At 65.1% G+C, this 57,297-nt stretch carries 51 protein-coding genes and 1 tRNA gene (2 of these 52 cut by a window edge); 28 read left to right on the top strand and 24 right to left on the bottom strand.

Annotated elements, in window-relative coordinates; all coding sequences use genetic code 11:
* Positions 1-1,343, top strand: partial view of a polyribonucleotide nucleotidyltransferase gene (gene pnp, locus ABID58_RS01895; protein ID WP_354031315.1) — the 3' portion only. It extends 814 nt beyond the left edge of the window; 1,343 of the gene's 2,157 nt are visible here — the last part of the coding sequence; its start codon lies off the left edge, out of view; its stop codon occupies positions 1,341-1,343.
* Between the two features lie 113 nt (positions 1,344-1,456).
* On the opposite strand, the gene katG is transcribed toward pnp, so the two are convergent.
* Complete coding sequence (gene katG / locus ABID58_RS01890; protein WP_354031314.1) at positions 1,457-3,622, bottom strand: catalase/peroxidase HPI; 2,166 nt, start codon at positions 3,620-3,622, stop codon at positions 1,457-1,459.
* Between the two features lie 113 nt (positions 3,623-3,735).
* On the opposite strand from katG, the gene ABID58_RS01885 reads away from it, so the two are divergent.
* From ABID58_RS01885 to ABID58_RS01875, 3 genes are read left to right on the top strand one after another with little or no spacing between them, the layout of a single operon-like run.
* On the top strand, positions 3,736-4,662 hold the full coding sequence (locus ABID58_RS01885) for a hydrogen peroxide-inducible genes activator (protein ID WP_354031313.1): 927 nt from the start codon (positions 3,736-3,738) through the stop codon (positions 4,660-4,662).
* A gap of 1 nt (position 4,663) precedes the next feature.
* Positions 4,664-5,128 carry a GNAT family N-acetyltransferase gene (locus ABID58_RS01880; RefSeq protein ID WP_354031312.1) on the top strand — a complete coding sequence of 155 codons (465 nt, stop codon included), beginning with the start codon at positions 4,664-4,666 and terminating at the stop codon, positions 5,126-5,128.
* Positions 5,125-5,721: a glutathione S-transferase family protein gene (locus ABID58_RS01875; RefSeq protein ID WP_148750939.1), complete on the top strand. Its 597-nt coding sequence runs from the start codon at positions 5,125-5,127 to the stop codon at positions 5,719-5,721. The genes ABID58_RS01880 and ABID58_RS01875 overlap by 4 nt, the downstream gene beginning before the upstream one ends.
* Here ABID58_RS01875 and fabI read toward each other — a convergent pair.
* The 3 genes from fabI to fabA form a co-directional block, all read right to left on the bottom strand.
* Entirely contained in the window at positions 5,718-6,518 is an 801-nt protein-coding gene (fabI, locus tag ABID58_RS01870; RefSeq protein WP_148750940.1) for an enoyl-ACP reductase FabI, read from the bottom strand. The genes ABID58_RS01875 and fabI overlap by 4 nt on opposite strands.
* 138 nt (positions 6,519-6,656) lie before the next feature.
* Complete coding sequence (gene fabB / locus ABID58_RS01865) at positions 6,657-7,880, bottom strand: beta-ketoacyl-ACP synthase I (protein WP_148750941.1); 1,224 nt, start codon at positions 7,878-7,880, stop codon at positions 6,657-6,659.
* A 40-nt stretch (positions 7,881-7,920) separates the two neighbouring features.
* Positions 7,921-8,442, bottom strand: coding sequence for a bifunctional 3-hydroxydecanoyl-ACP dehydratase/trans-2-decenoyl-ACP isomerase (fabA, locus tag ABID58_RS01860; RefSeq protein WP_148750964.1), 522 nt, complete (start codon positions 8,440-8,442; stop codon positions 7,921-7,923).
* 352 nt (positions 8,443-8,794) lie between these two features.
* Between fabA and irrA the strand changes: the two genes are divergently transcribed.
* Positions 8,795-9,286, top strand: a complete 492-nt coding sequence (irrA, locus tag ABID58_RS01855; RefSeq protein ID WP_045004900.1) for an iron response transcriptional regulator IrrA — start codon at positions 8,795-8,797, stop codon at positions 9,284-9,286.
* 82 nt (positions 9,287-9,368) lie between these two features.
* Here the strand turns inward: irrA and ABID58_RS01850 are convergent, their stop codons facing one another.
* Positions 9,369-9,899 (bottom strand): SH3 domain-containing protein, encoded by a 531-nt coding sequence (locus ABID58_RS01850; protein WP_148750942.1) that lies wholly within the window; start codon positions 9,897-9,899, stop codon positions 9,369-9,371.
* A gap of 324 nt (positions 9,900-10,223) precedes the next feature.
* Between ABID58_RS01850 and ABID58_RS01845 the strand changes: the two genes are divergently transcribed.
* Complete coding sequence (locus tag ABID58_RS01845) at positions 10,224-11,225, top strand: 2-hydroxyacid dehydrogenase (RefSeq protein ID WP_148750943.1); 1,002 nt, start codon at positions 10,224-10,226, stop codon at positions 11,223-11,225.
* Between the two features lie 3 nt (positions 11,226-11,228).
* Here the strand turns inward: ABID58_RS01845 and ABID58_RS01840 are convergent, their stop codons facing one another.
* Positions 11,229-12,140, bottom strand: a complete 912-nt coding sequence (locus ABID58_RS01840) for a LysR family transcriptional regulator (RefSeq protein WP_148750944.1) — start codon at positions 12,138-12,140, stop codon at positions 11,229-11,231.
* Positions 12,141-12,261: 121 nt separating this feature from the next.
* Between ABID58_RS01840 and ABID58_RS01835 the strand changes: the two genes are divergently transcribed.
* Positions 12,262-13,269, top strand: a complete 1,008-nt coding sequence (locus ABID58_RS01835) for an aldo/keto reductase (RefSeq protein WP_354031311.1) — start codon at positions 12,262-12,264, stop codon at positions 13,267-13,269.
* Positions 13,270-13,277: 8 nt separating this feature from the next.
* Here ABID58_RS01835 and ABID58_RS01830 read toward each other — a convergent pair whose 3' ends face one another.
* Complete coding sequence (locus ABID58_RS01830; RefSeq protein WP_148750946.1) at positions 13,278-14,081, bottom strand: HesA/MoeB/ThiF family protein; 804 nt, start codon at positions 14,079-14,081, stop codon at positions 13,278-13,280.
* A 91-nt stretch (positions 14,082-14,172) separates the two neighbouring features.
* Here ABID58_RS01830 and ABID58_RS01825 point away from each other — a divergent pair, with 91 nt between their 5' ends.
* A complete protein-coding gene (locus tag ABID58_RS01825) occupies positions 14,173-15,534 on the top strand; it encodes a peptidoglycan-binding protein (RefSeq protein ID WP_354031310.1) in 1,362 nt (453 codons plus the stop codon).
* A gap of 145 nt (positions 15,535-15,679) precedes the next feature.
* On the opposite strand, the gene ggt is transcribed toward ABID58_RS01825, so the two are convergent.
* Positions 15,680-17,359, bottom strand: a complete 1,680-nt coding sequence (gene ggt, locus ABID58_RS01820; RefSeq protein WP_354031309.1) for a gamma-glutamyltransferase — start codon at positions 17,357-17,359, stop codon at positions 15,680-15,682.
* Positions 17,360-17,601: 242 nt separating this feature from the next.
* On the opposite strand from ggt, the gene ABID58_RS01815 reads away from it, so the two are divergent.
* Positions 17,602-18,342 (top strand): nucleotide-binding protein, encoded by a 741-nt coding sequence (locus ABID58_RS01815; RefSeq protein WP_354031308.1) that lies wholly within the window; start codon positions 17,602-17,604, stop codon positions 18,340-18,342.
* A 270-nt stretch (positions 18,343-18,612) separates the two neighbouring features.
* On the opposite strand, the gene ABID58_RS01810 is transcribed toward ABID58_RS01815, so the two are convergent.
* Positions 18,613-19,182 (bottom strand): GNAT family N-acetyltransferase, encoded by a 570-nt coding sequence (locus tag ABID58_RS01810; RefSeq protein ID WP_354031307.1) that lies wholly within the window; start codon positions 19,180-19,182, stop codon positions 18,613-18,615.
* A 6-nt stretch (positions 19,183-19,188) separates the two neighbouring features.
* On the bottom strand, positions 19,189-20,094 hold the full coding sequence (gene mutM / locus ABID58_RS01805; protein WP_354031306.1) for a bifunctional DNA-formamidopyrimidine glycosylase/DNA-(apurinic or apyrimidinic site) lyase: 906 nt from the start codon (positions 20,092-20,094) through the stop codon (positions 19,189-19,191).
* Positions 20,095-20,175: 81 nt separating this feature from the next.
* Between mutM and ubiE the strand changes: the two genes are divergently transcribed.
* The 11 genes from ubiE to trxA all read left to right on the top strand — a co-directional run bounded on the left by ubiE (position 20,176) and on the right by trxA (position 37,198).
* Positions 20,176-20,937 (top strand): bifunctional demethylmenaquinone methyltransferase/2-methoxy-6-polyprenyl-1,4-benzoquinol methylase UbiE, encoded by a 762-nt coding sequence (gene ubiE / locus ABID58_RS01800; protein ID WP_354031305.1) that lies wholly within the window; start codon positions 20,176-20,178, stop codon positions 20,935-20,937.
* Positions 20,934-22,508, top strand: coding sequence for a 2-polyprenylphenol 6-hydroxylase (ubiB, locus tag ABID58_RS01795; RefSeq protein ID WP_148750951.1), 1,575 nt, complete (start codon positions 20,934-20,936; stop codon positions 22,506-22,508). Before ubiE ends, ubiB begins: the two co-directional genes overlap by 4 nt.
* A gap of 57 nt (positions 22,509-22,565) precedes the next feature.
* Positions 22,566-24,014 carry a bifunctional phosphopantothenoylcysteine decarboxylase/phosphopantothenate--cysteine ligase CoaBC gene (gene coaBC, locus ABID58_RS01790; protein WP_354031304.1) on the top strand — a complete coding sequence of 483 codons (1,449 nt, stop codon included), beginning with the start codon at positions 22,566-22,568 and terminating at the stop codon, positions 24,012-24,014.
* Entirely contained in the window at positions 24,011-24,469 is a 459-nt protein-coding gene (dut, locus tag ABID58_RS01785; RefSeq protein WP_354031303.1) for a dUTP diphosphatase, read from the top strand. Before coaBC ends, dut begins: the two co-directional genes overlap by 4 nt.
* 191 nt (positions 24,470-24,660) lie before the next feature.
* Positions 24,661-27,165 carry a sensor histidine kinase gene (locus tag ABID58_RS01780; protein ID WP_354031302.1) on the top strand — a complete coding sequence of 835 codons (2,505 nt, stop codon included), beginning with the start codon at positions 24,661-24,663 and terminating at the stop codon, positions 27,163-27,165.
* A complete protein-coding gene (tsaE, locus tag ABID58_RS01775) occupies positions 27,162-28,682 on the top strand; it encodes a tRNA (adenosine(37)-N6)-threonylcarbamoyltransferase complex ATPase subunit type 1 TsaE (RefSeq protein ID WP_354031301.1) in 1,521 nt (506 codons plus the stop codon). The genes ABID58_RS01780 and tsaE overlap by 4 nt, the downstream gene beginning before the upstream one ends.
* Positions 28,683-28,769: 87 nt before the next feature.
* Entirely contained in the window at positions 28,770-29,087 is a 318-nt protein-coding gene (locus tag ABID58_RS01770) for a PilZ domain-containing protein (protein ID WP_148750956.1), read from the top strand.
* A gap of 124 nt (positions 29,088-29,211) precedes the next feature.
* Entirely contained in the window at positions 29,212-29,934 is a 723-nt protein-coding gene (locus ABID58_RS01765) for a nucleotidyltransferase family protein (RefSeq protein WP_148750957.1), read from the top strand.
* Positions 29,935-30,158: 224 nt separating this feature from the next.
* Complete coding sequence (gene addB / locus ABID58_RS01760) at positions 30,159-33,305, top strand: double-strand break repair protein AddB (RefSeq protein WP_354031300.1); 3,147 nt, start codon at positions 30,159-30,161, stop codon at positions 33,303-33,305.
* Complete coding sequence (gene addA, locus ABID58_RS01755) at positions 33,299-36,808, top strand: double-strand break repair helicase AddA (RefSeq protein ID WP_354031299.1); 3,510 nt, start codon at positions 33,299-33,301, stop codon at positions 36,806-36,808. The genes addB and addA overlap by 7 nt, the downstream gene beginning before the upstream one ends.
* Positions 36,809-36,877: 69 nt before the next feature.
* Positions 36,878-37,198 carry a thioredoxin gene (gene trxA / locus ABID58_RS01750; RefSeq protein ID WP_148749083.1) on the top strand — a complete coding sequence of 107 codons (321 nt, stop codon included), beginning with the start codon at positions 36,878-36,880 and terminating at the stop codon, positions 37,196-37,198.
* A gap of 69 nt (positions 37,199-37,267) precedes the next feature.
* On the opposite strand, the gene ABID58_RS01745 is transcribed toward trxA, so the two are convergent.
* The gene (locus ABID58_RS01745) at positions 37,268-37,696 is read right to left on the bottom strand and encodes an SRPBCC family protein (RefSeq protein WP_354031298.1); all 429 of its coding nucleotides are present in this window, start codon (positions 37,694-37,696) and stop codon (positions 37,268-37,270) included.
* Between the two features lie 177 nt (positions 37,697-37,873).
* On the opposite strand from ABID58_RS01745, the gene ABID58_RS01740 reads away from it, so the two are divergent.
* The gene (locus ABID58_RS01740; protein ID WP_354031663.1) at positions 37,874-38,887 is read left to right on the top strand and encodes an ATP-dependent DNA ligase; all 1,014 of its coding nucleotides are present in this window, start codon (positions 37,874-37,876) and stop codon (positions 38,885-38,887) included.
* Positions 38,888-38,910: 23 nt separating this feature from the next.
* Here ABID58_RS01740 and ABID58_RS01735 read toward each other — a convergent pair whose 3' ends face one another.
* The 12 genes from ABID58_RS01735 to aroA all read right to left on the bottom strand — a co-directional run bounded on the left by ABID58_RS01735 (position 38,911) and on the right by aroA (position 51,058).
* On the bottom strand, positions 38,911-39,651 hold the full coding sequence (locus ABID58_RS01735; protein ID WP_354031297.1) for a metallophosphoesterase family protein: 741 nt from the start codon (positions 39,649-39,651) through the stop codon (positions 38,911-38,913).
* Between the two features lie 134 nt (positions 39,652-39,785).
* Entirely contained in the window at positions 39,786-41,129 is a 1,344-nt protein-coding gene (locus ABID58_RS01730) for a bifunctional folylpolyglutamate synthase/dihydrofolate synthase (RefSeq protein ID WP_354031296.1), read from the bottom strand.
* On the bottom strand, positions 41,126-42,067 hold the full coding sequence (gene accD / locus ABID58_RS01725) for an acetyl-CoA carboxylase, carboxyltransferase subunit beta (RefSeq protein WP_354031295.1): 942 nt from the start codon (positions 42,065-42,067) through the stop codon (positions 41,126-41,128). The genes ABID58_RS01730 and accD overlap by 4 nt, the downstream gene beginning before the upstream one ends.
* A 110-nt stretch (positions 42,068-42,177) precedes the next feature.
* Positions 42,178-43,014: a tryptophan synthase subunit alpha gene (gene trpA / locus ABID58_RS01720; RefSeq protein ID WP_354031294.1), complete on the bottom strand. Its 837-nt coding sequence runs from the start codon at positions 43,012-43,014 to the stop codon at positions 42,178-42,180.
* A complete protein-coding gene (gene trpB, locus ABID58_RS01715) occupies positions 43,011-44,228 on the bottom strand; it encodes a tryptophan synthase subunit beta (protein ID WP_354031293.1) in 1,218 nt (405 codons plus the stop codon). The genes trpA and trpB overlap by 4 nt, the downstream gene beginning before the upstream one ends.
* Positions 44,225-44,884: a phosphoribosylanthranilate isomerase gene (locus tag ABID58_RS01710; RefSeq protein WP_354031292.1), complete on the bottom strand. Its 660-nt coding sequence runs from the start codon at positions 44,882-44,884 to the stop codon at positions 44,225-44,227. Before ABID58_RS01710 ends, trpB begins: the two co-directional genes overlap by 4 nt.
* A gap of 65 nt (positions 44,885-44,949) precedes the next feature.
* Complete coding sequence (locus tag ABID58_RS01705; protein WP_148749075.1) at positions 44,950-45,342, bottom strand: lipopolysaccharide assembly protein LapA domain-containing protein; 393 nt, start codon at positions 45,340-45,342, stop codon at positions 44,950-44,952.
* Between the two features lie 71 nt (positions 45,343-45,413).
* A complete protein-coding gene (locus tag ABID58_RS01700; RefSeq protein WP_007598410.1) occupies positions 45,414-45,719 on the bottom strand; it encodes an integration host factor subunit beta in 306 nt (101 codons plus the stop codon).
* A 181-nt stretch (positions 45,720-45,900) separates the two neighbouring features.
* Complete coding sequence (sppA, locus tag ABID58_RS01695; protein WP_354031291.1) at positions 45,901-46,881, bottom strand: signal peptide peptidase SppA; 981 nt, start codon at positions 46,879-46,881, stop codon at positions 45,901-45,903.
* Positions 46,882-47,066: 185 nt separating this feature from the next.
* Positions 47,067-48,773, bottom strand: a complete 1,707-nt coding sequence (gene rpsA, locus ABID58_RS01690) for a 30S ribosomal protein S1 (RefSeq protein WP_148749073.1) — start codon at positions 48,771-48,773, stop codon at positions 47,067-47,069.
* Between the two features lie 264 nt (positions 48,774-49,037).
* Positions 49,038-49,676, bottom strand: coding sequence for a (d)CMP kinase (gene cmk, locus ABID58_RS01685; RefSeq protein ID WP_148749072.1), 639 nt, complete (start codon positions 49,674-49,676; stop codon positions 49,038-49,040).
* Entirely contained in the window at positions 49,673-51,058 is a 1,386-nt protein-coding gene (gene aroA / locus ABID58_RS01680; RefSeq protein ID WP_502916370.1) for a 3-phosphoshikimate 1-carboxyvinyltransferase, read from the bottom strand. The genes cmk and aroA overlap by 4 nt, the downstream gene beginning before the upstream one ends.
* Positions 51,059-51,169: 111 nt before the next feature.
* Here aroA and ABID58_RS01675 point away from each other — a divergent pair, with 111 nt between their 5' ends.
* On the top strand, positions 51,170-51,580 hold the full coding sequence (locus tag ABID58_RS01675) for a TIGR02300 family protein (protein ID WP_148749070.1): 411 nt from the start codon (positions 51,170-51,172) through the stop codon (positions 51,578-51,580).
* 91 nt (positions 51,581-51,671) lie between these two features.
* Positions 51,672-51,747 (top strand) — tRNA-Ala (locus ABID58_RS01670).
* Between the two features lie 74 nt (positions 51,748-51,821).
* Here the strand turns inward: ABID58_RS01670 and ABID58_RS01665 are convergent.
* Entirely contained in the window at positions 51,822-52,280 is a 459-nt protein-coding gene (locus tag ABID58_RS01665; RefSeq protein ID WP_187434605.1) for a MarR family winged helix-turn-helix transcriptional regulator, read from the bottom strand.
* Between the two features lie 157 nt (positions 52,281-52,437).
* Between ABID58_RS01665 and ABID58_RS01660 the strand changes: the two genes are divergently transcribed.
* From ABID58_RS01660 to ugpE, 5 genes are all read left to right on the top strand, one after another.
* Entirely contained in the window at positions 52,438-52,863 is a 426-nt protein-coding gene (locus tag ABID58_RS01660; protein ID WP_148749068.1) for an organic hydroperoxide resistance protein, read from the top strand.
* Between the two features lie 174 nt (positions 52,864-53,037).
* Positions 53,038-54,240, top strand: a complete 1,203-nt coding sequence (locus ABID58_RS01655) for a CaiB/BaiF CoA transferase family protein (protein WP_354031289.1) — start codon at positions 53,038-53,040, stop codon at positions 54,238-54,240.
* A gap of 220 nt (positions 54,241-54,460) precedes the next feature.
* Complete coding sequence (gene ugpB, locus ABID58_RS01650; RefSeq protein WP_148749066.1) at positions 54,461-55,777, top strand: sn-glycerol-3-phosphate ABC transporter substrate-binding protein UgpB; 1,317 nt, start codon at positions 54,461-54,463, stop codon at positions 55,775-55,777.
* 54 nt (positions 55,778-55,831) lie between these two features.
* Positions 55,832-56,713: a sn-glycerol-3-phosphate ABC transporter permease UgpA gene (gene ugpA, locus ABID58_RS01645; RefSeq protein ID WP_148749065.1), complete on the top strand. Its 882-nt coding sequence runs from the start codon at positions 55,832-55,834 to the stop codon at positions 56,711-56,713.
* Positions 56,713-57,297, top strand: partial view of a sn-glycerol-3-phosphate ABC transporter permease UgpE gene (gene ugpE, locus ABID58_RS01640; protein ID WP_148749064.1) — the 5' portion only. Its footprint extends 264 nt past the window's final position; the window shows 585 of its 849 coding nt (coding positions 1-585); its start codon is at positions 56,713-56,715; the stop codon falls past the right edge of the window. Before ugpA ends, ugpE begins: the two co-directional genes overlap by 1 nt.

Genomic DNA, 57,297 nt, shown 5'->3' with positions numbered 1-57,297 from the left:
TCAAGGAAAAGGTGATCGCCCACTACTTCCCCGAAGGGCAGGAGCCGAAATACGACAAGCTGCGCATCGGCGCCGTGTTCAAGGAGCTCGAGGCGAAGATCGTTCGCTGGAACATCCTCGACACCGGCAAGCGCATCGACGGCCGTGACTCAAAGACCGTTCGCAACATCATTGCCGAGGTCGGCGTGCTGCCCCGCGCCCATGGCTCGGCGCTGTTCACCCGCGGCGAGACCCAGGGCCTGGTCGTGACCACGCTCGGCACCGGCGAGGACGAGCAGTATATCGACGCGCTGGCGGGAACGTACAAGGAGACGTTCCTGCTGCACTACAACTTCCCTCCCTACTCGGTGGGTGAGACCGGCCGCCTCGGCGGCACCAAGCGCCGCGAGATCGGCCACGGCAAGCTCGCCTGGCGCGCCATCCACCCGGTGCTGCCGCCGCATCACGAGTTCCCGTACACGATCCGCGTGGTCTCCGAGATCACCGAGTCCAACGGCTCCTCGTCGATGGCTTCGGTGTGCGGCGCCTCGCTCGCGCTGATGGACGCTGGCGTGCCGTTGAAGCGGCCGACCGCGGGCATCGCGATGGGCCTGATCCTCGAAGACAAGCGCTTCGCCGTTCTCTCGGACATTCTCGGTGACGAGGACCATCTCGGCGACATGGACTTCAAGGTCGCCGGCACGGAAGTGGGCATCACCTCGCTCCAGATGGACATCAAGATCGAGGGCATCACCGAGGAGATCATGAAGGTCGCGCTCGGCCAGGCCAAGGATGGGCGTATCCACATCCTCGGCGAGATGGCCAAGGCGCTCACCAACGCCCGCGCAGAGCTCGGCGAATACGCGCCGCGCATCGAGACCTTCAAGATCGCCACCGACAAGATCCGCGAAGTGATCGGCACCGGCGGCAAGGTGATCCGCGAGATCGTCGAGAAGACCGGCGCCAAGGTCAACATCGAGGACGACGGCACCGTGAAGGTCGCCTCCTCCGATGGCGAGGCGATGAAGGCCGCGATCAAGTGGATCAAGTCGATCGCATCCGATCCGGAAGTCGGCCAGATCTATGACGGCACTGTCGTCAAGGTGATGGAGTTCGGCGCCTTCGTGAACTTCTTCGGCTCCAAGGACGGCCTCGTCCACATCAGCCAGCTCGCCTCGGCGCGCGTGCAGAAGACCTCCGACGTCGTCAAGGAAGGCGACAAGGTCAAGGTCAAGCTGCTCGGCTTCGACGATCGCGGCAAGACCCGCCTCTCGATGAAGGTCGTCGACCAGACCACCGGCGAAGACCTCGAAGGCAAGGGCGGCGACGGCGAGAAGGCCCCGCGCGAAGCGGCCGGCGAGTAAGTCTCGCTCCACCATCGGAAACACGAAGGGCGGCCGAGAGGCCGCCCTTTTTGTTTGTGTTCGCTCCGGGAGAGCTGCGCTCCCTCTCCCGCTTGCGAGAGAGGTGCAGCAACTCAGGCCGCGATGTCGAACCGGTCGAGGTTCATCACCTTGGTCCAGGCCTTGGCGAAGTCCTTCACGAACTGCTCCTTGGAGTCGGACGTGGCATAGACCTCGGCGTAGGCACGAAGCTGCGAGTGCGCGCCGAAGATGAGATCGACACGCGTGCCGGTCCACTTCACCGCATTGGTCTTGCGGTCGCGGGCTTCGTAGGTACCGTCAGCAGCCGGCGTCCACTGCGTGCCCATGTCGAGCAGGTTGACGAAGAAGTCGTTGGTCAGCGTGCCCACCTTCGAGGTCAAGACGCCGTTCTTCGAACCGCCCGCATTGGCACCGAGCACGCGCAGGCCGCCGACGAGCACCGTCATCTCGGGTCCGGTCAGCTTCAGAAGCTGCGCGCGATCGACCAGGGCTTCTTCCTGCTGCAGGAACTGTTGCCGCTTGCCGACGTAGTTGCGGAACCCATCGGCTCGCGGCTCCAGCGGAGCAAACGAAGCGGCATCGGTCTGCTCCTGCGAAGCATCCATGCGGCCCGGCGTGAACGCGACCTTGACGTCGACGCCAGCATCCTTGGCGGCCTTCTCGACCGCGGCGGTGCCACCAAGCACGATCAGGTCGGCGATCGAGACCTTCTTGGCGCCTGATGACGCGTTGAAGTCTTTCTGGATCGCTTCGAGCTTGCCGAGCACCTTGGAGAGCTGGGCCGGCTGGTTCACCTCCCAGTCCTTCTGCGGCGCGAGGCGAATGCGCGCGCCGTTGGCGCCGCCGCGCTTGTCGGAGCCGCGGAACGTCGAAGCCGACGCCCAGGCGGTCGAGACCAGCTCCGGCACCGAGAGGCCCGAGGCCAGGATCCTGGTTTTCAGCGAGGCGATATCCTGATCGCTGACCAGCTCGTGGTCGACCTTCGGGATCGGATCCTGCCAGATCAGCGTCTCCTTCGGCACCAGCGGGCCGAGGTAGCGCTGGATCGGACCCATGTCGCGGTGGGTGAGCTTGAACCAGGCGCGGGCGAACGCGTCGGCGAACTGATCGGGATTTTCGAGGAAGCGGCGCGAGATCTTCTCGTAGGCCGGATCCATGCGCAGCGAGAGGTCGGTGGTCAGCATGGTCGGCCGATGCTTCTTCGACTTGTCGTACGCGTCCGGAATGATCGCGTCGGCACCCTTGGCCGTCCACTGGTTCGCACCACCCGGGCTCTTCGTCAGCTCCCATTCGAACTTGAACAGGTTCTCGAAGAAGTTGTTGCTCCACTTCGTCGGCGTCTTGGTCCAGGTCACCTCGAGACCGCTGGTGATGGAATCACCCGCGAGACCCGACGCGTGCTTGCTCTTCCAGCCGAGGCCCTGATCTTCCAGCGCGCCGGCTTCCGGCTCCGGTCCGACCAGCGACGGATCGCCGGCGCCATGGGTCTTGCCGAAAGAGTGGCCGCCCGCGATCAGCGCGACGGTTTCCTCGTCGTTCATCGCCATGCGGAAGAAGGTCTCACGGATGTCCTTGGCCGCGGCGACCGGATCCGGCTTGCCGTTCGGGCCTTCCGGATTGACGTAGATGAGACCCATCTGCACCGCGCCGAGCGGTTCGGCGAGCTGGCGTTCGCCGCTGTAGCGCTCATCGCCCAGCCACGTGCCTTCGGGACCCCAATAGAGCTCCTCCGGCTCCCACACGTCGGCGCGACCACCGGCAAAGCCGAACGTCTTGAAGCCCATCGACTCCAGCGCGACGTTGCCCGCGAGCACCATCAAATCGGCCCAGGAAATCTTGCGGCCGTATTTCTGCTTGATCGGCCAGAGCAGCCGGCGCGCCTTGTCGAGGTTGGCGTTGTCAGGCCAGCTGTTGAGCGGGGCGAAACGCTGCTGACCGGCACCGGCGCCGCCGCGGCCGTCGGTGATGCGATAGGTGCCGGCGCTGTGCCAGGCCATGCGGATCATGAGGCCGCCGTAATGACCGAAGTCGGCCGGCCACCATTCCTGCGAGTCCGTCATCAGAGCGGTCAGGTCCTTGATGACCGCGTTCAGGTCGAGCGTCTTGAATTCCTTGGCGTAGTCGAATTCCTTGCCCATGGGATCGGAGAGGCCGGAATTCTTGTGCAGCATCTCGATGCTGAGCTGAGTTGGCCACCAGTCGCGGTTGGATGGCGCGCGTTTTCCGCCCGAAAACGGGCACTTCGAAGTGTCGTCCATGATTACCTCCTCTGGTGGCGTCCGACGGCGCCTTTGACCAGGTAGAACCACTCTAAGCGCCGCGTTCGATCAGGGGAAGTTGACTTTAATGATCGCTGCGATAGGATTTTCTGATGATCAATGTGACGATGCGACAGTTGCGGTATTTCGACGCGCTGGCACGGCATGGTCATTTCGGCCGCGCCGCCGAGGCCTGCTCCATCTCGCAGCCGGCACTGTCGATGCAGATCAAGGAACTGGAGGAAGCGCTCGGCGGGCTGCTGCTGGAGCGCAGCGCGCGCCAGGTCGCGCTGACCCGGTTCGGCGAGGAGCTCGCCCAGCGCGTCCGCGACATCCTGCGCTCGGTCGATGAGCTCGGCGATTTCGCCCGCGCCTCGCAGGACCGTTTTGCGGGCCGCCTGCGCATCGGCATGATCCCGACGATTGCCCCCTATCTGCTGCCCAAGATTACGAAGAATCTCACCCGCCTGCATCCCGAGCTCGACATCCGCGTGCGCGAGACGATGACGCCGCGGCTGATCCAGGAACTGGTCGAAGGCCGGCTCGACACCGCCATCGTCGCGCTGCCGGTCTCCGAACCCTCGCTCACCGAGGTCGCCCTGTTCGAGGAGAAATTCCTGCTGGTGCGACCGGGCACGGATGCGGGCACGCCGGTGCCGTCGCGCGAGATGATGCGGGAGATGCGGCTGTTGCTGCTCGAAGAGGGCCATTGTTTCCGCGATCAGGCGCTGTCGTTCTGCAACATGCAGTCGGCGCCGCCGCGCGAGATGCTGGACGCCAATTCGCTGTCGACATTGGTCCAGATGGTCAGCGCCGGCATCGGCGTCACCCTGATTCCGGAGATGGCGGTGTCGGTGGAGACGCGATCGGCCTCGGTCTCACTGTCGCGCTTCCGCGACCCCGAGCCTTCGCGCACCATCGGCATGGTCTGGCGCAAGACCAGCCCGCTGGCGCGGCAGCTGCTGCAGATCTCCGAGGTGGTGTGCCTGTCGGCCGGCAAGGCGCGCCCGCGGCAGGCCGCGCGCAACCAGCGAGCCTGAGATGCCGGATCCGATCATCCGCCCCGCCCGCGCCGACGAATATGACGAGATCGGCCGTGTCTGGATGGAGAGCTGGGTCTCGACCGGGCTTGCCGAAGCCAGCGAGTTCCTGCTGGCAAACCTGCGTGCGCGCATCCGGCGCGAGATGGAGAACGGCTGGAGCCTGTTCGTCGCCGACGACAACGGCACCATCGCTGCGATGCTCGCGCTGCATCTGCCAAAACTCTATCTCGATATGCTGTTCGTCGGGCCCGCCTATCAGGGACAATCGCTCGGGCGGAAGTTGCTCGCCTTCACGCGCACGCACATGCCGGATGAAATGTTCCTGCGCTGCGTCCGCGAGAACGAAAAGGCCTGGCGCTGGTACGAGCGCGAAGGTTTTGTGTTCGAGAAGGAAGAGGTCGAGCCGTCGAACGGGTTTGTGATGAAGTACTATAGGTGGAAGAACAAGGGTCCGCTCCCATGATCAAACTCTATTGGTCGCCCCGCTCGCGTTCGTTCTCGGCGCTTTGGCTGATGGAAGAGAGCGGGCTTCGGTATGAGCGCGTGCTGACCGACATTTCGACCGGCGCGCAGAAGGCGCCGGATTATCTGAAGGTCAATCCGATGGGCAAGGTGCCGGCGCTCGCCGACGGCGATGCCGCGCTCGGCGAGGCCGCTGCAATCTGCGCTTACATCGCCGACCGTTATCCGGAGACGAAGCTCGCGCCTGATGTGACCGATCCACGTCGTGCGCGCTACCTGCAATGGCTGTTCTTCTCGCCGAGCTGCATCGAACCGGCGATCATCCAGATCTTCACCAAGATCGAGGTGCCGAGCTCGACTGCGGCCTGGGGCAGCGCGACGCAGGTCTTCGACGTGCTGGAAGCGGCGCTCGAAAACGGGCCTTGGATTCTCGGCGAGGAATTTTCCGCGGCCGACATCACGATCGGCTCGGGCCTGAACTTCGCAGTGCGCCTGTTCAAGATGGTGCCGTCGCGCACCGCGTTCGATGCCTATATCGCGCGCTGCATGGCGCGGCCGGCATTCCAGCGCGCGGAGAAAATCGCGGCGGGTTAGCCTTCCGCCTTCAGATCATCCGGCCTTGGCATCAGGACGGTGTTGTAGCCGGAATCGACATAGTGGATTTCGCCGGTCACGCCGCCGGAGAGATCCGACAGCAGATACAGCGCCGAGCCGCCGAGCTCATCGAGCGTGACGCCGCGGCGGAGCGGCGAATGCTTCTGCATGAACGCAAACATTGCGCGCGCCTCGCCGATGCCGGAGCCCGCGAGCGTACGGATGGGGCCGGCCGAGATCGCGTTGACGCGGATGCCGCGCGGTCCGAAATCGGACGCGAGATAGCGCACCGAGGCTTCCAGCGCCGCCTTGGCCACGCCCATCACGTTGTAATTCGGCATCGCGCGCTCTGAGGCGCCGAAGGTCAGCGTGATCATGCTGCCACCCTCGGTCATCAGCTCGGCGGCGCGTTTTGCGACCTCCGTGAACGAGAAGCAGGAGATCACCATGGTGCGCGAAAAATTCTCGCGGCTGGTGTCGGCGTAGCGGCCCTTCAGCTCGTTCTTGTCGGCAAAGCCGATCGCGTGGATCACGAAATCGAGCTTGCCCCACTTTTCGCGCAAGACGTCGAACGTGGCGTCGACGCTGGCAATGTCCTCGACATCGCACGGCAGCACCAGATCAACCCCAAGCGATTCCGCCAGCGGCTTGACGCGCTTGCCGAGAGCCTCGCCCTGGAAGGTGAAGGCGAGCTCGGCGCCATGGGCATGCAGCGTCCTCGCCATGCCCCAGGCGATCGAATGATCATTGGCGATGCCCATGATCAGACCGCGCTTGCCTTGCATCAAACCTTCCATCTCGCGATTACCCTCCGCTCTCCGTCATGCCCGGGCTTGTCCCGGGCATCCACGTTCTTCCGAAGTCGGTAGCAAAGACGTGGATGGCCGGGACAAGCCCGGCCATGACGAAATAGCTATCGGTCGTCCGCAGTGACGTCACACGTCCAGCCGGCTGAACACCAGGGTGGCGTTGGTGCCGCCGAAGCCGAAGGAGTTCGACAGCACGGTGCCGATTTTGACGTTGTCGATGCGCTTGCGCACGATCGGCATGTCGGCGAACACGGGATCGAGCTCCTGGATGTGCGCGCTTTCGCAGATGAAACCGTTGTTCATCATCAGCATCGAATAGATCGCCTCCTGCACACCGGTCGCGCCCAGCGAGTGGCCGGTCAACGCCTTGGTCGCCGAGATCGGCGGGCACTTCTCGCCGGCGCCGAACACGCGGCGGAGCGCGTCGATTTCCGGCGGATCGCCGGCTGGCGTCGAGGTGGCGTGCGGATTGATGTAGTCGACCTTGGTCTTCACCGTCGACATCGCCATGCGCATGCAGCGCTCGGCGCCTTCACCTGACGGCGCGACCATGTCGTAGCCGTCCGAGGTCGCGCCATAGCCGACGATCTCGCCGTAGATGCGCGCGCCGCGCGCCTTGGCGTGCTCAAGCTCTTCCAGGACGAGGACTCCGGCGCCGCCGGCGATGACAAAGCCGTCGCGGTTGACATCATAGGGACGAGAGGCGGTGGCGGGGGTGTCGTTGTACTTCGACGACATCGCGCCCATGGCGTCGAACAGCACCGAGAGCGACCAGTCCAGTTCCTCGCAGCCGCCGGCGAAGATGACGTCCTGCTTGCCGATCTGGATCGTCTCATAGGCGTTGCCGACGCAGTGGTTCGACGTCGCGCAGGCCGAGGAGATCGAATAGTTCACGCCCTTGATCTTGAACCAGGTCGCGAGCGTCGCCGACGCCGTGGACGACATCGCCTTCGGCACTGCAAAGGGACCGACGCGCTTCGGTCCCTTGGTGCGGGTGATATCGGCGGCTTCGACGATAGTGCGCGCCGAGGGGCCGCCGGAGCCCATGATGATGCCGGTGCGGACGTTGGAGACTTCGTCAGGCGACAGACCGGAGTCCTGGATCGCCTGCTCCATCGCGACATGATTCCACGCCGCACCCTGACCGAGGAAACGCATGGCGCGGCGGTCAACCACTGTCGAAGGATCGAGCGTCGGCGCACCTTGCACCTGCGAACGGAAGCCGAGCTCGGCATATTTCTCGGCCCGCGAAATGCCCGACTTCGCCTCGTGAAGGCTCGCAAGCACTTCCTGGGTGTTGTTTCCGATCGACGAGACGATTCCCATCCCGGTGACCACAACCCGCCTCATGACAGCCTCGCCTAAATCGTTGTCTTTCTTGGTGATGCGCTCAGCCCAGGCTCACGCCTTGCTTGAACAAGCCGACCTTCAGCTCCTTCGCGCGATAAATAATCTGGTCATCGACCGAAAGCCATCCGTCGGCGATGCCGAGCACCAGCTTTGAACGCATCACGCGCTTGATATCGATGTTGTACACAACCTTGCGGGCCTCGGGCAGCACCTGGCCGCTGAACTTGAGCTCGTTCAGACCAAGCGCGCGGCCGCGACCTTCGCCGCCGCTCCAGCCCAGATAGAAGCCGACCATTTGCCACAGCGCGTCGAGGCCGAGGCAGCCGGGCATCACCGGATCGTTCTTGAAGTGGCAGCCGAAGAACCAGAGGTCCGCTTTCACGTCCAGCTCGGCACGCACGATTCCCTTGCCGAACTCGCCGCCGGTCTCCGAAATGTCCGTGATGCGGTCGAACATGAGCATTGGCGGCAGCGGCAGCTGGGCATTGCCCGGGCCGAACATCTCGCCGCGGGCACATGCCAGCAAATCTTCGTATTCGTAGCCGTTGCGCCTGTTCAGCATGCGGAAGCCTCTGTTTGAACCCCGATTGAGCGGCGTTTCTGGCAAAAAATGGGCCCCGTTCTCGTTCGGAAAGCAACGCCAATTGCCGTCGCCAGGCGCAAATACCGAGAGCCGGATGGACTTCGGGCCGGGCCTCAATGCCTGGCTGCGCCAAAATCGGTTAAGCGGAACCGCGCGCTCTCTAACACAGGCCTTTTCGGGTAGCAAAGCGGGCCCATGAAGGTAAAATGACCAGGATCCGGCCAGGTTCCTCTGCTGATTAGAACCGCTCTAGTTGCGAGAAACTTGCATCTGCATCTATCTGTCCATATATTGCAGATAGATAGTGTTCACGCGTGCCCGAATTCTGGAAATGAACGAAAACAACGCCACCCACCACGACGAAGACGCCCATGCGGCGGCTCTTCTGTCCGGCCGTCAGCCGGCCCTGACCGGCTGCCCTTGGCACGACGTCAATGAAATGCTCCAGTCTGCCGGCCTGCGCCCGACGCGCCAGCGCATGGCGCTCGGCTGGCTGCTGTTCGGCAAGGGTGCACGCCACCTCACGGCTGAAATGCTCTACGAGGAAGCGACGCTGGCCAAGGTCCCGGTCTCGCTCGCGACCGTCTACAACACGCTGAACCAGCTGACCGATGCCGGCCTGCTGCGTCAGGTCAGTGTCGACGGCACCAAGACCTATTTCGACACCAACGTCACCACGCACCATCACTATTACCTCGAGAATAGCCACGAGCTGGTCGACATCGAGGATCCGCATCTGGCCCTGTCCAAGATGCCGGAGGTGCCGGAAGGCTACGAGATCGCGCGCATCGACATGGTCGTGCGCCTGCGCAAGAAGCGCTGAAATCGTCCCGAAATCGCATTGAGTTCGTCATGGCGAGTTCGTCATGGCCCGGCTTTGTCCCGGCCATTGTCGTTTCAGGCCGTCAGTTGACCTGCTCGTCGGCGTAGACGCCCCAGAGCCGTTCCTGCTGGATCCAGCCGTCAAAGCCGTCGCCGACGACGTGGCACCAGTTGGTCGTGCACTTCTTTACCTGCGTGACGACGCCGGCCTGGAGTTTCGCGGCCACGGCACTGTCGGCATCGGCGCGGTCATAGATCGGCGCGAGATCGTCCCTGTGCTTCATGGTCACCACCGCGGTGCGGCGGCCCGACAGCAGCGAATGATAGACCCAGCCCTCGGCGCCCTCGGAATCGCGCACCCGGCGCCAGTTCTCGAACTCGGCTGTGATTTCAACCGGCAGGCCGGACCGGGTGTAGACCCAGGCCACGTCATTGTCCTTGGTTGGCCCGGCGCGAACGTTGACGTGATCCGATTTGAGGCTGACATAGCGCGGCACCGGAAGGCCGCTGGCCGTCTGGGGGGTGTTGTCCTTGGCCGAGTGCCCGGGGCTGACCGAGGCGCTCAACCAGGTGCAAACGAGCGCCAGCACCGAACAAAAACGCCCCAACGCCATTAACCCGTCTCCTGTCGAAGACCTGGCCAGACCAGGTCCTCACCCCAAATTCCAAAACCTGCCGTGCAAACCCCTCTCCCGCCCCACGCGGGTGTTCCCAAAGCCAAACCCGTGGTTCTTGTCTTGGCCCGGCCTTCTGCTAGAGAGGACGGACATCTGAACAACCGGTTTGCCCCGATTTTCCGGCCGGAAAGTTGGGGGAAAGCTTGAAGGAAACGCCGGGGACGACACGGCTAAGGCAGTGTCGAACAACCGGGTTAATGAGGCCTCAACAGCCGGCCTTTGGCGACAGAGGCGGCCTGCAACGCCTCATGAGGGCAGCACATGTCGGTGAAGAAAAAGCCCCTCGTCGTGGTGACGCGCAAGCTGCCGGACTCGATCGAGACCCGGATGCGCGAACTGTTCGACGCACGCATCAATCTCGACGACACACCGATGTCGACCGAGCAGATCGCCGAAGCCGCGCGCACTGCCGACATCCTGGTTCCCACGGTCACCGACCACATCAGCGCCGACATCGTCAATCAGCCCGACTGCAAGCTCCGCCTGATCGCCAATTTCGGCAACGGCGTCGACAATATCGACGTCGAGGCTGCGCATGCCCGCGGCATCACCGTCACCAACACGCCAAAGGTTCTGACCGAAGATACCGCCGACATGACGATGGCGCTGATCCTGGCGGTGCCGCGCCGGATGATCGAGGGCGCTTCCGTGCTGACGGAGGGAAAACCCTGGGCGGGCTGGTCGCCGACCTGGATGCTCGGCCACCGCATCGGGGGAAAACGCCTCGGCATCATCGGCATGGGCCGCATCGGCCAGGCGGTCGCACGCCGCGCCCGCGCGTTCGGCTTGCAGATCCATTATCACAACCGCCGCCCCGTCGCGCCGAAGATCGCCGAAGAACTTGGCGCGACCTATTGGGAAAGCCTCGACCAGATGCTGGCGCGGATGGACATCATCTCGGTGAACTGTCCGCACACGCCAGCGACCTATCACCTGCTCTCGGCGCGCCGGCTGAAGCTGATCCGCAAGGACGCCTATATCGTCAACACCGCGCGCGGTGGAGTCACCGACGAAGACACGCTGATCAAGCTGATCGAAGCCGGCGAGATCGGCGGCGCCGGCCTCGACGTCTATGAGCACGAGCCGGCAGTCAACCCAAAGCTGGTGCGGCTTGCGAAAGCCGGCAAGGTGACGCTGATGCCGCATATGGGCTCGGCCACGATCGAAGGCCGCGTCGAGATGGGCGAGAAGGTGATCATCAATATCCGCACCTTCCTCGACGCGCACAAGCCGCCGGATCGCGTGTTGCCGAGCATGCTCTGAGGCCTATTTGCCGCGCGTCTCGCGCTTGCGCCAATCGGCGACGAAATCGATGAAGGCGCGCAGCGCGGGCGGCATCTGGCGCCGGCTCGGGTAGTACAGAAACGGGCCCGGGAACGGCTCGCACCAGTCTTCCATCAAGCTGACCAGCGCACCGGATTTCAGGGCGTCGCCGACATAGCCATCGAGGCTTGCCCAGACGCCAGCGCCGCCGAGCGCGGCGCGCATGGCAAGACCCATATTGGTGGAAATCAGTTTTGCAGGCGGATCGACCTTCACGATCTGGCCGGCCTTCTCGAACTCCCAGTCATGCATGACGCCGCTCGAATAGCGCGCGCGGATGCAGTCGTGGTCGAGCAAATCCTTCGGGTGCTTGGGCCTGCCGCGGCGCGCGACATAATCGGGCGAGGCGACGACGACATAGTGCTGCGGACCGCTCAGCGGGATCGCGACCATGTCCTGCGCAAGATGCTCGCCGTAACGCACGCCGGCGTCGTAGCCTGCGCTGACGATATCGACGAAGCCGCTCTCGGAAACGATATCGAGATCGACCTGCGGATGGGCCTGCAGGAACGGAACGACCATCGGCGCCAGCACCAAATCGACCGCCGGCGGCGGCGCGTTGATGCGCAGGCGGCCTGAGGCGACCTCGCGCAGGCCCCGCACCTGATCCAGGGCGTCGCCGACGTCGCGCAAGGCCGGGGCCACCCGCGATAGCAACAGCTCCCCCGCCTCGGTCAGCGCGACGCTGCGGGTGGTGCGGTTCATCAGCCGGACCCCGAGGCGCTCCTCCAGGTCGCGCAGCCGCTGGCTAAGGCTCGACACCGACACGCGAATTTCGACCGCCGCGCGCCGGAAATTGCGGGTGCGGGCGATCGCCACGAAGGCGTCGAGATCGCGCAGGTCAGGATCAGCCATTGTTCGATATGATGAACAAGCTATTCCGCATTGTCCATCTTATCGCGGCAATGGGCCGGGCGCATATCTGGCCTCGTCACGCGGCGTCCATCGGGCGCCGCCTTTTTCAAGGAGAGTCATCATGGAACAGCGCAAACTCGGTTCGACCGGCCCCAACGTCTCGAGCCTCGGCCTCGGCTGCATGGCGATGTCGGATGCCTATGGCTCGGCCGATCGCGGCGAGAGCATCGCCACCGTCCATGAGGCACTCGACGCGGGCATCACGCTGCTCGACACCGGCGATTTCTACGCGATGGGCCACAATGAAATGCTGATCCGCGAGGCGCTGACGAACGTCCCCCGCGACAAGGTACAGCTCAGTGTGAAGTTCGGCGCGCTGCGCGGTCCCGCCGGCGAATTCGTTGGGTTCGATTCGCGGCCGGCTGCGACGAGAAACTTCCTCGCCTATTCGCTGCAACGACTTGGCACCGACTACATCGACGTCTACCGCCCGGCGCGGCTCGATCCCAGCATTCCCATCGAGGAGACGATCGGCGGTCTCGCTGATCTCGTGAAGGCCGGCTACATCAAGCATATCGGCCTGTCCGAGGTCGGCTCCGACACCATCCGCCGCGCGCATGCCGTGCATCCGATCGCCGATCTCCAGATCGAATATTCGCTGATCGAGCGCGGCATCGAGCGCGATATTCTGAAGACCTGCCGTGAGCTCGGCATCGGCATCACCGCTTACGGCGTGCTGGCGCGCGGCCTGATCAGCGGCCATTGGTCGAAGGACTCCGGCAAGACCGGCCGCGACTACCGTCTGATGAGCCCGCGCTTCCAGGGCGCGAACCTCGATGCCAATCTGGCGCTGGCGGAGCAGCTTCGCGCCATTGCCACAGAGATCGGCGCAACACCAGCGCAGGTCGCAATCGCCTGGGTGGCGGCGCAAGGCCAGGAGATCGTGCCGCTGATCGGTGCCCGCACCCGCAAGCGCCTCACCGAAGCACTCGGCGCGACCAATGTGGCGCTGACGCCGGCTCATCTTGCGGCGCTGGCAAAGGCGTTTCCGCCCAACATCGCTTCCGGCACGCGCTATGCGGCCGAGCAGATGGCGCATCTCGACAGCGAGAAGCCGGCCACGGCGTAACAGCGCGATCAGGTGCGATGGGCGCTAAGGTCAGTCATGACCGGCCCATCGCCATTAAGCGGATTGGCCGGATCGCGCCCGTAGCGCAGCGTCTCGAAGCGCATCGCGCGCGCATCGATCATCAGGAGGCGGCCGACCAAGCCATCGCCAAAACCGACGATCTCGCGGATCGCCTCCAGCGCCATCATCGAGCCCATCACGCCCGCAAGCGCGCCCATGACGCCGGCCTCCGCGCAGGCCGGCACGGTGCCCGGCGGGGGCGCCTCCGGAAACAGACAGCGATAGGTCGGGTTAAATTCGCCCTGCTCGTTTGTCTCATATGCGCGGATGGTGGTGAGCGAGCCGTCGAAGGTGCCGAGCGCCGCGGTGATCAGCGGCCGCTTCGCAAAAAAACAGGCATCCGAGACCAGATAGCGTGTCGAGAAATTGTCGGAGCCATCGAGCACCAGGTCGTAATCGCCGATCAGGCCCAGCGCATTGTCGGCATTGAGCCAGGTGGCGTGGCCGACGAAGCGGACATGCGGATTGAGCGCCGCAATCCGCTCGGCCGCGCTCTCGACCTTGTGCCGGCCGATGTCAGGCGTCGTATGGATGACCTGGCGCTGAAGGTTGGACAGCGACACGACGTCGTCATCGACCACGCCGAGCGTGCCAATGCCGGCCGCCGCCAGATACATCAGGGCCGGCGCGCCGAGCCCGCCGGCGCCGATCACCAGCGCGGAGGCTCGCTTCAGCGCAGCCTGGCCCGGGCCGCCGACATCGCGCAGCACGATATGGCGGGCATAGCGTTCGAGTTCATCCGGGCTGAGCACCTTCTCTTACTCCTGAACCGCCCCAACATTGTTCGCGACCAACGAGATGTGCTTCAATGGCGGCGCGTTCAATGGGCTGGCTGGATTTGTCATGAGATCGATGCTTGCGGCAACACTGATGTTGGCGTCTGCCACAGGCGCCAGCGCCCAGACGACAACGCCACAGGTCCCGGGCACCAGGCCGAAGGTGGTCCAGACCGTTCCGATCAAGCCGCCTGCCCTGCAAACGCCGTCGGAAACCGCGGATGGGATGGCGCAGGCCGAGCGGCTGTCGCTTCAGTCCGACCTCGCCTGGGTCGGCGAATATAACGGCGCCATCACCGGCGACGTCAGCTCGCGCATGGTCGACGCCATCAAGGAGTACCAGAAGAACAAGGGCGGCAAGCCAACCGGCGTGCTCAATCCGCAGGAGCGCGCCGCGCTCGCCGAGACCGCGCGGCGCAAGCAGGACAGTGTCGGCTGGAAAATCGTGACGGAGATGACCAGCGGCGCGCGGCTCGGCATTCCCTCAAAGCTGGTGCCGCAGCAGGCCACCGACGCCAACGGCTCGAAATGGACTTCGCCGACCGGAACGGTGCAGGTGCTGCTGAGCCGCCGCAAGGAGGCGAACCCGACGACCGCAAAACTCGCGGATGCCGAGAAGAAGGAGCCGGCCGGACGCAAGGTCGACTACACCGTGGTGAAGCCCGACTTCTTCGTGCTGTCGGGATTGCAGGGCCTGAAGAAATTTTACGTGCGCGGCACTTTCAAGGGCGACGAGGTCCGCATCATGACGATCTTGTACGACCAGGCGACCGAGGGCACGGTCGAGCCTGTCGTGATCGCGATGTCGAGCGCGTTCAATGCATTCCCGTCGGGGCCGCTAGTCGGACCGCCGCCGCGCAAGACCGTCGAATATGGCACCGGCATCGTCGTCAGCGACGACGGCGCGATCCTGGCCGACCGTCTCGTCACGGATTCCTGTCTCGCCATCACCATCGGCGGCTACGGCAATGCCGATCGTCTCGCCGAGGACAAAGAGCACGACCTCGCGCTGCTGCACATCTATGGCGCACGCGGCCTGAAGCCGCTCAGCCTCGCCGGCGGCCCAGCGAAGACAAGTGTCGATGTCGTCGGCATCGCCGATCCGCAGAGCCAGGGCGGCGCGGCCGGTGTATCGAGCATCAAGGCTGCGCTGGCATCTGTCGGTGGCGGCGATGCCGCGCTGTCGCCGCCGCCGGCGGTTGGATTTTCCGGCGGCCCGGCAATCGACGGCGACGGCAAGTTCTCGGGCGTTACGCTGTTGAAGCCGGCGATGGTTGCGGGACCCGCAAATGCAGTGCCGGCGTCACAGGCCGTGATGGTCGCAGCAGATACGGTACGCGATTTCCTGAAGGCGAGCGGCGTTGCCGCGAACGGCACGTCAACAGATGCGAAGGCGGCGGTCGTCCGCGTGATCTGCGTGCGGAAATGACTCTCGTGTCCCGGACGCGCTGCAACGCGCCAGCGTTGCTGCGCAGAGCCGGGAACCACGCCGCCTCAAATTCAGTGCGAGAAGTTTCTGGGCCCCGGCTCTGCAGCGCACCGCTTCGCGCTGCGCCGCGTCCGGGGCACGAGCGCTAGCTCAACCTGAACCTGACACCGCTTTTCGCAAGGCCGCCCGAGATCCCAACCGGCGTGCCGTCCGCGCGCCAGCAGGCGGCGCCCGACATGCTCCCGTCGTCGTGGAACGCAATCGCATTCATGCCGCCGGCAACCGTCGCCACGGGCTGGACCTTGTGGCCGAGGGCCGCAAGCTTCGCGCGAACGCTCTCCGGCACCTTCTGCTCGACCTCGAGCGCGTTGCCCTCGGTCCACACACGCGGCGCTTCGACCGCTTCCTGCAGGCTCATGCCGTGGTCGATCAGATTGATCAGCGCCTGCATCGCGCTTGGGAAGATGCGCTTTCCGCCGGGGAGGCCCAGCGCATAGCGCAGCTTGCCGTCACGGAGCGCCATCATCGGCGACATCGAGGTCGTCACGCGCTTGCCGGGCGCGAGCGACAGCGCATGGCCCGGCCGCGGATCGAACAGGTTCATGTAATTGTTGGCGATGGCCCCTAGACCCGGGATCATGATCTTGGCGCCAAAGAGATTGTTGATGGTCTGCGTGGTTGCGACCACGTTGCCGAAGGCATCTGCCGCCGTCATGTGCGTGGTGTGCGCGCTTTCGAGCTGCGTCACGCCGGCACCAAAAGCCTGCGCCCGCGCCGGATCGATGGCGCGGCGGCGCTCCTCGGCATAGGCTTTTGACGTCAGCTTCTCCACGGGCACGCCAACATAATCCGGGTCGCCGCTGGCGGCGGCGCGATCGGCGAAGGCGATCTTCAGGACCTCGGCGAGGTAATGGATGGTCTCTGATGTGCCGAAGCCGAGGCCACCGATGTCGTAGCCTTCAAGAATGTTCAGCATCTGCGCGATATGCACGCCGGAGGCCGCGGGCGGTGGCGGCCCCAAAATGGTCCAGCCACGATAGTCGGCGCGGATCGGCTGCCGCTCGACGGTCTTGTAAGCCGTGAGATCGCCACGCCGGATGAAGCCGCCGGCCTTTTCCATATAGTCAACGAGGATGTCGCCGAGCGGCCCCTCGTAGAGCGCTTTCTCGCCGTGGTCGGCGATAGCACGAAGCGTCTCGGCATATTCGGCCTGCACCACGCGCTCGCCGACCTTGAGCGGCTCGCCATCAGGCAGATAGATCGCCGCAATCGGCTTGTCCTTGCGCATCTCGGCGGCGCTCTCGCTGATACATTCGTGCAAGTACGGCGTCGCCGCATATCCGCGCCTGGCGTGCTTGATCGCGGGCTGCATGACGTCGGCAAGCGACATGGTGCCGAACCGGCGCAGCGTCTCGCACCAGGCTTTCAGCGAGCCGGGCGTGGCGGCGGCTTTCGGGCCGTTGAGGTTCTCGTTACCGACGGTGTCGAATACGTCATGGGCGGAGCCCGGCCTGGAGGTGTAGGTGGTGTCGCGGACCGCCGCGGGCACCGTGCTCTGGCCGTCGATGAAGCGGTGGCTGCCGTCGGCGAGGCGGATATGCGCCATGCCGCCGCCGATGATGCCGACCATCATCGGCTCGACCACGGTCAGCGTGAACAGGGTCGCGATTGCGGCATCGATGGCGTTGCCGCCGGCGGCCAGCATCTCGGCCCCGGCGCTGGAGGCCAGAGGATGGTTGCTCACCACCATGCCGCGGCTCGAGACCGCCGGCATCTTCTGGCACTCAAAGGTGGTTGCCGTCCGATCGCGCCAGTTGCCGCTCATGCCGCCCGTCCTCTCATTCACGGCGGCGAGCACATCACACGCAGGATTACGGGTCCAGTAATGGTACGGATTAGCTGGCATTCCCGATTCTGCCATCATCGTTAGCGTTGATTCGGACATCCGCGGTCCTCTTTGGATCGGGCAGGGCACGTCCTGAGCGAGAAGAGCTCAGCATCGAGAAGCGATGCACGTTCGCGTGGCGTTACCCCTAGACCCAGGCACTCCAAAGGAATCATCTTCCAATGCATACGATCGTACTCGCCACCCAAAAGGGCGGCAGTGGCAAGAGCACTCTCGCCATCGGCCTCGCGCTGGCGGCCAGGCAGGCCGGCTTCACCGTCCGCCTGATCGAGACCGATCCGCAGGGCACCCTCTCCAACTGGCAGCGCCGCCGCAACAACGACGATATCGTCGTCGAGCCGATCTATCACGCTGCCGACATCCAGCCGCGCCTGAAGATGCTGGCCGAGAGCGGGCTCCAGCTCGCGATCGTCGACACCGCGGCCGGCCTCAGCGCCGCCACCACCGCCGCGATCCGCCATTCCGACCTCTGCCTGATCCCGGCCCGCCCGAGCGTCGCCGACATCGAGGCGACCGTCTCGACCCTCAGCGTGGCGCGCGCCTGGAAGCGGCCCTTTGGCTTCGTGCTGAACCAGACGCCGATCCGTGGGCAGCGCATCGACAACGCCGCCAACGCGCTCGCCGAGGAAGCCGCGCTCGATCTCGCCGACGTGCTCGCGCGCCCGCTGATCGTGATGCGCAACGATCACCAGGACTCGCTCGCCTCAGGCCTTGCGGTCAGCGAATTCGCGCCGAACGGCAAGTCGACCGAGGAGATCCGCGGCCTCTGGCGCTGGATCGAGACCCGTCTCGAGCTGTCCGCCGGCAATATGCTGATCGATCAGGTCATGTCAGCGGCAGACGGAATGCTGCATGCCGCTGCCGAAATTTCGGCGGACGAGACCACGACTCTGGCGTCCTGAGCGGGGCGATCGGCCAGGGCCGCAGACGGACTCCTCGCTGTCCGGTGAATGAGCCCAAGCGACGAAGCAATCCGGCCACCAGCCCGGCCGGATTGCTTCGCGTTTTTGGCGATGGCGGCCGCGCCCTCGCACAAAATTTCGAAAACAACCCCATGCACAGTAGAACCGCGCCGCCCAAGACACCTCGGCGACGGCGCGTAGACATCTGACTTGTCAGGCAAAATTGCCGTGCGGCGAAACCGGGCTTCGGCCGGGTCAAATCGCGCGAAGCTAGGCCACGGGCGTCACCGATCTCTCGCGCAACCAATGCTCGCGCCGCACGATCCATCGCTCGGACTTCGACTGTCCGCCGTGATGCGCAAGCTCGATGAAGCCGACGAACTCCGCACCGGTCTTTTGCTTGACCCGGCGCGAGGCCTCGTTGGTCGCTGCGTTGCAGACGTGAAAATGATCGAGGTCGAGCGTGAAGAAGGCAAAATCGTTCACCGCGGTGATGGCTTCCGTCATCAAGCCGCGCCGCCAATACGGCTCGGCCAGCCAGAAGCCACGATTACCTTTCGCGCCATCGGCATCGGGGCGGAAATGAATGTTTCCGATCGCCTCGCCATTGCCGCCCTTCAGCACCAGCACCCAATGGTAAATCTCTTCGCCGGCCGAGATTTTGTCGAGCTGTGACCGGACGAAGGTTTCCGCACCATCAGCCGGATATGGCCAGGGCACGACGGCCGCGAGATGGCGGATGACGTTCCAATTGTCGAAATGACGCTGGATCGCCGGCGCGTCGGACAATGCGAGCGGACGCAGGATCAGCCGTTCGGTCTCAAGCTGGGGCGTCTGCATGGCCTTCTACTTCTGACATTTCGGACACCAGAAGGTCGAGCGGCCGTTCTGGGTGAAGCGCTTGATCGTGCCGGCGCAGCGCGGCGTCGTACATTTTTCACTCTCGCGGTCGTAAACCCTAAACGAGTGCTGGAAATAGCCGAGCTCGCCCGAGGTCTGGCGATGGTCGCGCAACGACGAGCCGCCGGCCTTGATCGCATCGTTCAGCACGGTGTGGATGGCACCGACCAATCTCTTGGCATGATCGGTCGGCTCGCCCCCGGCAGTGCCCTTGCGTTGTCCGGCCTTTGTCGACAGCGTCGCGGCGATCCGGCGCGGCGACAGATGCGAGCGGTGCAGGGCTTCGCAGACATAGATGTTGCCGAGGCCTGCGACCACGCGCTGGTCGAGCAGCGCGGCCTTCAGGCTGGTGGTCTTGCCTTCACAGGAGTTGGCCAGCAGCGCGGCGTCGAATTCGTTGCCGAGCGGCTCTGGACCAAGGTCGCGCAGCAGCGGCTCTTGGTCGAGCGCGCTCCGCGCGATCACTTTCATGTAACCGAAGCGGCGCGGATCGTTGAAGACGATGTCGGCGCCCGACGACATCCGAAACAGCACGTGGTCGTGCGCGGAGTCCTTACTCTTCGGATAATGAAACTCGCCGGGCGCGGCCTCGTTGTCCGGCTTGATGACGCGGAACGAGCCCGACATGCCCAGATGCATCAACAGCACGTCGCCGGAGCCGAGATCGGCCATGAGATACTTTGCACGGCGGCCGAGGCCCGTGACGATCTGTCCCTGGAGCCGGGCCACGAAATCGGGCTGGAACGGAAAGCGCAAATCGGGCCTGCGGGCCTCCGCGACGACGATTTTCGCACCCTCCATGACGGGCTGAAGGCCGCGGCGGACAGTCTCGACTTCGGGCAATTCGGGCATGGTCAGGCATTCACCTTATGAGGGCGGTGTGATAGCGCCATTGCGGCGGCCGCGCTATGGTCGGCGTCGTGGAGTAGAGTAATGGATCGGCCGGGCGAAACCACGCATTTTGGCTTCAAGGACGTTCCCCTGGGGGACAAGCAGACGTTGGTGAACGATGTGTTTCACAGCGTGGCGTCGCGTTATGATTTGATGAACGATTTGATGTCCGGCGGCCTGCACCGGGTCTGGAAGGACATCATGATCAACGCGCTGAATCCGCCGCGGAGCGACCGGCCGTTTGCATTGCTCGACGTTGCCGGCGGCACCGGCGACATCTCGTTCCGGGCCGCCAAGGCGGCAGGTCCGGGCTTCCATGCCACCGTCTGCGACATCAACTCCGATATGCTGGCGGTGGGCCGCGAGCGTGCCGCCAAGCGGCATCTCGAAACCCAGATCGATTTCGTCGAGGGTAATGCCGAAGCACTCGCCTTCGCCGACCGCAGCTTTGACGCATATACGATCGCTTTCGGCATTCGCAACGTGCCCCAGATCGACAAGGCGCTGTGCGAGGCCTATCGCGTGCTCAAGCCCGGCAGCCGCTTTCTGTGCCTGGAATTCTCCACCGTCGAGATGCCCGGCCTCGACAAGATCTATGACCTGTTCTCGTTCAAGGTGATCCCGCCGCTCGGGCGCATGGTGACCGGCGACGCCGAATCCTACCGATATCTCGTCGAATCGATCCGCAAGTTTCCGAAGCCCAACACCTTCGCCGACATGATCCGCGACGCCGGTTTCTCCCGCGTCGGCTTTCAGACCCTGACCGGCGGCATCGTCGCACTGCATTCGGGCTGGCGTTTGTGATTTCTGCCATCACTCACATTTCGCGCCTGATCCGCGCCGCATTCGTGTTCGCGCGCGAGGGCGTGTTCGGCTCCGTCGATCCGAGCCTGGTGCCGCCGCCCGGACAGCTTGCGCTGAAGCTTGCGCGCGTCATCGAGCGGCGCGGCCCGAAGGATGGCCCGCGGATGTCGCGCGCGCTGACCCGGATGGGCCCGGCCTATCTCAAGCTCGGACAATTCCTGGCAACGCGGCCCGACGTTGTCGGCGTCGTGATGGCGCGCGACCTTGAAAGCCTTCAGGACCGCCTGCCGCCGTTCCCACAAGCCGAAGCGGAAGCTGCGATCGCGACGTCGCTGGAACGGCCGCTCAAGGACGTCTTCGTGAGCTTCGGCCCGGCGGTCGCGGCCGCCTCGATCGCGCAGGTACATCGCGGCGAGGTGCTGCGTGACGGCGTCAGCAAGGCGGTCGCGGTCAAGGTGCTCAGGCCGCACGTGGCCGCGCGCTTCCGCCGCGATCTCTCCGATTTCTTCTTCGTCGCGCACAAGGCCGAAGCTTACTCGAGTGAGGCGCGGCGGCTGCGCCTGATCGAAGTCATCAACACCATGTCGCGCTCGGTCGCGATGGAGATGGATTTGCGGCTCGAGGCGGCTGCGCTGTCGGAGATGGCGGAGAACACGGGCGACGATCCTGATTTCCGCGTGCCGGCCGTCGACTGGGACCGCACCACGCACAACGTGCTGACGATGGAGTGGATCGACGGCATCGCGCTGAACGATCACAAGCGGCTGGCACAAGCCCAGGTCGACCTGCCCGATCTCGGCCGCAAGGTGATCCAGAGCTTTTTGCGCCATGCGCTGCGCGACGGCTTCTTCCACGCCGACATGCACCCGGGCAACCTGTTCCTGGATGATACGGGGCGCCTTGTCGCGGTCGATTTCGGCATCATGGGCCGGCTCGGCATGAAGGAGCGGCGCTTCCTCGCCGAAATCCTGCTCGGCTTCATCACCCGCGACTATCGCCGCGTCGCTGAAGTGCATTTCGAGGCGGGCTATGTGCCCGCGCATCATTCGGTCGAGAATTTCGCGCAGGCCATCCGCGCCATCGGCGAGCCCATCCACAACCGCACCGCCGAGGAAATCTCGATGGCGCGTCTGCTGACGCTGCTGCTCGAGGTCACCGGCCTGTTCGACATGACGACGCGGCCCGAGCTGATCCTGCTGCAGAAGACCATGGTCGTGGTCGAGGGCGTGGCGCGCGGCTTCGATCCCAGGCTCGACATCTGGAAGGTCGCCGATCCCGTGGTACGCGAATGGATCGAGCGCAATCTCGGACCGATCGGCCGGGTGCAGGGAGCCCTCGCGGGGGGCGGCGACCTCGCCCGCATCCTGATGCGCCTCCCGGATCTTGCTGCGCGCTCGGTCGCGGTGATCGAGCAGCTCGAGACCATGACGCGCGAGGGCGTCCGGCTGTCGCCGGAGAGCATCGCCGCGATGGGGCGCAGCGAGGGCCGCAAGAACCGCTGGCGCACCGTGGCGCTCTGGATCATCGCCGTGACCTTCATCGGCATCCTGATCGCCGTCCGGAATCTATGATTGCACTGCAATCATGTGGGTGATAGCATCGCTATCATTTCGTGCTGGAGAGGCGTCATGGCGAGCCTGACCATCCGCAAGCTCGACGAACACGTCAAAACCTATCTGCGACTGCGTTCGGCCAAGAACCGCAGATCGGTCGAGGAAGAGGTCCGGGTCATCCTGCGGGAGCTGATCGAGGGCCGCGAGGAGCCGCTGACGCCGTTTGCGGTGCCGCCCGAGGCATCCCCTGCGGCCGCGTCCCCTCGCGCCAGCGCCGTCCCCGAGGCCAGCATCACCCTGATCATCGGCGGCGGGATCGCGGCCTTCAAGTCGCTCGACCTGATCCGCAGGCTGAAGGAGCGGCGCATCGAGGTTCGCTGCGTGCTGACCAGGGCGGCGGAGCAGTTCGTCACGCCGCTCTCGGTCAGCGCCCTCTCCCATGAGCGCGTCTACACCGATCTGTTCGATCCCCAGAGCGAGTTCGACGCCGGCCACATCCGCCTCGCGCGCGACTGCGACCTGATCGTGGTGGCGCCGGCCACCGCCGACCTGATGGCCAAGATGGCCAACGGCCATGCCGACGATCTCGCCAGCGCCATCCTGCTCGCGACCAACCGCAATATACTGATCGCGCCGGCGATGAATCCGCTGATGTGGAACAATCCGGCGACCCGCCGCAACGTCGCGCAGCTTCAGCGTGACGGTGTCCTGCTGATCGGCCCCAACTCCGGCGAGATGGCCGAAGCGGGCGAAGCCGGCGTCGGCCGCATGTCCGAGGCGATCGAGATCGCGGCCGCCGCCGAGCGGCTGCTGCGGCCGCCGGTGCCGCGCCCGCTCGCCGGCAAGCGCGTGCTGATCACCGCGGGCCCGACCCACGAGCCGATCGATCCGGTGCGCTATATCGCCAACCGCTCCTCCGGCAAGCAGGGCTTTGCCATCGCCGCCGCCGCGCAGGCCGCCGGCGCCGACGTGATCCTGGTGAGCGGCCCCGTGGACCTCAGCGATCCCCAGGGCGTGACGGTAAAGCACGTGGAATCGGCGCGGCAGATGCTGGAGCAGGTGCAGGCCGCGCTTCCTGCCGACATCGCGATCTTCGCCGCCGCCGTTGCCGACTGGCGCGTCGCCAATGAAGGCGAGCAGAAGCTGAAGAAGACTTCGGCCGGCATGCCGCCGCTTCAGCTGGTCGAAAACCCCGACATCCTCGCCACGATCTCCAAGCTGGCCGACAAGCGCCCGCCACTGGTGATCGGCTTTGCCGCCGAGACCGAGCACCTCATCGACAACGCCAAGACAAAGCTCGCCCGCAAGGGCTGCGACTGGATCGTCGCCAACGATGTCTCGCCCGCCACGGGCGTGATGGGCGGCGACCGCAACACCGTGCACCTCATCAGCAAGAATGCTGAGAACAACGGCGAGATCACAGTTGATTCCTGGCCGGTAATGACCAAGGAACAGGTCGCGACCGAACTGGTCGCTCATATCGTGAAAAGCGTGACCGACAAACCCCTGGAGCCGGCATCTTGAGCACGACAATCACGGTCGAACTGCAGCGCCTGCCCCACGCGGAAGGCCTGCCGCTGCCGGCCTATCAGACCACGGAGGCCGCCGGCCTCGACCTGATGGCGGCCGTAGCCGACAGCGAGCCGATGACGCTTGCGCCCAGCCAATATGCGCTGGTGCCGACCGGGCTTGCGATTGCCCTGCCGCCCGGGCACGAGGCCCAGGTGCGGCCGCGTTCGGGGCTTGCCGCCAAGCACGGCGTCACCGTGCTGAACTCGCCCGGCACGATCGACGCCGACTATCGCGGCGAGATCAAGGTGATCCTGATCAACCATGGCGCCGCGCCGTTCGTCATCAAGCGGGGCGAGCGCATCGCGCAGATGGTGATCGCGCCAATGGTCCAGGCCGCGCTGGTTCCGGTAGTGACGCTGTCCTCGACCGACCGCGGCGCCGGCGGCTTCGGCTCGACCGGCCGCTAACGCGCGGCAATCTCAACCAAATCATCCCGCAGAACTACGTGGGCTGGAACCTTGCCACCCGCATTTTTGTAAGACCACGTTTGCGTTCACGGTCTGGACTCTTACCGGTGGAGTCGCGGTGAGGGTATTGTCGCTTGATTCGCGTGCGGCGGGGGTCGCCGCGCGTAAATTCGTGCGGTCTTGGGGCAACTATGTCAGGCGTGATCGTGTCGATGCGTCGGACGCTGTTGTCGTGCACTTCGTTGGCGCGCAACGGCTTATTGGGAGGCGCTCTCGCAGCGCTGCTGCCGGCTGCGCCGGCTGAGGCCGCCGACCTCGTCGACACTCTCTCGATATTGCTGGATTTCAACCGGCAGGAACTCGCGGTGCTGGCCACCGCGCTGGCTTTGCTTGGCTTCTCGGTGGTGGCCGCGATCCTGTTGATGCGCACACGCGTCGGCAAGGCCAAGACTGAGGCAGCCTTGCGCGCGCGGATCAGGGAACTCCAGCTGCAGTCCGACCGCTTCGGCGCGCTGCTGTTCGCCGAACCGCAGGTCCTGATTTCCTGGCCGGCCGGCGACGATCGCGCGCAGATCTCCGGCGACATCGCGATGGTGCTGCCGCGCGATTCGTCGCCGCAACGCGTGCTCGCCTTCGGAACCTGGCTGCCGCCGGAACCGGCGCTGCAGATGGATCACGCCGTCGATGCGCTGCGCGAGCACGGTGACGGCTTCCAGATCACGCTGACGACCGCCAACGGCCACACGCTGGAAGCGATCGGCCGCGCCATCGGCGGCCAGGCCATTATCCGGATTCGCGAGCTCTCAGGCCTGCGCCGCGATCTGGCCGAGACCCACCTGCGCTACAAGGCGCTCTCCGATGAAACCGAGATGCTGCGCGGCTTCGCCGCTGCCGCGCCATGGCCGATCTGGGCCAAGGGCCAGAACGGCGCGCTGACTTTTGCCAATCCGGCCTATGTCCGTGCCACGGAAGCCACCAGCATCACTGATGCCCAGGAGCGCAAGCTCGAGCTGCTCGACAGCGCCGACCGCACCGCCATGGAGCGCAGCCTGAAGGACGCCACAAGCTTCACCTCGCGGCTGCCGATCGTGACCGGCGGCGAGCGGCGCATGTACGACGTGCGCGCCGTCAACGTCGGCAACGGCAATGTCGGCGTCGCGATCGACGCCAGCGAAGCGGATGCGCTGAGCGCAGCCCTGGTGCGAATGGCGGAGGCGCATCGCCGCACGCTCGACCAGCTCTCCTCCGGCGTTGCCGTGTTCGACGGCCAGCGCCGGCTCGCCTTCTACAACGATTCCTACCGGCGGCTGTGGGACCTCGACCGCAGCTTCCTCGACGCCGATCCCGACGATTCCAGCGTGCTCGACCAGCTCCGCGCCGCGCGCAAATTGCCGGAGCAGCCCGACTTCCGCGCCTGGAAGGCCAAGCTGCACGAGGCCTATCGCGCGGTCGAGGCCGCCAAGGATACCTGGTATTTGCCCGACGGCCGGGCGCTGTCGGTCGTCACGACGCCGAATCCCGAAGGCGGCGTCACCTATCTGTTCGACGACGTCACCGAGAGCCTCGAGCTGGCCCGCCGCTTCGACGGCATGATCCGGGTCCAGCGCGAGACCCTGGACAGCCTCGCCGAGGGCGTCGCCGTGTTCGGCAGCAACGGCAGGGCACAGCTGTTCAATCCGGCGTTCCTGCGGATGTGGAAGCTGTCGAACGACGCCATGCGCGAGGAGCCGCATATCCAGACCGTCGAGGGCTGGTGCCACCAGCTGTTCGACGATCCAATCGTCTGGCGGCAGATCCGCGAGGCGATCACCTCGATCGAGAACCGCGCCGACGTGCCGATCAAGCTGGAGCGCAAGGACGGCAGCGTGCTCGACGGCATGATCCGGCCGCTGCCGGACGGCGCGACCATGCTGACCTTCCTCGACATCACCGACACCGAGAATGTCGAGCGCGCGTTGCGCGAGCGCAACGAGGCGCTGGAGGCCGCCGACCAGATGAAGGTGGATTTCGTCCACCACGTCTCTTACGAGCTGCGCTCGCCGCTCACCACCATTATCGGCTTCGCGCATTTCCTCAGCGATCCCTCGACCGGCCCGCTGACGCCGAAGCAGGCCGAATATCTCGACTACGTCACCAAATCGACCAATGCGCTATTGGCTCTGACCAACAACATTCTCGATCTCGCCACGATCGACGCCGGCGCCATGAAGCTGGAGCTCGGCCCGGTCGACGTCAGCAAGACCATCGAGCTCGCCGCCGAGGGCATCCAGGACCGGCTCGCCACCGACCGCATCCGCCTCAAGGTCGAGATCGCCCCCGATGTCGGCAGCTTCGTCGGGGACGAGAAGCGCGTAGTGCAGGTGCTCTATAATCTGCTCGCCAATGCCGTCGGCTTCTCGCCGCAGGATTCCACGGTCGGGATCAGCGCGCGCCGCACCGAGCGCAGCGTGGTCTTCATTGTGACAGATTCCGGTCCTGGAATACCCGCCGACATGAAGGACAAGGTGTTCAACTGGTTCGAGAGCCGCTCGCAGGGCTCGCGTCATCGCGGCGCCGGGCTCGGGCTGTCGCTGGTGCGCTCCTTCGTCGAGCTGCATGGCGGCAAGGTGCAAGTGGATTCCGCCGCCGGCAAAGGCACGGTCGTGATCTGCGACTTCCCGACCGACCGGGCGGCGCATCGCGACGCCGCCGAATGATTGCGCCGGCCACATTCTCCGTCGCGCTTCACAACGAGACGGCGACCGCGCAATTGATGGCCGATCTCGCGCTGCTGGTCGGCCCGGGCGATGTCATCACGCTCACCGGCGATCTCGGTGCCGGCAAGACTGCCGCGGCCCGCGCCATGATCCGTTACCTTGCCGGCGACGAAGAGCTGGAAGTGCCGAGCCCGACCTTCACGCTTGTACAGGGTTACGAGCTGCCGGCGTTTGCCGTGATGCATGCCGACCTCTATCGCGTCGAGGACGAGAGCGAGCTCGAGGAGATCGGGCTGTCGCCGCTGCCGGAGGCCACGCTGGTGCTGATCGAATGGCCGGAGCGCGCGCCGTCGGCGATGCCCGCGGACCGCATCGACATCGCGCTGACGCATCGCCCGGCGCTGGGCTCGAACGCACGGGCCGCCGACATCGCCGGCTGTGGCAAGGGGGCGACGACCGTTGCGCGGCTGAAGGCGCTGCGCGAATTCCTCGATGCATCCGGCTATATCGACGCAGGCCGCAAGCGCATGGCCGGCGATGCCTCGACGCGCTCCTATGCGCGGCTGATCCGCGACGACGGCGTCGTCATCCTCATGAACTCGCCGCAGCGCCCCGATGGCGCCGCGATCTACAACGGCAAATCCTACAGCGCCGCGGTGCATCTCGCGGAGAACATCAAGCCGTTCGTCGCCATCGACGAAGGCCTGCGCGCGGCAGGCATCTCGGCGCCCGCAATCCACCATGTCGATCTCGACCACGGTTTCCTGATCTCGGAGGATTTCGGCGGCGAAGGCGTGATCGAAGGCGATCCGCCGCGCCCGATCACCGAGCGCTATGAAGCCGCGACCGACGTGCTGGCCGTGCTGCACGGCAAGACGCTGCCGGAGACGCTGCCGCTGGATGGGCAAACCCATGCCATTCCCGCTTGGGACACCGACGCGCTGCTGATTGAAATCGGGTTGATGCCGGAATGGTATCTGCCCGATCGCAACGCGCCGCTGAGCCAGGCGAAGCGCGCGGAGTTCTTCGCGACGTGGCGCGAGCTACTGAAGAAGCCGCTGGCCGCGCCAAGAACCTGGATCATCCGCGACTACCATTCGCCGAATCTGATCTGGCTCGCGGAACGAACCGGCATGGCGCGCGTCGGCGTGATCGACTTCCAGGACACCGTGCTCGGACCGCATTCCTATGACGTGGTGTCGCTGCTGCAGGACGCCCGCGTCGACGTGCCCGAAGCCCTCGAGCTGACGCTGCTGTCGCGCTACATCAAGGCGCGCCGCGCTGACGATGCAAGCTTCGATCCGGCCGGCTTTGCCGAGCTCTATGCCATCATGTCGGCGCAGCGCAACACGCGCCTGCTCGGCACCTTCGCCCGGCTCAACCGCCGCGACGGCAAGCCGCATTATCTGCGCCACCAGCCGCGGATCTGGACCTATCTGCAGCGCTCGCTGGCGCATCCGGCGCTCGAGCATTTGCGCGACTGGTATCTCGCTAACGTTCCGCCGCCCCAATCCTGAGCCCGAACCGGTTTACCGGCTGTTAGCCATCGCACCGGTATCATCGCCCGCGGGCAGCCGGACAAATCGGGGCTGGAGCAAGGGCACATGGCGGTCAAGACGGACCAGCGCGGGAACAGCAGGGTTGTTTTCGAACGTGGGGTGCCGGCCCAGATGATGGGGATCGACGGCACATGGCGGCGCGAATGCACCATGGAGGACGTCTCCGAGAGCGGCGCCAAGCTGACCATCGACGGTTCGGTCGAAGGCCTGCACCTGAAGGAATTTTTTCTCGTATTGTCGTCCACCGGGTTAGCGTACCGGCGTTGTGAACTGGCCTGGGTCAATGGCGACCAGATCGGCGTCAATTTCCTCAAGCAAGGCGAGAAGAAGAAAAAGGCGCGCTCCACGGCCGTCGGGGCGTGACGGCAACACACGTCGTACAAACGTCACGGCGGGTGGTTAAGGCCGTTGAGATGCGGTGCGGCCGACTCCGGTCCGTGCTAGGTTTGCTGCAAGCGCGAATTTCAGAGGTTCGAGAAAGCGAAGCATGTCCGTCAAGCCGACCAAAGCCATGGTGCTCGCCGCAGGGTTCGGCCTGCGCATGCGTCCGCTGACGGATACGATGCCAAAGCCGATGGTGCCGGTGGCCGGCCAGCCGCTGCTCGACCACGTGCTCGACAAGCTCGCGCTGGCCGGCGTGACCGAGGCGGTGGTCAACGTGCACTATCTGCCCGACCAGATCATCAATCACACCGCGACGCGCCAGCATCCGCACGTGACCATTTCGGACGAGCGCGACGAGGTGCTCGGCACCGGCGGCGGCGTGGTCAAGGCGCTGCCGCTGCTCGGCGATGCGCCGTTCTTCCACGTCAATTCCGACACGCTGTGGATCGACGGCGTGCGCTCCAATCTGGCGCGGCTTGCGGAAAACTTCGACCCCGAGCGCATGGACATCCTGCTGCTGATGGCGCCGACGGCGACCAGCATCGGCTATAGCGGCCGCGGCGACTACGGCATGCTGCCCGACGGGGCGCTGCGCAAGCGCAAGGAAAAGGAGATCGTCCCGTTCGTCTATGCGGGCGCGGCCATTCTGTCGCCGACGATCTTCGCGGACGCACCGCGGGGCGAGTTCTCGCTGACAAAGATGTTCGACCGCGCCAATGAGCAGGAGCGCCTGTTCGGCCTCCGCCTCGACGGCGTCTGGATGCATGTCGGCACGCCGGATGCGGTCCACGCCGCGGAAGAGGCGTTTTTGGAGAGCGTGGCGTAGGGGCTGCTCTCGCACACGGTGCCGTAGGGTGGGCAAAGCGAAGCGTGCCCACCAAATCAAGCTAACCCCGGATGACGAATACGGTGGGCACGGCGCAAGTGCGCCTTTGCCCACCCTACAACACCTGTGCTGGTACGGCGAACAGCGGGGACGATTTCGCCCTGCCCATATCCATTTGAGTCCGCCTCCCTATATTGGCGCTTGATTCCCGAATCAGGCGGCCCATGCGCGTTTTCAGCGTTCCAGTCTCAGTTCCGTTCCTGCGCACGATCGTATCGAGCCTGGTCGACGGCCGGCTGGTCGACGGCTTCGAGGCGCGCAAGGAACCGGCGCGGCTGGCGGACGCCACGCTCTATCTGCCGACGCGGCGCGCCATGCGCGTCGTGCGCGAGATCTTCCTCGACGAGATGGCGGCGGACGCCGTGGTGTTGCCGCGCATCGTCGCGCTCGGCGATATCGACGAGGACGAGCTCGCTTTCGCCGACGAAGGCGAGCACTTTTCCGGCGCAACGCCGCTCGACATTCCGCCGCGGCTCGGCGAACTCGAACGCCGACTGACGCTGGCGCAACTCGTTGCCGCCTGGGCCAAGGGTCCCGTGCTGGCGCCGCTGGTGGTCGGCGGCCCGGCCTCAACGCTGGCTCTCGCCTCCGATCTCGCGCGCTTGATCGACGACATGGTCACGCGTGGCGTCGACTGGAGCGCGCTCGACGGGCTGGTGCCTGATAACCTCGATCGCTATTGGCAGCACTCGCTCGAATTCCTGCGCATCGCCCGCATCGCCTGGCCCGGCCATCTCGCCGAGATCAACCGGATCGAGCCGGCGGCGCGGCGCGATCTCCTGATCGCGGCCGAAGCGAAACGGCTGACCGCGCATCCCCATGGGCCCGTGATCGCGGCGGGCTCGACCGGCTCGATGCCGGCCACCGCAAAATTCCTGCACGCGGTCGCCTCGCTGCCGCATGGCGCCGTGGTGCTGCCGGGCCTCGACACCGATCTCGACGACGACGCCTGGCGCAGCATCGGCGGCGTGCGCGATGCGCTCGGCAAATTCGCGGAGCATCCGGCCTCGAACCATCCGCAATATGCCATGCACGCGCTGCTGGATCGTTTTGGCATCAGGCGCAGCGATGTCGAGATCCTTCAACCGCCAGCCGAAGGCGGCCGCGATCTGCTCGCATCCGAATCGATGCGGCCGTCCGCCAAGACGGAGGTATGGCACGACCGGCTGAAGCAGCCGGATGTGGCCGCGAAGATTGCCGGCGGCATGAAAGATCTCGCGGTGGTCGCAGCCCCCAATCCGGAGATGGAGGCGCTCGCCATCGCCATCGCGATGCGCGAGGCGCGGCATCTCGACAAATCGGCGGCGCTGGTGACGCCCGATCGCGCGCTGGCGCGGCGGGTGATGGCCGCGCTGACCCGATGGGATCTCGCTTTCGACGATTCCGGCGGCGACGTGCTGATGGAGACCTCCGCCGGCGTGTTTGCGCGCCTTGCGGCGGAGGCGGCAACGAAGGGATTGGAGCCGCCGACGCTGCTCGCGATGCTGAAACATCCGCTGTGCCGGCTCGGCCGGCTGCCTGGCGGATGGAGGACGGCGATCGAGGGCTTGGAGCTTGCGGTGCTGCGCGGCACGCGTCCGCCCGCGGGCACGGCGGGCCTGTTGCGCGAGTTCAATCGCTTTCGCGACGAGCTATCCAAGCTGTGGCGCAGCGAGGTGTCCGCGCTGCACCACGCCGAAACTCGCGCACGCCTCAAGCCTGATGACCTCGACCGCATCCAGGCGCTGATCGATGCCTTGCAAAAAGCCCTGGCGCCGATCGAGAGCCTGGCGTCATCGAAGCCGTTTGACTTCGCCGAGCTTGCGCATCGGCATCGCGAGATCATGATCGAGCTGTCGCGCGACGAGCAGGGCATTCCGCTCGCTTTCGAGGAGCGTGAAGGCCTCGCGCTCGCCGGTGCCTTCGACGATCTCTTACGCGGCGGCACGACCAGCGGATTGATGGCGCCGCTGTCCGACTATGCCGACGTCTTCCAGACCGCGTTCAGCGACCGCGCGGTGCGGCGGCGGGACAAGCCGGGCGCGCGCCTGCAGATCTACGGTCCGCTGGAATCGCGCCTGATGCAGGCCGACCGCATCATCATTGGCGGCCTGATCGAAGGCGTTTGGCCGCCGGCACCGCGGATCGATCCCTGGCTCAGCCGGCCGATGCGACATGAGCTCGGTCTCGATCTGCCGGAGCGACGTATCGGCCTCTCGGCGCATGATTTTGCGCAACTGCTCGGCGGCGGCGAGGTGATCCTCACCCATTCCGCCAAGGCCGGCGGCGCGCCGGCGGTGGCCTCGCGCTTCCTGCACCGGCTTGAAGCTGTCGCGGGCGACGATCTCTGGAACGCCGCGGTTCGCGCCGGCGAGAAATACGTGCAGTTCGCAGGCGCGCTGGACCAGCCTGCCGAGGTCAAGCCGATCAAGCAGCCGGAGCCACGGCCGCCGCGCGCGACGCGGCCGCTGAAGATGTCGGTGACCGCGATCGAGGACTGGCTGCGCGATCCCTACACGATCTACGCAAAGCACATCTTGCGGCTCGACGCGCTCGATCCCGTCGACATGCCGCTCTCAGCCGCCGACCGCGGCTCGGCGATCCACGATGCGCTCGGCGAGTTCACCGAAACGTTTGCCGCGCATCTGCCCGACGATCCCGCGCGTGTGCTGCGCGCGATCGGCGAAAAGTATTTTGCCCCGCTGATGGAACGGCCCGAGGCGCGGGCGCTGTGGTGGCCGCGCTTCCAGCGCATCGCGCGCTGGTTTGGCGAATGGGAGACGGCGCGCCGCGATTTGATCGAAGCCATCACCGCGGAGACCCGCGGCGAGATCTCGATCAAGCTCGACAATGAACGCAGCTTCCGGCTCTCCGCGCGCGCTGACCGCATCGAGCGGCGCCAGGGCGGCGGCTACGCCATTCTCGACTACAAGACCGGCCAGCCGCCGACCGGCAAGCAGGTCCGCATGGGCCTGTCGCCGCAGCTCACATTGGAGGCTGCGATCCTGCGCGAGGGCGGTTTTCCCAGTATCGACGCCGGCGCGTCCGTGAGCCAGCTCGTCTATGTCCGCCTGAGCGGCAACAATCCGCCGGGCGAGGAGCGCATCCTCGAGCTCAAGTACAAGCAGGGCGACGAGCCGCAGCCGCCGGACACCGCGGCGGCGGAGGCGCGAGCGAAGCTTGAGGTCCTGATCCGCGCCTTCGACGACGAGCACCAGCCCTACACCTCGCTGAACCTGCCGATGTGGTCCAACCGCTACGGCGCCTATGACGATCTCGCCCGGATCAAGGAATGGTCCGCGGCCGGCGGCCTGGGGATCGAGGAATGGTGAAGGCTCCCCGCCCCATCCCGGATGAAGTGCGCGCGCGGCAGGCGCGTGCCTCCGATCCGACCGCGTCCGCCTTCGTGTCGGCCAATGCCGGCTCGGGCAAGACGCATGTGCTGGTGCAGCGCGTGATCCGCCTGTTGCTGTCGGGCGTGCCGCCGGAAAAGATCCTCTGCATCACCTTCACCAAGGCCGCGGCCGCCAACATGGCTGAGCGCGTGTTCACCACGCTTGGTCATTGGGTGACGCTTGACGACACCGGGCTCGATGCCGCGATCCGCGCCGTCGGAATCCCGCATCCCAACACAAAGCTGCGCCGCGAGGCGCGAAAACTGTTTGCCTGCGCGCTGGAGACGCCCGGCGGGCTGAAAGTGCAGACCATCCACGCGCTGTGCACGCGGCTGCTGCAGCAGTTCCCGTTCGAGGCGAATGTTCCCGCGCGCTTCGCCGTGATCGACGAGCGCGACCAGACCGACATGATGGAGCGCGCCAATCTGAAGGTGCTGCTGGAAGCCGCGCGCGATCCGGAGACTGTCACCGGCCGCGCGCTGCTGACCGCGATGGCGAGTGCCGCCGATGTGACCTTCAAGGAAGTCGTGCGCGAGGCTTGTCTCAGCCGCGATCATTTCATGGCATGGACCGATGAAGCCGGTAGCGCCGAGGCCGCTGCCGCGCAGATGGCGGCGGTGCTGGGCGTTGGCGCCGCCGACCGCATCGAGGACGTCGAGACGGAGATCCTCGATGGCCCGTTCCTGCCGCGATCGCGCTGGGACGACATCGCGGTCGCGCTGGAGGAAGGCAGCAAATCCGACAACGACCAGGCGAGCCGTCTTCGCGAGGCAAAAGTGTTCTCCGGCGCGGCACAGGTCGACGCCTATCTCGGCGTCTTTCTCACCGATGAGAAGCTGCCGCGCAAGGCCGTGCTGACCAGGAAGTTTTGCGAGCAAAATCCGTCCGTCGCGCGGCTGTTCGAGAACGAAGCGTCCCGCCTCGGTGGATTGATCGAGAGGCGCCGTGCGGTGACCATGCGCGACCGCACCGCGGCGCTGCTGCACATCGCAACGGCCGCCGCTGCAAACTACCGGCGCGAGAAGCAGGAACGCGGGCTGCTCGACTATGACGACCTCATCGACAAGACGCTGGCGATGCTGAACCGCGTCGCGTCGGGGTGGGTGCATTACAAGCTCGACCGCGGCGTCGATCATGTGCTGATCGACGAGGCCCAGGACACCAGCCCGCGGCAATGGGACATCGTCGCGCACATCATTTCGGAATTCACCGCCGGCGAAGGCGCGCGCGAGGGGCTGAACCGCACGGTCTTCGCCGTCGGCGACGAGAAGCAGTCGATCTTCTCGTTCCAGGGCGCAGCGCCGCACGAATTCGACGCGCGCCGGCGCGAGCTGCATCGCAAGTTCACCGCCGCCGGGCTGAAATTCGATCCGGTCGCCTTCACCTATTCATTCCGCTCAGGCGCCGCGATCCTGCACTCGGTCGACCACGTCTTCCGCGATCCCCAGATCTACAAGAGCATTCATTCGGTCGAGATCGGCCATCCCCTGCACAATGCGCTCGCCGATGCCGGCCCGAGCGTGATCGAGCTGTGGGATCTTGCCGAGGCCGATGACAGGCAGGACATCGAGGGCTGGCGCGCGCCGTTCGACGGCGTTGCCGTCACCAGTCCCGAGGTCAAGCTCGCCCGCCGCATTCAGAGCGAGATCAAGCGGCTGGTCGAGAGCGGCACGCTGACGGGACATGAGGGCGAGCGGCGGCCGCTACGCTATGGCGACATGCTGATCCTGGTGCGTCGGCGCGGCAACGCGTTCGACGCGGTGATCCAGGCGCTGAAGCACGCCAACGTTCCCGTCGCCGGTGCCGACCGGCTGAAGCTGACCGAGCACATCGCGATCATCGACCTGATGAACCTTGCGGACGCGCTGCTGCTGCCGCAGGACGATCTCGCGCTGGCGGTGGCGCTGAAGAGCCCCCTGTTCGGTCTCGGCGACGACGATTTGTTCGAGCTCGCCCATGGCCGCAAGGGATCGCTGCGCCGCGCGCTCGGCGAGCATGCCGCTGGAAGCGAGAAGTTCGCCACTGTCCTGCGTCGCCTCGAGGCCTGCGAGATCCGTGCGCGCGAGGAGACGCCGTTCGCCTTCTATGCCTGGCTGCTCGGCGGTGACGGCGGCCGTGCGCGCATCCTGCGCCGGCTCGGCCATGAGGCCAATGACGCGCTCGACGAATTTCTGGAGCTGGCGCTGAACTGCGAGCGCAAGGCACCGGCCTCGCTGCAAGGCTTCATGGCCTGGCTGCGCTCGGCTGACACCGAGGTGAAGCGCGACATGGAAATCACTCGCGACGAGGTGCGGGTGATGACAGTGCATGGCGCCAAGGGTTTAGAGGCTTCGGTCGTGTTCATGGTCGACACCACCTCGTCGCCCGCGGACTCGCAGCGGGTGCGGCTGATCCATGTGCCGCGCGGCAATGGCGGCGAGGTCGTGGTCTGGGCCGGGCGCAAGGCGGACGATCCCAAGCCGGTCGCCGAGGCGCGCAAGGCGATGCTGGAGGGGACCGAGGACGAATATCGCCGCCTGCTCTATGTAGCGATGACGCGCGCGGCCGATCGGCTGGTCGTCGGCGGCTGCCTGCCCGGCAACATGAGAAGTGTCCGCAGGCTGAGCTGGTACGACCTCGTCGACACCGGGCTCACCGGCTCCGGCCTGGACAAGCAGACGATCGAGACGCCGCTCGGCAAGGTGACCCGATTCGCCCGTCCCGAGGACGTCGCGGCGCTAGGCACGCCGGCGACAAGTGTGGATCAGACGATCATCCTGCCGGACTGGCTGCGGACGCCGGCGCCGCGTGAGAGCATCGAAGACGATCCGGTGCGTCCCTCCGGCCAGTCGGCCGAGGAAGGCCGCAGCGTGCGATCGGGCGAATCAGTCCAGTCGCGCGCACTGGCGCTCCAGCGCGGCACGCTGGTGCACCGGCTGCTGCAGTCTCTGCCCGATATTGCCGCCGAGCGCCGGCGCGAAGCCGCGCTTGGCTTCATGGCCCGCAATGTCGGCGACTGGCTCGATGCCGATCGCGTCACGCTGGCCGACAAGGTGCTCGGCTTGATCGCCGAACCGCGCTTTGCACCGGTATTTGCCGAGGGCAGCCGGGCGGAGGTCGCCATCGTCGGGAAACTCGACCGGCCGGGCCGCCCGCCGGCGCTGGTGTCGGGGCAAATCGACCGGCTGGTCGTTCGCCCGAACGAGGTCCTGATCGTCGATTTCAAGACCAACCAGACCGCCCCCAAAAGCGCCGCGGAAACCCCCGCCGCCTATGTCCGGCAGCTTGCGCTGTACCGGGCGGTGCTGTCCCGGCTTTATCCCCAAAAGCCGATCCGCGCCGTCCTGCTCTGGACCGAGGCCCTTGAATATATGGAGATTTCAGCCCCCGCGCTGGACGCGGCGCTGGCATCCCTTCATGTCGGCGTGAGCGTCCTTGACCCGGCAAGGGGCCGTTCATAGGTTGAGGCCATGATCCCGGGCGCGATTCTACGTCGCGCCGATTCTCTTTCAACCGAGTGAGGTACTCCCATGGCCGTTGGCAAGGTTTCCGATACCGATTTCGAAGCCGAAGTGCTCAAGGCGAACGGTCCTGTGGTCGTCGATTTCTGGGCCGAATGGTGCGGCCCCTGCCGCATGATCGCCCCCGCGCTTGACGAGATCGCCGGCACGATGGGCGACAAGGTCAAGATCGTGAAGCTCAACGTCGACGAGAGCCCGAAGACCGCGTCGAAGTACGGCGTGATGTCGATCCCGACCCTGATGATCTTCAAGGGCGGCGAGATGGCCTCCCGTCAGGTCGGCGCGGCGCCGAAGGCGAAGCTCCAGCAGTGGATCACCTCCGCGGTCTGATCCACTCGCGACACGATGATTTCGAGAACGGCCGGCGCTTCGCCGGCCGTTATTTTTTGCTGGCCGCAATCATGCCGATCTCGTTTCAGCGAGCTTGGCGAGGCTGGCGAGAACATCGGGAAAATCCGACGCGACAGCCGGACCGATCTCGGACGCCTGCGGCCCTCTTGCGTCGACGGCATAGACGACGCGCGTGCGCGCCGATCCAAGAGGTTCGATGCGATGGGCTACCTTGATCACGAGATCGCCGACTCGCGTTTCGTCGATGAAGCATGCGTTCTCGCGGACCTCGATCAGTTGCGAGCGTAGCGCATCCTCGCCGGGTGGCGTCATCGTGAACCAGGTGCCGGCCACAAAGGGCCCGTCGATGTCGATCCGCTCGATGCCTGCATTCCAGGCTTTCCAGCTGCGAACATCGCGAAAGATGCTCCAGATCGTCTCTGCGGGTGCAGACGTCTCGATGGCGTATTCGCACTGCCAGGTGTTTTCGTCGCTCATGACGTGCCTAACCTTTGCTATGTGACTTATAATACGTGCGCACAGTAAATTGTCACGGCTTCCGGGAGGAGCGAACTCTCGCGCTTCGCGTTGGAAGGGGATGTTCTGAGTCAAAGAGCGTTCGCAGTGCCCTCTTCCCGCCGACAAACCCGTCGGAAGCCTGCCATGCTGATGGCCATGGAGGCGCGGTCGGTCGATGCCATACCGCGCGGCAAGGAGTGGCAGTACGAGCCGAAATGGGATGGTTTTCGCTGCCTGCTGTCGCGCGCCGGCAGCAGCATTGATCTGCGCTCGAAATCGGGCGAGGGCCTCGCCCGGTACTTCCCTGAAATCGTCGCCGCCGCGCAGAAGCTGAGGGCGGATGGATTCACGCTCGACGGCGAGATCGTCGTACCGCTGGGCAAAGCTTTTTCCTTCGACGCATTGCTGCAACGGATCCATCCCGCCGCAAGCCGCGTCAAGAAGCTCTCGGAGGCGACGCCGGCGCTCTATCTTGTCTTCGATCTGCTCGCAACAGCCAGGGAGAACCATCTCGCCAACGAGCCGCTTGGCAAGAGACGGCTGGCGCTGGAGGCCTTTGCAAAGGCCAATCTGAGAGGGAGCACGTTCCGTCTCTCACCGGCGACGATGAGCTACGCCACCGCGAAGAAGTGGTTGGCGCAGGCGGGCGGCGGCTCGGACGGCGTCATCGCCAAGCGCGTCGACCTGTCCTATCAGGCGGGAAACCGCGACGGCATGCAGAAGATCAAGAAGTTTCGCAGCGCCGATTGTGTGGTCGGCGGCTTCCGCTACGCGACCAACAAGCTCTCGGGGCGGAAAGTCGTCGGCTCGCTGCTGCTCGGGCTCTACGATGACGCGGGGCTGCTGCACCATGTCGGCTTCACCTCAGCGATCAAGGCAGAGGAGAAGCCGGCTCTGACAGACAGGCTGGAGGCATTGATCGGCGAGCCCGGCTTCAGCGGCAGCGCGCCGGGCGGACCCAGCCGCTGGTCCACCGATCGCTCGGCGAAGTGGTGTCCGCTCAAGCCTGCGCTCGTGATCGAGGTCTGCTACGACCATTCCAGCGGTGAGCGCTTTCGCCACGGCACCTCGATCCTGCGCTGGCGGCCCGACAAGGCGCCGCGGCAATGCAGCTTCGAGCAATTGAAGCAGAAGGTAGCCGATCCGATGAAGCTGCTGAAACAGAAGTAGCTGTGGCCCGGACAGAGCAATAGCTACTTGATCCACCCCGTCGCCAGCGCGTTCGCGAGCTCCGGCTGATTGTTGCGGCGGGCGAGCGCGGCCATCGCTTCATGGTCGTAACCGACATTGCGGAACGTGACCTGCCAGGCAGCGTCAACGCATTCGAGGATCGCATAGCGCGCGTGCGGCGTGCCGGCTTCGACGAGATGCGGGAACGGATGCACGTCGCGGTAGCCGGGGCTTCCGACGCTGCCGGGATTGACGATCAGCCGGCCGTCGCGAAGCCGCACGGCACGGGCAAGATGGGTGTGAGCGCAGAGGATCAGCGACTGCGTGATGCCTTGCGCGAATTGCTCGATCCGATCGAGCGGCGATAGCGCCACTGTGCCGTCGGGATGCACAGTGTCGAGCCAGTAGATTTCGTCATCCTCGGGCGTCGCGTGGCAGAGAAAAACCTGGTCGCGGAACACCCGCGTCATCGGTTGCGCGCGCAGCCAGTCGAGTTGGGCGGCGTTGAGCGCTGCGTGGGCGGGACGGTCCCACGAGCCCATCTTCTCCGGGAGCCGATCGAGCAGATAGCGGTCGTGGTTGCCGAGCACGTGCACGGCATCGAGCTTCATCAGGATCTCGATGGTACGACGCGCATCGAGCGGGCCGCTCAGCATGTCGCCGAGATTGACGATGTCAGTGACACCTTGCGCGCGGATGTCGGCAAGCACCGCCTCCAGCGCGAGATAGTTTCCGTGGACGTCGGCAATGGCGGCAAAACGCATTGGCTTCTCTCTCTTGCCCCGGACGCAGCGCAGCGCTTCTTCAGCGGTGCGCTGCAGGGCCGGGGCCCATGTTGCGGCATTCTGGGTCCCGGATCGGCGCTCCGCTTCGCTGCGCTTGTCCGGGACACGAGCGCTTATGCAGGAGGCGTGCCGTTGAGCCCCAGCACGTGGCCGGCGAGATAGAGCGAGCCCGTGATCAGGATTCGCGGCGGCACTTCGTAGGCGAGCCGCGACAAAGCGCGCAACGCGGCCTCGATGCTGGGCGCGATCTCGACGCGCATGCTGAGGCTGCGCACGGCATCCGCGAGGCGGTCGACCGGCATCGCGTTCTCGGTGTCCGGAATCGGCACCGCGATGATGTGACGGGTGAGGCCGGCGAAATTGGCGAGAAACGCCTTCGCGTCCTTGTTGGCCATCATGCCCGCAATCACAACTAGCGGCCGCGACACCCGCTCCTCGAGGTCGCCGAGCGCGGCGGCTGCGACGCGGCCACCCTCGGCATTGTGCCCGCCGTCGAGCCAGATCTCACAGCCCTGCGGACCCGAGGAGAGCAGTTCGCCCGAGCTGAGACGCTGCATCCGCGCCGGCCATTCGGCACCGACGATGCCGGCCTCGTACGCCGCCTGATTGACCTTGAAGGCGTTGATGGCGCGTAGCGCCGCGATCGCGAGCCCCGCATTGTCAAACTGGTGACGGCCGAACAGCCGCGGCGCCGTCAGATCCATCAAGCCGCGATCGTCGGAATAAACCAGACGCCCATGCTCGACATTGACGTGCCAGGTTTCGTTCGCAGCAAACAGCGGCGCGCGCATGCGCTTGGCCTGCGCCTCGATCACCGCCATCGCCTCGGGCGGCTGCTCGGCGCAAATCACGGGCACGCCACGCTTGATGATCGCCGCCTTCTCGCCGGCGATCGACGCCAGGGTGTCCCCGAGAAATTCCATGTGATCCATGCTAACGGGCGTGATTACGCAGGCCGCTGGCGCATCGACGACATTGGTCGAATCGAGCCGGCCGCCGAGGCCGACCTCGAGGAGGACTGCGTCGGCGGGATTCTGTGCAAACAAAAGGAAGGCGGCCGCGGTCTTGAGCTCGAACACAGTCGCGGGCTCACCGGCATTGACGCGCTCAACCTCTTCCAGCGCGGCGCGCAACTCGTCGTCAGAGACCAGCACGCCACCACCGCCGCGGCCGAGGCGGAAACATTCGTTGATGCGGACCAGATAGGGCGAGGTGTAGGCGTGGACCCGCAGGCCGGCCGCCTCCAGCGTCGCGCGCAGATAGGCCACCGTCGAGCCCTTGCCGTTGGTGCCGGCAACGTGGATCACCGGCGGCAGCTTGCGTTCGGGATGGCCGAGCCCCTCGAGCAGACGGTGCATCCGCTCGAGCCCGAGATCGATGCGCTTCTGATGCAGGGCCGACAGCCGCCCGATCAATGCATCGAGCGACGGCTTTGCGCTGTCGGAGGACGCGTTCACGCGTGGGGCGCAGCCGGCGCCACTTCCGGGGACATGACGATCTGTGCCGGGCTGACGACAGGCTGCACCGATTTCGACGCGCTCTCCTGCGCCGGCGCCCTGGTCAACAGGCGGCAGAGCCGCGCCAAAGTTGGACGCAGCTCGTGGCGATGCACGACCATGTCGACCATGCCGTGCTCTTTCAGATATTCGGCGCGCTGGAAGCCTTCCGGCAGCTTCTCGCGGATGGTCTGCTCGATCACGCGCGCACCGGCGAAGCCGATCAGCGCGCCGGGTTCGGCGATCTGCACGTCGCCGAGCATCGCATAGGACGCAGTGACGCCGCCGGTGGTCGGGTTGGTCAGCACGACGATATAGGGCTGCTTTGCCTCGCGCAGCATTTGCACGCCGACCGTGGTGCGGGGCATCTGCATCAGCGACAAGATGCCTTCCTGCATACGCGCGCCGCCACTTGCTGCGAACACGATGAAGGGCGCCTTCTTCTCGACCGCGAGCTCGAGTCCGCGCACGAGGGCTTCACCCGCGGCCATGCCGAGCGAGCCGCCCATGAAATCGAAATCCTGCACGGCGATGACGACACCGGCGCCTTCGAGCTTGCCGTAGCCGACCTTGACCGCGTCGTTCAGATTGGTGCGCGCGCGCGCGTCCTTGATGCGATCGACGTACTTCTTCTCGTCGCGAAACCTAAGCGGATCGGGCGTGACATCGGGCAGAGCCACGTCGAACCAGGTCTCGTTGTCGAAGATCGATTTCAGACGCGCCACCGCGCCCATGCGCATGTGGTAGTTCGAGCCGGGAATGACGAACTGGTTGGCCTCGACGTCCTTGTAGAACACGAGCTGTCCGGAATCCGGGCACTTGATCCACAGATTCTCCGGCGTCTCCCGCCGCAGCATGTTGCGAATCTTCGGCCGGACCACATTGGTAAGCCAGTTCATGGTTTGCTCCGATGTGCGAACCCGCAGGGGATCGCCTGAAGGACTATATGGCGGCCGGGCCTCTGCCCGGCAAGCCGCCGTGTCGTCCGCTTTGGCAGCGGAATTATGGCCTATTCGGCCGCTTGTTTCGCGCCCTTGACGCCCTGGGCCAGCGCCGCGGTCAGCTCAGCCACGGCGTTAACGGTTTTGGCGGTTGCGCGGCCCCCGGCATCGAGGCTGTTCTTGAGCGCATCGATCAGCGCGGTGCCGACCACGGCCCCGTCGGCATGCGAGGCAATAGCCTGGGCGTTCTCCGGCGTGCGGATGCCGAAGCCGACGCAGACCGGCAATTTGGTGTGGCGCTTGATGCGGGCAACCGCCCCGCTCACGGCGGTCGCGTCCGCCGCAGCCGCACCGGTGATGCCGGTGATGGCGACGTAGTAGACAAAGCCCGAGGTGTTGGCGAGCACCGCCGGCAGGCGCTTGTCGTCGGTCGTCGGCGTCGCCAGGCGAATGAAGTTGAGGCCGGCCTTCATCGCGGGCAGGCAGAGCTCATCATCCTCTTCCGGCGGCAAATCGACGATGATCAGCCCATCGATGCCGGCGGCCTTCGCATCGACCAGGAACTTGTCGACGCCGTAGATGTAGATCGGATTGTAATAGCCCATCAGCACGATCGGCGTCGCATTGTCGTCCCTGCGGAAGTCACGCACCAGATCGAGCGTCTTCCTCAGCGTCATGCCGACCTTGAGCGCGCGCAAGCCCGCGGCCTGGATCGACGGGCCATCGGCCATCGGATCGGTGAAGGGCATGCCGAGCTCGATCACGTCGGCGCCCGATTTCGGCAACGCCTTGATGATCTCGAGCGACGTAGCCGGATCGGGATCGCCGGCCATCACGAAAGTGACGAAGGCCGAGCGGCCGGCTTTTTTCAGCTCGGCGAAACGGGTGTCGATACGCGTGGTCACTTGGTCTTGCCCTTCAGGATGTCGCCGACCTGCGGGACGTCCTTGTCGCCGCGGCCGGAGAGATTGACGACCATCAGGTGATCTCTTGGCCGTTTCGGCGCGAGCTCCATCACCTTGGCGATGGCGTGCGCGGGCTCGAGCGCCGGGATGATGCCTTCGAGCTTCGAGAGCAGCTGGAACGCGGCGAGCGCCTCGTCATCGGTCGCGGAGAGATAATTGACGCGGCCGATCTCGTGCAGCCAGGAATGCTCCGGGCCGATGCCGGGATAGTCGAGGCCGGCCGAGATCGAATGCGCGTCCTGGATCTGGCCGTCCGCGTCCATCAGGAGATAAGTGCGGTTGCCGTGCAGCACGCCGGGACGGCCGCCCGCAATCGAAGCGGCATGCAATTGCGTGAGCCCGTGGCCCGCGGCTTCGACGCCAAAGATTTCGACGGAGGAATCGTCGAGGAACGGATGGAACAGGCCCATCGCGTTCGAGCCGCCGCCGATGCAGGCGACCAGCGAGTCCGGCAGCCGGCCTTCGACCTCCTGCATCTGCACCTTGGTCTCGTTGCCGATGATGGACTGGAAGTCGCGCACCAGCGTCGGATAGGGATGCGGACCCGCGACGGTGCCGATGCAGTAGAAGGTGTTGTGCACGTTGGTGACCCAGTCGCGCAGCGCCTCGTTCATGGCGTCCTTGAGCGTGCGGGTGCCCGACCGCACCGGATGCACCGTTGCGCCCAGCATCTCCATGCGGATGACGTTGGGCTGCTGCCGCTCGACGTCGACGGCGCCCATATAGACCACGCATTCGAGGCCGAAGCGCGCGCACAGCGTCGCGGTGGCGACGCCGTGCTGGCCGGCACCGGTCTCGGCGATGATGCGCTTCTTGCCCATGCGCCGCGCCAGCATGATCTGGCCGAGCACGTTGTTCACCTTGTGCGAACCGGTGTGGTTGAGCTCTTCGCGCTTGAGGTAAATCTTGGCGCCGCCGAGATGCTCGGTGAGGCGCTCGGCGAAATAAAGTGGCGAGGGCCGGCCGACATAGTTCTTGAGATAGCCGTTCATCTCGGCCTGGAAGGCCGGATCGGCCTTGGCCGCGGTGTAGGCCTTCTCCAGATCGAGGATCAGCGGCATCAAGGTTTCGGCGACGAAGCGTCCGCCGAAAATGCCGAAATGGCCGCGCTCGTCGGGGCCGCTGCGGTAGGAATTTGGCTTGGCGATGTTCATCGGACGCTCAACTCTTGCGTGGCGCGCGCGGCGCGAATGAAGGCCTTGATCAGCTCGGGATCCTTGACGCCAGGCGCGCTCTCGACACCCGAGGACACGTCGGCGCCACCGGCGCCCGTGACGCGGAGGGCTTCGGCGACGTTGTCGGCGTCAAGCCCGCCCGAGACCATGTAAGGCAATTTGAGATCGAGATGTTCCAGCAGGTGCCAATCGAAGGCTGCGCCCAGGCCGCCGGGGCGCGTCGCATCCTTTGGCGCGCGCGCGTCGAACAGGATGCGGTCGGCGACCGCGGCATAGCCGGGCAGCACGGCGAGATCGGCTGATGTTGCGACCGGCACCGCTTTCATCACCGGGCGGCCGAACTTCTGCTTGATGTCGCGCAGCCGCGCGGCGCTCTCTTGGCCGTGGAGCTGCAATATGTCGGGCGACAGCGCATCCATGATGTTGTCGAACGTGGCGTCGTCGGCATCGACGGTGAGCGCGACCTTGAGCGCACGCCCCTTCACCTGGCGGCCGAGATCGCGCCCCGTCTCCAGCGAGACATGCCGCGGCGACGGCGGGAAGAACACGAACCCCACCATGTCCGCGCCCGCGTCGAGCGCCGTTTCGAGCGTCTCGCGTGTGGACAGGCCGCAGATTTTGACGAGCAGGGACATGATCTCAAAGCGGGTGGAGGCCGCAAGCGGCGGCCGGAAAACGGGTTTTTCAGTCCGGGCCGCTTCTACAACGTCGCGCGCTGCTTGTCTCGCCCGATGGCCCCGTAAAGGCCTACCCCTGATGGCACCGGAAGGTGCCGGGACTCGGGCTTGGCCGGGGCCGTCTGGGCCCGCAGATCGGCCAGCTCGCCCCGGGCGGCCCGTGCATCCGCCTCGTGCCGGCGTGCGGCGCGCCGCCAGTGCCGCTGGCCGAACCAGACCGCGCAGCCGCCGGCGATCACGCCCAAAGCAGCGACCAGGATCAGCAGCAGGAACAGCGGCAGCGTGACCGACAGGGCCGGATCGGCCGCCATAAAGGGATCGAACGAGACGGTGACGAAATGCCGGTTGGCGACCGCAAAGGTCAACAGGATGAGGGCCAGCGGAATCACGATCAGCGCGGTCAGGAACTTTCGCATCGCGAGCGCTCGTCTTGAATCAAGCTTGCTGCCGCATCATGCGGCCGTTCGGTTAAGCCCGGACGACAGACTTAATCCGGCGCGCCAGGATCCGGATGATCGCGGTTCAACCGCTCGCGCATTTCCTTGCCGGTCTTGAAGAACGGAACGCTCTTCTGATCGACGGGGACATGGGCGCCGGTACGTGGATTGCGGCCGGCGCGCGCAGGGCGGTGCTTCACCGAGAAAGCGCCGAAGCCGCGCAGCTCGACGCGGTCGCCGCGTGCGAGTGCCGCTACGATCTCCTCGAGAATCGCATTCACAATGTTCTCGACATCCCGCTGGTACAGATGCGGGTTGTGCTCGGCGATACGCTGAACAAGTTCGGATTTGATCATCGAGAGATAGGACCCGGGAGCGTGCGGATGACCATTTCCGTGAAAATGCCTTGATCTGTCAAGACGCTAAATGAAGCTTGAGCGTCGTGAAAATGCGTGACAAATGCCGAAAAAGCGGGCTGCGCAGCTACCCGCGAGACGGGAAAAAGCTCTTGAGCTCGCGTTGTTCCCGCCTTTCCGGTCAATTCGACGCAGCCGGCTGCCACAGGGCCAGCATTCCATCCAACCCGACGCGATCGACCGCCTGCACGACGCCGGTTTGCGCGATTTGGTGTGCAATCGAGCCGAATCCAAGCGCTTCCAGCGTCACCGCGGCTGCCGTCTTGAGGAACGTCAGGTCGCCAAAGCGTGGCTCGAGCTTGTAATCGCGCACGCTGAGACCCTTCTTGACGCCCTTCTGCTCCTCGAGCCAGGTCACGGCGGTTTTCTCGTCGCCGAGCTGATCGATCAGCTTGAGATCGATCGCCTGGCGTCCGGTGAAGACGCGGCCATCGACGACTTTTTCGAGCTGCGTGTCATCCATGCCACGGCGCTGCTTCACCAGATCCTTGAACCAGGCATAGGAATCCTTCACCAGCGCATCCAGCGCGGCCCGGGCCTCGGGGCTGGTCGGCTCAAAACCGTTGGGCGCGGCCTTCAGCGGCGTGGACTTCACTTCCTCGACCTTGACACCGATGGTCTTCAGGAGGTCCGAGACGTTGGGAAACTGGAACAGCACGCCGATCGAGCCGACCAGCGAGCTCTGCTGGGCGATGATGTGATCGCTGGCAATGGCGGTGATGTAGCCGCCGGAGGCGGCGAGACCCTCGACCACGACGACCAGCGGTTTCTTCGCCTTCAGCCGGGTGAGCGAGTCATACAGCTGCTCGGAGCCGGCGGTGGTGCCGCCCGGCGAGTTGACGTGAACGATGACGGCGGCGGCCTGAGAAGTCTCCAGCCGCTCCAGCGCCTGCGTGCGGTCGGAATCGCTGCGGATCAGGCCATCGATCTGCACACGCGCGATCGAGCCGGCGGTAGCGAAGGTGCCGCGCGCGCCGGGTGTTGCGATCAATGCAAAGCCCGCGATCGCAGCGATCGCGATCAGCGCGGCCATCACGCGCCAGAACGTCAGCTTGCGGCGGATCCTGCGGCGATCGACGATGATGTCCGAATCGAGCGACATCGGAATATCTCCAAATGAAAGGCCGCTGGCGTTGTGCCGTCACAACGTGACCAATGGCTTGTCTGGATACATCAATTGCGGCGCAATTTGAAGAAAACAAGGCCCCGCGTCGCCCGAACGGAGCCGCAGCAAAAAAGCCCCGGCTCGCGCCGGGGCTTTGATGTCAGCGAAAAGAAGCGTTTCGCTTACTTGCTGTCGCGGTTCTTGAGCGCGGTGCCCAGGATGTCGCCGAGCGTCGCACCCGAATCCGAGGAGCCGTACTGCGCGATGGCTTCCTTTTCTTCGGCGACTTCGAGCGCCTTGATCGACACCTGGACCTTGCGGGCCTTCTTGTCGAACTGGATCACGCGGGCATCGACCTTCTCGCCGACGGCAAAGCGTTCGGCGCGCTGGTCGTTGCGGTCACGCGCGAGCTCCGAGCGCTTGACGAAGGTGGTGAAGTCGGTACCGGCGATCTTCACCTCGATGCCGCTCTCCTTCACTTCGAGCACTTCGCAGGTCACGACCGCGCCCTTCTTGACATCGCCCGGCTCGGCGAAGGGGTCGCCTTCGAGCTGCTTGATGCCGAGCGAGATGCGCTCCTTCTCGACGTCCACATCGAGCACCACGGCTTTCACCACGTCGCCCTTCTTGTAGTTGTCGATCACCTGCTCGCCCGGAAGCTTCCAGTCGAGGTCGGAGAGATGGACCATCCCGTCGACGTCGCCTTCGAGACCCAGGAACAGGCCGAACTCGGTCTTGTTCTTGACCTCGCCCTCGACGGTCGAACCGGTCGGGTGACCTTCGACGAAGACCTCCCAGGGGTTGCGCATGGTCTGCTTGAGGCCGAGCGAGATGCGGCGCTTGACGGAATCGACTTCCAGCACCTGCACATCGACTTCCTGCGAGGTCGACACGATCTTGCCGGGGTGCATGTTCTTCTTGGTCCACGACATCTCGGAGACGTGGATCAGGCCTTCGATGCCCGGCTCGAGCTCGACGAACGCACCGTAGTCGGTGATGTTGGTGACACGGCCGGTGAAGCGGGCACCCAGCGGGTACTTGGCTTCGATGCCCTGCCACGGATCGTCCAGCAGCTGCTTCATGCCCAGCGAGATGCGGTGCGTCTCGTGGTTGATCTTGATGATCTTGACTTTCACGGTCTGGCCGATCGAGAGCACCTCGGTCGGGTGGTTGACGCGGCGCCACGCGATGTCGGTGACGTGCAGCAGGCCGTCGATTCCGCCGAGGTCAACGAACGCACCGTAATCGGTGATGTTCTTGACCACGCCGTCGATGACCTGACCCTCTTCGAGATTCTGCACCAGCTCCTGACGCTGCTCGGCGCGGGTCTCTTCCAGAACCGTGCGGCGGGAGACGACGATGTTGCCGCGACGGCGGTCCATCTTGAGGATCTGGAACGGCTGCGCGTTGTTCATCAGCGGCGCAACGTCACGGATCGGACGGATGTCGACCTGCGAGCGCGGCAGGAAGGCAACGGCACCGTCGAGGTCGACGGTGAAGCCGCCCTTGACCTGGTTGAAGATGACGCCCGTGACCTTCTCGTTGTTCTGGAACGCCTTCTCTAGCTTGCCCCAGCTCTCCTCGCGGCGCGCCTTGTCGCGCGACAGCACGGCCTCGCCGAGGGCGTTCTCGATGCGATCGAGGAACACTTCCACCTCGTCGCCAACCTTGATCTCGCTGTCACGGCCGGGGCCGGAAAATTCGCGCAGCGCAACGCGGCCTTCGGTCTTCAGGCCGACGTCGATGACGGCCATGTCCTTTTCAATTGCAACCACCTTGCCCTTGACGACGGAGCTCTCCTGCAGGTTGCCACCTGCAAAGGACTCGTCGAGCATCGCGGCGAAATCGTCACGCGAGGGGCTATAGGTATCAGCGGAAATCGAAGCCATTTGTTCTCCAGTTGCGGATGTCTTGCCGGCCGTTGGGTTTTTGGGCGTATCGGACGTGCAGTGTCGGAAGGTCCACAAAACCTTCGGGCGACCGCTCGCTGCTCCGGCCTGAAGCCGGAACAGCGGAAGCGGGCCGGCTGGGCCCGCACGTGCGATACGTGGAATCTTTTGTCCGGAGCCTGGATCACGTCGGCCCCAAACAGGGACCGAGAGTATCGACCTCAAAGAGCGGGAGCGGGCGCTTCCTCCAATGACGGCTGCGGCTTAACCCCGCGACCGGCCCGCTCGGACGGCCTCGATAATGTCGATGGCGGCCCGGACGCCGCCTTCTATATCCAGTTGGGAGTTATCTAGCAAGTAAGCATCCGCGGCCGGTTTCAAAGGCGCAATTGACCTGTTCTTGTCCCGTTCGTCGCGCTGGATGATGTCGGCGAGCACCGCAGCCTCGTCCGCCTCCTCGCCCCGCGCCCTCGCCTCCATGGTGCGGCGGCGGGCGCGGACTTTTGGATCAGCCACGACGAAAATCTTCACGTCGGCATCGGGGCAGATCACGGTTCCAATGTCCCGGCCATCCAGCACCGCGCCGGGCGGACCGGCGGCGAATTGCCGCTGGAAATTGAGCAGGACCTCGCGAACCCTGGGGATCGCCGAAACGATGGAGGCGCCTTCGCCGGCCGCCTGGGTCTTGAGGGCGGGATTGCCGAACTTTTCGGGATCGAGTTCCAGCGCGGCCTGCACTGCAGCCGCCTCGTCCCGGAGATCATGGCCGGACTGCATCAGGGCGTAGGCGACCGCACGATAGATCACGCCGGTATCGAGGTGACGATAGCCGTAATGATGGGCGAGGCGCTTGCCGAGCGTGCCCTTGCCCGAGGCCGCGGGTCCATCAATGGCGATGATCATGAAAACTCGGCCCCTAGCGACCGCATCATCGGAATGAAGTCCGGAAAACTGGTGGCGATGAAAGCGGTGTCGTCGACCGTCACCGGCTGATCGGACGCGCAGCCCATCACCAGCGCCGACATCGCGATACGGTGGTCCATATGCGTGGCGACCGTGCCGCCGCCGGGGACGTGGCCGCGGCCCTCGACGATCAGATCGTCGCCGGAGACCGTGACTTTCACGCCGTTGACGCGGAGCATGTCCGCGGTGGCCTCGAGTCGATCGGATTCCTTGACGCGCAGCTCCTGCAGGCCGCGCATGATGGTCGTGCCTTCGGCGAACGAAGCCGCGACCGCCAGCACCAGATATTCATCGATCATTGAGGGCGCGCGTTCCGGCGGTACCTCGACGCCGCGCAGTTTTGACGCGCGCACACGCAACTGCGCCATCGGCTCGCCGGCGTCGCCGCGCACTTTGCTTTCCTCGATGGAAGCGCCCATTTCACGCAGCGTCGTAAAAAGGCCAGTCCGAAGCGGATTGGTCATCACGTCCGAAAGAACGACATCGGAGCCTTCGACGATCAGCGCCGCGACGACCGGAAATGCCGCTGAGGACGGATCGGCGGGCACGATGACGGTGGCGCCATGCAGCTCGGGCTGGCCGACCAGCGTGATGCGGCGGCCGTGAGCGCCCTCGACGACCGAGGTGATATCCGCGCCAAAATGCTTCAGCATCAGCTCGGTGTGATCGCGGCTGGCCTCGCTCTCGATCACGGTGGTGGTGCCCGGCGCAGACAAGCCCGCCAGCAGCACCGCCGACTTGATCTGGGCCGAGGCGACCGGAGTCTTGTAGGTGATCGGCAGCGGATCACGCGCGCCCTGGACGGTCAGCGGCAGGCGGCCACCCTCAGCGGTAGAAGCGACCCTGGCGCCCATTTTTTCCAGCGGATCGAGGATCCGGCGCATCGGGCGGCTGCGCAGCGAGGCATCGCCGTCGAACACCGCCGAGATCGGGCAACCGGCGACGGCGCCCATGACCAGCCGGCAGCCGGTGCCGGAGTTGCCGAAATCCAGCGCGGCCTTGGGCTGGGCAAAGCCTCCGACGCCGACGCCCTGCACCGTCCAGGCGAAATCGCCGGTGCGCTCGACCTTGGCGCCGAGCGCCTGCATGGATTTGGCGGTGTTGAGGACGTCCTCGCCCTCCAAAAGGCCTGAAATCCGGGTCTCGCCGACAGCCAGCGCGCCCAGGATGAGGGCGCGGTGGGAGATCGACTTGTCCCCGGGCACCCGTACTTTTCCGGTCAGGGGACCGCTTGCGCGCGACTTGAGCGGCGTCGGCTTGTCGGAATGGGTCAAGATTGTGTCCTCGAATGCGTCCGAAGAGGCTGCGGGCAGGTACCACATGGTCCCTCCGCCGTCACGAGCATGTCTTTCTCTCGTAATGCGCTATTGACAGCGGGCCGCCAACTAGCCAAGTGAAACACCGCTTTTCAGACATCCCAGGATTCCTCTGCCGTGGCCAAGTCCGAACTCGGAACCAAACGTATTTGCCCGACTACGGGCAAGAAGTTCTACGACCTCAACAAGACTCCGGTGATCTCGCCCTATACCGGCGAAGTGGTCCCGATCGCGCCCGTGGCGCCGGCGCGTGTACCGCGCGGCGCCGAAGCCCGCCACGCTGCAGCAGCCGCGGACACCACGCCGGAGCCGGCCGAGGTCGAAGAGGTCTCGCTCGAGGAGGCTGATGCCGAGGAGAACACCGGCAAGGTCAAGGCCGTCGTCCCCGAATCCGAGGACGATATCGAGGTCGACGAGACCATCGACGACGACGATGACGATGATTCGACCTTCATTGCCGACGAAGAAGAAGGCGATGAGGACGTGACCGACATCATTGGTGATGTCGGAGGCGATGAAGAGACTTGAGATCAGCCCTGATCTGTGAAAAAGGGTGCACCGCGCGAGTCACCAGGCTCGCCGGTCGGGAGTGATCCACCAGGATCGTCCCAGGACTTAAGGGGCCATAGCTCAGCTGGGAGAGCGCTTGCATGGCATGCAAGAGGTCGGCGGTTCGATCCCGCCTGGCTCCACCAGCCTTCGCTCGCTTCGCGAGCTTCGGCTGGGCAAGCCCGGGAAGTCCCTCGTAGCGAGGCCGGGCTTTAGCGACCTACTCCCCAATCACCGCATTCAGCCGATCGCGCAGCGCGACGATCTCGTCCTTCATTGCGACCAGCTCCGGCACCGAGCAGTCCGACGCGGCCAGGATCGACTGCGGCACGCTGCGCGCCTTGTCCTTCAGGGCGTGCCCCTGCGGCGTCAGCGCGATCAGGACCTGACGCTCGTCCTCGCTGGAGCGCGTGCGCTTGACGAGGTGCGCGGCTTCGAGTCGCTTGAGCAGCGGCGTTAGCGTGCCCGAATCCAGAAACAGCTTTTCGCCGATATCCTTCAGTGGCACGTCGTCGCGTTCCCACAGCACCAGCATCACCAGATATTGCGGATAGGTCAGGCCGAGCCGGTCGAGCAGCGGCTTGTAGACGCGGTTGAAGGCATGCGCGGCTGAATAGACGGCGAAGCAGATCTGGTTGTCGAGGCGTTGCGGATCCAGGGTCGATAATTTCCGGGCCATAGAGAATCTCACGTGATTGACCCGCATTGTGGGACCGGGCGGGCCGACATTCAATTGCGAACAATTAAATGTGAGGCATGCAAATTTCAATTGCGCACAATCTAATTGTTTGCGATACAGGCGCCACCCCAACCCGAAGACCCCTGAGGAGACGAAAATGTCCGTGAACGTCCTCTACAAGACCAGCGCAAAAGCCACCGGCGGCCGTGACGGCCACGCCGCGACCCTCGACGGCGCACTCGACGTCAAGCTCACCACACCGAAGGAGCTCGGCGGCGGCGGCGGCGCCGGCAACAATCCCGAGCAGCTGTTTGCGGCCGGCTATGCCGCCTGCTTCATCGGCGCGATGAAGTTCGTGTCGTCGCAGGGCGGCCCGAAGGTTCCCGCCGACGCCTCCGTCACCTCGACCGTCGGCATCGGCCCGCGCTCGGAAGGCGGCTTCGGCCTCGACATCGATCTGGCCGTCTCGCTGCCGGGGCTATCCCGCGCCGACGCCGAGGCGCTGGTCGAGAAGGCACATCAGGTGTGCCCGTACTCCAACGCGACGCGCGGCAATGTCGACGTCCGCCTGACGGTCGTCTGATCTGACGGTGGATTTGGCTGGCCCGAGATCCCCCTTGGGCCGGCCGCTTCCGCCAGATCTGCCGCGCCGCGGGATTGCGCGGCGACGCATACGCCCCCACGCGGCAAGCCATTGCTGGCCTGGACGAACCTCGCTAGGCCTGTGATCAGACGTCGACACAGGGGAAGCGAAGGCATGACTGAAGCCGTTTTGGGCGCAATGAGCGGACTGCGCGTCGTCGATCTCACGCGCGTGCTCGGCGGTCCCTACTGCACCCAGATCCTCGCCGACCATGGCGCCGACGTGATCAAGGTCGAGCCGCCGGCAGGCGACGAGGTGCGCGACTGGGGCCCTCCCTTCCACGAGGAAGACGCGGCCTATTTCGTCGGCATCAACCGCAACAAGCGCTCCATCGGCCTCGACCTCGCCTCCGAAGGCGGCCGTGTCGTGCTGCTCAAGATGCTGGAGACGGCCGACGTCCTGATCGAGAATTTCAAGCCGGGCACGCTGGAGAAATGGGGCATCGGCAACGACGTGCTCAGCCAGAAATTCCCGCGCCTGGTGCATTGCCGGATCTGCGGCTTCGGCGCCGACGGGCCGCGCGGCGGCAATCCCGGCTATGACGCCATCATCCAGGCCATGACCGGCATGATCGCGGCGACCGGCTCGCCGGAGAGCGGGCCGATGCGGATCGGCGTGCCGCTGGTCGACATCACCACCGGTCTTTACGCAGCGATCGGCATCCTGATGGCGCTGTCCGAGCGGCAGCGCTCCGGCAAGGGCCAGTTCCTGGAGACGACGCTGTACGAGACCGGCCTCGCCATCATGCATCCGCACACCGCGAATTATTTCATGCATGGCAAGCCGCCCGGCCTCACCGGCAACGAGCATCCCAACCTCGTGCCCTACGCGATCTTCCCGACCAGGACCGACGACATCTTCATCGGCGTCGGCAATGACGGCACCTTCCGCAAGCTCGCCAAGGAGATCGGTAAGCCCGAGCTCGGCACTGATCCGCGCTTTGCCCGCAACAAGGACCGCATCGCCAACCGCGACGCGCTGCGCGTAGAGCTTGCCGCGGTGTTCAGCCAGCACGAGGCCGAGCCGCTGTGCAATCGCCTGCTGGCTGCGGGCCTGCCCGCGGGCCCGGTGCAGAAGATCGACCAGGCGTTGACCAACCCGCACACGATCGCGCGCGGCGATGTCATCGAGAAGGACTGGTACAAGGGCGTGGCCTCGCCGATCCGGCTCGATCGCAGCAAGCCGAGCCTACGCCGCCTGCCACCGAAATTCAGCCAGCACTCCCAGGAGGTGCTAGGCGAGTTCGGCTACTCAAAGGCGGAGATCGACGCGATGGTCGAGAGCGGCGTAGTCTGCGGGCCCGAGCGCAAGCGCTAGGGCCCTCGCCTCGTCACCCAAGCAAATGCCGCAGTGCGGCACGGGCACGCATGCACACTGCGGACGGAGGAGGCTGCCCGAGCGCGCGTCTTCGCCTATTTGATGGCTTCCCTTTTGGCAGCGCTTGCTGCTTTCGTTTCGGCCGCTTACACAGTCATGTGAACGTCATGTGGCGCTGCTAGCGCAAGCGCTTCTTTTTGACGGCCAAGGGAGGTACTTGATGGCTCTTCGATATTTTGGGGCGGCTGCCGCTGTTGCATTTGCGGTTGGCATGACGGCTTCGCCGGCGCTGGCCGTGACTGAAATCCAGTGGTGGCACGCGATGACAGGCGCGAATAACGACGTCATCGTCAAGCTCGCCAACGACTTCAATGCGTCGCAGAGCGACTACAAGGTCATCCCGACCTACAAGGGCAGCTATCCCGACACCATGAACGCCGGCATCGCCGCGTTCCGCGCCGGCAACGCCCCGCACATCATGCAGGTGTTCGAAGTCGGCACCGCGACCATGATGGCCGCGACCGGCGCCGTGAAGCCCGTCTACAAGCTGATGACCGATGCCGGCGAGAAGTTCGATCCGAAGAATTATCTGTCCGCGATCACCGGCTACTATTCGACCTCGAAGGGCGAGATGCTGTCCTTCCCCTTCAACTCGTCGTCGACCGTCATGTGGGTCAACCTCGACGAGCTGAAGAAGGTCAACGCAGAGATCCCGAAGACCTGGCCGGAAGTGTTCGAGGTCGCCAAGAAGCTGCACGACAACGGCCATCCGACCTGCGGCTTCTCCAACTCCTGGGTCACCTGGGTCAATCTCGAGCAGCTCTCCGCCTGGCACAACGTGCCGCTCGCCAGCAAGGCGAACGGCCTCGACGGCTTCGACACCAAGCTCGAGTTCAACGCGCCGCTGCAGGAGAAGCATCTCGAGAAGCTGGTCGAGCTGCAGAAGGACAAGACCTACGACTACGCCGGCCGCACCAACCAGGGCGAAGGCCGCTTCACCTCGGGTGAGTGCGCGATCTACCTGACCTCGTCGGCCTTCTTCGGCAACGTCAAGGCTCAGGCCAAGTTCAACTTCACCGCTGCGCCGATGCCGTATTATCCTGACGTCAAGGGCGCACCGCAGAACTCGATCATCGGCGGCGCTTCGCTCTGGGTCATGGGCGGCAAGTCGGCCGACGAATACAAGGGCATCGCCAAATTCCTGACCTTCCTCTCGGACACCGATCGTCAGGTCTACATCCACAAGGCTTCGGGCTATCTGCCGATCACCAAGGCCGCCTACGAAAAGGCCAAGGCCGAGGGCTTCTACAAGGATCAGCCCTATCTCGAGACCCCGCTGCTCGAGCTGACCAACAAGGAGCCGACCGAGAACTCGCGCGGGCTGCGCCTTGGCAACATGGTTCAGCTGCGTGACGTCTGGGCCGAAGAGATCGAGCAGGCACTGGCCGGCAAGAAGACCGCCAAGCAGGCGCTCGATGCCTCCGTCGAGCGCGGCAACACGATGCTGCGTCAGTTCGAAAAGACCGCCGTAAAATAAGGCGAAGGCGCCGGCGGAACCGCACGACGAGCGGCCCGCCGGCACCACCCCATCATGCAAAAGCAAGCGATTTTCCAATCAAAGCTGCTGCCCTACGCGCTGGTTGCGCCGCAACTCGCGATCGTTCTGATTTTCTTCTACTGGCCGGCCGTGCAGGCCGTCATTCAGTCCTTCCTGCTACAGGACGCTTTCGGCCTCTCGACGAGCTTCGTGTGGTTCGAGAATTATGTCGAGCTGTTGAGCGATCCCGCCTATTTCGAGACGATCGTCCGAACCTTCTTCTTCTCGTTTGCGATCGCGGCGTCCTCGCTCTCCGTGGCGCTGCTGCTCGCGGTGATGGCGGACAAGCCGATGCGCGGCGGCGCTGTCTACCGCACGCTGCTGATCTGGCCCTATGCCGTGGCGCCGCCCGTGGTCGGCGTGCTCTGGGTCTTCATGCTGCATCCCTCGCTCGGCGTGCTCTCGCGCTATCTGCGCGCCGCCGGCATCGAATGGAATCCGCTGCTCGACGGCAATCAGGCCGCGACGCTGGTCATCCTCGCCGCCGCCTGGAAGCAGATCTCCTATAATTTCTTGTTCTTCCTCGCAGGGCTCGCGAGCATTCCGAAGAGCGTGCTCGAGGCCGCTGCGATCGACGGCGCGCGCCCGATGCGCCGGTTCTGGACCGTGACCTTCCCGCTGCTGTCCCCGACCATCTTCTTCCTGCTGGTCGTCAACATCGTCTACGCCTTCTTCGACACCTTCGGCATCATCGACACCATGACCCGCGGCGGTCCCGGCAAGTCGACGGAGACCCTGGTCTACAAGGTCTACAACGACGGCCTGATCGGCGGAAACCTCGGCAGCTCCGCGGCGCAGTCGGTGATCCTGATGGTCATGGTCATCGTGCTGACCGGAATCCAGTTCCGCTTCGTCGAACGCAAGGTGACCTACTGATGGTCGAGCAAGAGGGCTTTCGACGCTACATCGCCCACATCATCCTCTGGATCGGGATCGCGATCGTCGCCTTCCCGGTCTACGTCGCCTTCGTCGCCTCGACCCAGGACAACGCGCTGATCGCCAACGGGCAGATGTCGCTGTTGCCCGGCGGACATTTCTTCGAGGTCTACTACCAGACCATCTTCGTCGGCACGAGCGGCTCGACCCGCGAGCCCGTCGGCAACATGATGCTGAACTCGCTGGTGATGGCGTTGGCGATCGCGATCGGCAAGATCGCGATCTCGATCATCTCCGCCTATGCGATCGTCTATTTCCGTTTTCCCTTTCGGATGCCGATCTTCTGGATCATCTTCATCACGCTGATGCTGCCGGTCGAGGTCCGCATCTATCCGACCTACAAGATCGTCGCCGACCTGCACATGCTCGACAGCTACGCCGGCCTCGCGCTGCCGCTGATCGCGTCGGCCACGGCAACGCTGCTGTTCCGCCAGTTCTTCATGACCGTGCCGGATGAATTGCTGGAGGCCTCGCGCATCGACGGCGCCGGCCCCTTGCGCTTCTTCTGGGATACGCTGTTGCCG

The sequence above is a fragment of the Bradyrhizobium sp. S3.2.6 genome, from assembly GCF_040546885.1.
Taxonomy (GTDB): domain Bacteria; phylum Pseudomonadota; class Alphaproteobacteria; order Rhizobiales; family Xanthobacteraceae; genus Bradyrhizobium; species Bradyrhizobium cytisi.
This window is presented reverse-complemented; position numbering and strand designations above follow the sequence as displayed.

Coding starts and splice junctions, on each gene's coding strand:
- ugpB (WP_148749066.1), top strand. CDS start 54,461: ATGGCTCTTCGATATTTTGGGGCGGCTGCCGCTGTTGCATTTGCGGTT.
- fabA (WP_148750964.1), bottom strand. CDS start 8,442: ATGCTGAACAGGCGCAACGGCTACGAATACGAAGATTTGCTGGCATGT.
- aroA (WP_502916370.1), bottom strand. CDS start 51,058: ATGTGGTACCTGCCCGCAGCCTCTTCGGACGCATTCGAGGACACAATC.
- tsaE (WP_354031301.1), top strand. CDS start 27,162: ATGATTGCGCCGGCCACATTCTCCGTCGCGCTTCACAACGAGACGGCG.
- ABID58_RS01660 (WP_148749068.1), top strand. CDS start 52,438: ATGTCCGTGAACGTCCTCTACAAGACCAGCGCAAAAGCCACCGGCGGC.
- trxA (WP_148749083.1), top strand. CDS start 36,878: ATGGCCGTTGGCAAGGTTTCCGATACCGATTTCGAAGCCGAAGTGCTC.
- irrA (WP_045004900.1), top strand. CDS start 8,795: ATGAACGAAAACAACGCCACCCACCACGACGAAGACGCCCATGCGGCG.
- ABID58_RS01700 (WP_007598410.1), bottom strand. CDS start 45,719: ATGATCAAATCCGAACTTGTTCAGCGTATCGCCGAGCACAACCCGCAT.
- ggt (WP_354031309.1), bottom strand. CDS start 17,359: ATGAGCGGCAACTGGCGCGATCGGACGGCAACCACCTTTGAGTGCCAG.
- coaBC (WP_354031304.1), top strand. CDS start 22,566: ATGGCGAGCCTGACCATCCGCAAGCTCGACGAACACGTCAAAACCTAT.
- ABID58_RS01705 (WP_148749075.1), bottom strand. CDS start 45,342: ATGCGAAAGTTCCTGACCGCGCTGATCGTGATTCCGCTGGCCCTCATC.
- ABID58_RS01655 (WP_354031289.1), top strand. CDS start 53,038: ATGACTGAAGCCGTTTTGGGCGCAATGAGCGGACTGCGCGTCGTCGAT.
- ABID58_RS01780 (WP_354031302.1), top strand. CDS start 24,661: ATGTCAGGCGTGATCGTGTCGATGCGTCGGACGCTGTTGTCGTGCACT.
- ABID58_RS01740 (WP_354031663.1), top strand. CDS start 37,874: ATGGAGGCGCGGTCGGTCGATGCCATACCGCGCGGCAAGGAGTGGCAG.
- fabI (WP_148750940.1), bottom strand. CDS start 6,518: ATGGAAGGTTTGATGCAAGGCAAGCGCGGTCTGATCATGGGCATCGCC.
- ABID58_RS01815 (WP_354031308.1), top strand. CDS start 17,602: ATGCATACGATCGTACTCGCCACCCAAAAGGGCGGCAGTGGCAAGAGC.
- ABID58_RS01875 (WP_148750939.1), top strand. CDS start 5,125: ATGATCAAACTCTATTGGTCGCCCCGCTCGCGTTCGTTCTCGGCGCTT.
- ABID58_RS01885 (WP_354031313.1), top strand. CDS start 3,736: ATGATCAATGTGACGATGCGACAGTTGCGGTATTTCGACGCGCTGGCA.
- ABID58_RS01735 (WP_354031297.1), bottom strand. CDS start 39,651: ATGCGTTTTGCCGCCATTGCCGACGTCCACGGAAACTATCTCGCGCTG.
- ABID58_RS01880 (WP_354031312.1), top strand. CDS start 4,664: ATGCCGGATCCGATCATCCGCCCCGCCCGCGCCGACGAATATGACGAG.
- addA (WP_354031299.1), top strand. CDS start 33,299: ATGGTGAAGGCTCCCCGCCCCATCCCGGATGAAGTGCGCGCGCGGCAG.
- fabB (WP_148750941.1), bottom strand. CDS start 7,880: ATGAGGCGGGTTGTGGTCACCGGGATGGGAATCGTCTCGTCGATCGGA.
- ubiE (WP_354031305.1), top strand. CDS start 20,176: ATGGATCGGCCGGGCGAAACCACGCATTTTGGCTTCAAGGACGTTCCC.
- rpsA (WP_148749073.1), bottom strand. CDS start 48,773: ATGGCTTCGATTTCCGCTGATACCTATAGCCCCTCGCGTGACGATTTC.
- ABID58_RS01765 (WP_148750957.1), top strand. CDS start 29,212: ATGTCCGTCAAGCCGACCAAAGCCATGGTGCTCGCCGCAGGGTTCGGC.
- ABID58_RS01665 (WP_187434605.1), bottom strand. CDS start 52,280: ATGGCCCGGAAATTATCGACCCTGGATCCGCAACGCCTCGACAACCAG.
- ABID58_RS01845 (WP_148750943.1), top strand. CDS start 10,224: ATGTCGGTGAAGAAAAAGCCCCTCGTCGTGGTGACGCGCAAGCTGCCG.
- ABID58_RS01745 (WP_354031298.1), bottom strand. CDS start 37,696: ATGAGCGACGAAAACACCTGGCAGTGCGAATACGCCATCGAGACGTCT.
- mutM (WP_354031306.1), bottom strand. CDS start 20,094: ATGCCCGAATTGCCCGAAGTCGAGACTGTCCGCCGCGGCCTTCAGCCC.
- katG (WP_354031314.1), bottom strand. CDS start 3,622: ATGGACGACACTTCGAAGTGCCCGTTTTCGGGCGGAAAACGCGCGCCA.
- trpB (WP_354031293.1), bottom strand. CDS start 44,228: ATGAACATCGCCAAGCCAAATTCCTACCGCAGCGGCCCCGACGAGCGC.
- ABID58_RS01850 (WP_148750942.1), bottom strand. CDS start 9,899: ATGGCGTTGGGGCGTTTTTGTTCGGTGCTGGCGCTCGTTTGCACCTGG.
- accD (WP_354031295.1), bottom strand. CDS start 42,067: ATGAACTGGCTTACCAATGTGGTCCGGCCGAAGATTCGCAACATGCTG.
- cmk (WP_148749072.1), bottom strand. CDS start 49,676: ATGATCATCGCCATTGATGGACCCGCGGCCTCGGGCAAGGGCACGCTC.
- ABID58_RS01840 (WP_148750944.1), bottom strand. CDS start 12,140: ATGGCTGATCCTGACCTGCGCGATCTCGACGCCTTCGTGGCGATCGCC.
- ugpA (WP_148749065.1), top strand. CDS start 55,832: ATGCAAAAGCAAGCGATTTTCCAATCAAAGCTGCTGCCCTACGCGCTG.
- ABID58_RS01825 (WP_354031310.1), top strand. CDS start 14,173: ATGAGATCGATGCTTGCGGCAACACTGATGTTGGCGTCTGCCACAGGC.
- sppA (WP_354031291.1), bottom strand. CDS start 46,881: ATGTCGCTCGATTCGGACATCATCGTCGATCGCCGCAGGATCCGCCGC.
- ABID58_RS01710 (WP_354031292.1), bottom strand. CDS start 44,884: ATGTCCCTGCTCGTCAAAATCTGCGGCCTGTCCACACGCGAGACGCTC.
- ABID58_RS01770 (WP_148750956.1), top strand. CDS start 28,770: ATGGCGGTCAAGACGGACCAGCGCGGGAACAGCAGGGTTGTTTTCGAA.
- ABID58_RS01835 (WP_354031311.1), top strand. CDS start 12,262: ATGGAACAGCGCAAACTCGGTTCGACCGGCCCCAACGTCTCGAGCCTC.
- addB (WP_354031300.1), top strand. CDS start 30,159: ATGCGCGTTTTCAGCGTTCCAGTCTCAGTTCCGTTCCTGCGCACGATC.
- ABID58_RS01810 (WP_354031307.1), bottom strand. CDS start 19,182: ATGCAGACGCCCCAGCTTGAGACCGAACGGCTGATCCTGCGTCCGCTC.